This window comes from Anaerostipes sp. CAG:276 (assembly GCF_000432215.1).
Taxonomy (GTDB): Bacteria; Bacillota; Clostridia; order Lachnospirales; family Lachnospiraceae; genus Anaerostipes; species Anaerostipes caccae.
Map to the genome: position 1 here is coordinate 4,169 of NZ_FR889200.1, position 52,730 is coordinate 56,898.

The 52,730-nt window shown below is 42.4% G+C and carries 61 protein-coding genes; 15 read left to right on the forward strand and 46 right to left on the reverse strand.

The annotated features are described in order from the left end of the window. A partial coding sequence (locus tag QVP35_RS12345; protein ID WP_288187895.1) for an SNF2 helicase associated domain-containing protein occupies nt 1-1,194 on the reverse strand: 1,194 nt, incomplete at its 3' end. 95 nt (nt 1,195-1,289) lie between these two features. Further along, nucleotides 1,290-1,652 (reverse strand): hypothetical protein, encoded by a 363-nt coding sequence (locus QVP35_RS12350; protein ID WP_009291120.1) that lies wholly within the window; start codon nt 1,650-1,652, stop codon nt 1,290-1,292. A gap of 33 nt (nt 1,653-1,685) precedes the next feature. Here QVP35_RS12350 and QVP35_RS12355 point away from each other — a divergent pair, with 33 nt between their 5' ends. After that, nucleotides 1,686-1,958, forward strand: coding sequence for a hypothetical protein (locus QVP35_RS12355; RefSeq protein ID WP_022261206.1), 273 nt, complete (start codon nt 1,686-1,688; stop codon nt 1,956-1,958). A gap of 1,049 nt (nt 1,959-3,007) precedes the next feature. Here the strand turns inward: QVP35_RS12355 and QVP35_RS12360 are convergent. Genes QVP35_RS12360 through QVP35_RS12370 form a run of 3 tightly spaced genes read right to left on the reverse strand, consistent with a single transcriptional unit; the run spans nt 3,008 to nt 7,216 of the window. After that, nucleotides 3,008-5,581 carry a TrlF family AAA-like ATPase gene (locus QVP35_RS12360; RefSeq protein ID WP_022261207.1) on the reverse strand — a complete coding sequence of 858 codons (2,574 nt, stop codon included), beginning with the start codon at nt 5,579-5,581 and terminating at the stop codon, nt 3,008-3,010. 55 nt (nt 5,582-5,636) lie between these two features. After that, on the reverse strand, nt 5,637-6,050 hold the full coding sequence (locus QVP35_RS12365; protein WP_009291117.1) for a very short patch repair endonuclease: 414 nt from the start codon (nt 6,048-6,050) through the stop codon (nt 5,637-5,639). Between the two features lie 8 nt (nt 6,051-6,058). Further along, nucleotides 6,059-7,216, reverse strand: a complete 1,158-nt coding sequence (locus QVP35_RS12370; RefSeq protein WP_009291116.1) for a DNA cytosine methyltransferase — start codon at nt 7,214-7,216, stop codon at nt 6,059-6,061. A gap of 139 nt (nt 7,217-7,355) precedes the next feature. Here QVP35_RS12370 and QVP35_RS12375 point away from each other — a divergent pair, with 139 nt between their 5' ends. Then, complete coding sequence (locus tag QVP35_RS12375; protein ID WP_009291115.1) at nt 7,356-8,414, forward strand: HindVP family restriction endonuclease; 1,059 nt, start codon at nt 7,356-7,358, stop codon at nt 8,412-8,414. Nucleotides 8,415-8,846: 432 nt separating this feature from the next. On the opposite strand, the gene QVP35_RS12380 is transcribed toward QVP35_RS12375, so the two are convergent. From QVP35_RS12380 to QVP35_RS12420, 9 genes are all read right to left on the reverse strand, one after another. Beyond that, a complete protein-coding gene (locus QVP35_RS12380) occupies nt 8,847-9,632 on the reverse strand; it encodes a hypothetical protein (RefSeq protein WP_009291114.1) in 786 nt (261 codons plus the stop codon). Then, on the reverse strand, nt 9,619-10,080 hold the full coding sequence (locus QVP35_RS12385) for a hypothetical protein (RefSeq protein ID WP_009291113.1): 462 nt from the start codon (nt 10,078-10,080) through the stop codon (nt 9,619-9,621). The genes QVP35_RS12380 and QVP35_RS12385 overlap by 14 nt, the downstream gene beginning before the upstream one ends. A 304-nt stretch (nt 10,081-10,384) precedes the next feature. Then, on the reverse strand, nt 10,385-11,677 hold the full coding sequence (locus QVP35_RS12390; protein WP_022261209.1) for a plasmid recombination protein: 1,293 nt from the start codon (nt 11,675-11,677) through the stop codon (nt 10,385-10,387). Nucleotides 11,678-11,860: 183 nt separating this feature from the next. Then, nucleotides 11,861-12,100, reverse strand: a complete 240-nt coding sequence (locus tag QVP35_RS12395; protein WP_009291111.1) for a hypothetical protein — start codon at nt 12,098-12,100, stop codon at nt 11,861-11,863. A 75-nt stretch (nt 12,101-12,175) separates the two neighbouring features. Then, complete coding sequence (locus QVP35_RS12400) at nt 12,176-12,409, reverse strand: hypothetical protein (protein WP_009291110.1); 234 nt, start codon at nt 12,407-12,409, stop codon at nt 12,176-12,178. Between the two features lie 65 nt (nt 12,410-12,474). Further along, a complete protein-coding gene (locus QVP35_RS12405; protein WP_009291109.1) occupies nt 12,475-13,485 on the reverse strand; it encodes an AAA family ATPase in 1,011 nt (336 codons plus the stop codon). Nucleotides 13,486-13,578: 93 nt separating this feature from the next. After that, entirely contained in the window at nt 13,579-13,908 is a 330-nt protein-coding gene (locus tag QVP35_RS12410; RefSeq protein ID WP_009291108.1) for a plasmid mobilization protein, read from the reverse strand. Further along, entirely contained in the window at nt 13,899-15,008 is a 1,110-nt protein-coding gene (locus QVP35_RS12415) for a site-specific integrase (protein ID WP_009291107.1), read from the reverse strand. Before QVP35_RS12415 ends, QVP35_RS12410 begins: the two co-directional genes overlap by 10 nt. A gap of 2 nt (nt 15,009-15,010) precedes the next feature. Then, complete coding sequence (locus QVP35_RS12420) at nt 15,011-15,190, reverse strand: DNA-binding protein (RefSeq protein ID WP_408628269.1); 180 nt, start codon at nt 15,188-15,190, stop codon at nt 15,011-15,013. 158 nt (nt 15,191-15,348) lie between these two features. Here QVP35_RS12420 and QVP35_RS12425 point away from each other — a divergent pair, with 158 nt between their 5' ends. Beyond that, a complete protein-coding gene (locus tag QVP35_RS12425; protein WP_022261211.1) occupies nt 15,349-15,861 on the forward strand; it encodes a helix-turn-helix domain-containing protein in 513 nt (170 codons plus the stop codon). A gap of 201 nt (nt 15,862-16,062) precedes the next feature. Here the strand turns inward: QVP35_RS12425 and guaA are convergent, their stop codons facing one another. Further along, the gene (gene guaA, locus QVP35_RS12430) at nt 16,063-17,604 is read right to left on the reverse strand and encodes a glutamine-hydrolyzing GMP synthase (RefSeq protein ID WP_009291104.1); all 1,542 of its coding nucleotides are present in this window, start codon (nt 17,602-17,604) and stop codon (nt 16,063-16,065) included. A 165-nt stretch (nt 17,605-17,769) separates the two neighbouring features. On the opposite strand from guaA, the gene QVP35_RS12435 reads away from it, so the two are divergent. Continuing rightward, entirely contained in the window at nt 17,770-18,345 is a 576-nt protein-coding gene (locus QVP35_RS12435) for a xanthine phosphoribosyltransferase (RefSeq protein ID WP_009291103.1), read from the forward strand. Nucleotides 18,346-18,399: 54 nt separating this feature from the next. Here QVP35_RS12435 and QVP35_RS12440 read toward each other — a convergent pair whose 3' ends face one another. From QVP35_RS12440 to QVP35_RS12450, 3 genes are all read right to left on the reverse strand, one after another. Beyond that, complete coding sequence (locus QVP35_RS12440) at nt 18,400-19,140, reverse strand: helix-turn-helix domain-containing protein (protein ID WP_022261212.1); 741 nt, start codon at nt 19,138-19,140, stop codon at nt 18,400-18,402. Nucleotides 19,141-19,159: 19 nt separating this feature from the next. Further along, entirely contained in the window at nt 19,160-19,747 is a 588-nt protein-coding gene (locus QVP35_RS12445) for an amino acid permease (RefSeq protein ID WP_009291101.1), read from the reverse strand. A gap of 152 nt (nt 19,748-19,899) precedes the next feature. Beyond that, on the reverse strand, nt 19,900-20,493 hold the full coding sequence (locus QVP35_RS12450) for a hypothetical protein (protein ID WP_009291100.1): 594 nt from the start codon (nt 20,491-20,493) through the stop codon (nt 19,900-19,902). A 94-nt stretch (nt 20,494-20,587) separates the two neighbouring features. Between QVP35_RS12450 and QVP35_RS12455 the strand changes: the two genes are divergently transcribed. Further along, nucleotides 20,588-21,064 (forward strand): TspO/MBR family protein, encoded by a 477-nt coding sequence (locus QVP35_RS12455; protein WP_009291099.1) that lies wholly within the window; start codon nt 20,588-20,590, stop codon nt 21,062-21,064. Here the strand turns inward: QVP35_RS12455 and yaaA are convergent. Next, complete coding sequence (yaaA, locus tag QVP35_RS12460; RefSeq protein ID WP_009291098.1) at nt 21,061-21,810, reverse strand: peroxide stress protein YaaA; 750 nt, start codon at nt 21,808-21,810, stop codon at nt 21,061-21,063. The two genes, QVP35_RS12455 and yaaA, sit on opposite strands and share 4 nt — an antisense overlap. 45 nt (nt 21,811-21,855) lie before the next feature. Here yaaA and QVP35_RS12465 point away from each other — a divergent pair, with 45 nt between their 5' ends. Beyond that, the gene (locus QVP35_RS12465; RefSeq protein ID WP_022261213.1) at nt 21,856-22,485 is read left to right on the forward strand and encodes a TIGR01906 family membrane protein; all 630 of its coding nucleotides are present in this window, start codon (nt 21,856-21,858) and stop codon (nt 22,483-22,485) included. On the opposite strand, the gene QVP35_RS12470 is transcribed toward QVP35_RS12465, so the two are convergent. After that, nucleotides 22,482-23,564 (reverse strand): glycerol dehydrogenase, encoded by a 1,083-nt coding sequence (locus QVP35_RS12470; RefSeq protein ID WP_006567890.1) that lies wholly within the window; start codon nt 23,562-23,564, stop codon nt 22,482-22,484. The genes QVP35_RS12465 and QVP35_RS12470 overlap by 4 nt on opposite strands. A gap of 228 nt (nt 23,565-23,792) precedes the next feature. On the opposite strand from QVP35_RS12470, the gene QVP35_RS12475 reads away from it, so the two are divergent. Further along, on the forward strand, nt 23,793-24,839 hold the full coding sequence (locus QVP35_RS12475) for a phosphatidylinositol-specific phospholipase C/glycerophosphodiester phosphodiesterase family protein (protein WP_009291096.1): 1,047 nt from the start codon (nt 23,793-23,795) through the stop codon (nt 24,837-24,839). 65 nt (nt 24,840-24,904) lie between these two features. On the opposite strand, the gene fucO is transcribed toward QVP35_RS12475, so the two are convergent. The 3 genes from fucO to QVP35_RS12490 all read right to left on the reverse strand — a co-directional run bounded on the left by fucO (nt 24,905) and on the right by QVP35_RS12490 (nt 27,702). Continuing rightward, nucleotides 24,905-26,053: a lactaldehyde reductase gene (gene fucO / locus QVP35_RS12480; RefSeq protein WP_006567892.1), complete on the reverse strand. Its 1,149-nt coding sequence runs from the start codon at nt 26,051-26,053 to the stop codon at nt 24,905-24,907. Nucleotides 26,054-26,179: 126 nt separating this feature from the next. After that, a complete protein-coding gene (locus tag QVP35_RS12485; protein WP_006567893.1) occupies nt 26,180-26,734 on the reverse strand; it encodes a TetR/AcrR family transcriptional regulator in 555 nt (184 codons plus the stop codon). A gap of 5 nt (nt 26,735-26,739) precedes the next feature. After that, nucleotides 26,740-27,702, reverse strand: coding sequence for a DUF1848 domain-containing protein (locus QVP35_RS12490; RefSeq protein ID WP_022261214.1), 963 nt, complete (start codon nt 27,700-27,702; stop codon nt 26,740-26,742). Between the two features lie 178 nt (nt 27,703-27,880). Between QVP35_RS12490 and QVP35_RS12495 the strand changes: the two genes are divergently transcribed. From QVP35_RS12495 to QVP35_RS12510, 4 genes are read left to right on the forward strand one after another with little or no spacing between them, the layout of a single operon-like run. Beyond that, complete coding sequence (locus tag QVP35_RS12495; RefSeq protein ID WP_009291094.1) at nt 27,881-28,327, forward strand: RrF2 family transcriptional regulator; 447 nt, start codon at nt 27,881-27,883, stop codon at nt 28,325-28,327. Continuing rightward, entirely contained in the window at nt 28,314-29,678 is a 1,365-nt protein-coding gene (locus tag QVP35_RS12500) for an FAD-dependent oxidoreductase (RefSeq protein WP_009291093.1), read from the forward strand. The genes QVP35_RS12495 and QVP35_RS12500 overlap by 14 nt, the downstream gene beginning before the upstream one ends. An 8-nt stretch (nt 29,679-29,686) precedes the next feature. After that, nucleotides 29,687-30,358 (forward strand): cytochrome c biogenesis CcdA family protein, encoded by a 672-nt coding sequence (locus QVP35_RS12505; RefSeq protein ID WP_022261215.1) that lies wholly within the window; start codon nt 29,687-29,689, stop codon nt 30,356-30,358. A gap of 9 nt (nt 30,359-30,367) precedes the next feature. After that, complete coding sequence (locus QVP35_RS12510) at nt 30,368-30,943, forward strand: TlpA family protein disulfide reductase (protein WP_009291091.1); 576 nt, start codon at nt 30,368-30,370, stop codon at nt 30,941-30,943. Nucleotides 30,944-30,995: 52 nt separating this feature from the next. Here the strand turns inward: QVP35_RS12510 and QVP35_RS12515 are convergent, their stop codons facing one another. The 7 genes from QVP35_RS12515 to QVP35_RS12545 form a co-directional block, all read right to left on the reverse strand. Further along, nucleotides 30,996-32,015, reverse strand: a complete 1,020-nt coding sequence (locus QVP35_RS12515; RefSeq protein ID WP_009291090.1) for an NUDIX domain-containing protein — start codon at nt 32,013-32,015, stop codon at nt 30,996-30,998. Nucleotides 32,016-32,040: 25 nt separating this feature from the next. Continuing rightward, nucleotides 32,041-32,766 carry a nitroreductase family protein gene (locus QVP35_RS12520; RefSeq protein ID WP_009291089.1) on the reverse strand — a complete coding sequence of 242 codons (726 nt, stop codon included), beginning with the start codon at nt 32,764-32,766 and terminating at the stop codon, nt 32,041-32,043. Next, a complete protein-coding gene (locus tag QVP35_RS12525) occupies nt 32,763-33,110 on the reverse strand; it encodes an MmcQ/YjbR family DNA-binding protein (RefSeq protein WP_009291088.1) in 348 nt (115 codons plus the stop codon). The genes QVP35_RS12520 and QVP35_RS12525 overlap by 4 nt, the downstream gene beginning before the upstream one ends. A 107-nt stretch (nt 33,111-33,217) precedes the next feature. Beyond that, nucleotides 33,218-33,796, reverse strand: a complete 579-nt coding sequence (locus QVP35_RS12530) for a hypothetical protein (RefSeq protein ID WP_022261216.1) — start codon at nt 33,794-33,796, stop codon at nt 33,218-33,220. Nucleotides 33,797-33,849: 53 nt separating this feature from the next. Further along, the gene (locus QVP35_RS12535; protein ID WP_009291086.1) at nt 33,850-34,098 is read right to left on the reverse strand and encodes a hypothetical protein; all 249 of its coding nucleotides are present in this window, start codon (nt 34,096-34,098) and stop codon (nt 33,850-33,852) included. Nucleotides 34,099-34,311: 213 nt separating this feature from the next. Then, nucleotides 34,312-34,923, reverse strand: a complete 612-nt coding sequence (locus QVP35_RS12540) for a recombinase family protein (RefSeq protein WP_022261217.1) — start codon at nt 34,921-34,923, stop codon at nt 34,312-34,314. Between the two features lie 110 nt (nt 34,924-35,033). After that, nucleotides 35,034-35,567 (reverse strand): GNAT family N-acetyltransferase, encoded by a 534-nt coding sequence (locus QVP35_RS12545; protein WP_009291084.1) that lies wholly within the window; start codon nt 35,565-35,567, stop codon nt 35,034-35,036. A gap of 142 nt (nt 35,568-35,709) precedes the next feature. Between QVP35_RS12545 and QVP35_RS12550 the strand changes: the two genes are divergently transcribed. The 3 genes from QVP35_RS12550 to QVP35_RS12560 all read left to right on the forward strand — a co-directional run bounded on the left by QVP35_RS12550 (nt 35,710) and on the right by QVP35_RS12560 (nt 38,403). After that, nucleotides 35,710-35,895 (forward strand): hypothetical protein, encoded by a 186-nt coding sequence (locus QVP35_RS12550; protein WP_006567906.1) that lies wholly within the window; start codon nt 35,710-35,712, stop codon nt 35,893-35,895. A gap of 12 nt (nt 35,896-35,907) precedes the next feature. Beyond that, nucleotides 35,908-36,168 carry a spore coat protein gene (locus QVP35_RS12555; protein WP_009291083.1) on the forward strand — a complete coding sequence of 87 codons (261 nt, stop codon included), beginning with the start codon at nt 35,908-35,910 and terminating at the stop codon, nt 36,166-36,168. A gap of 153 nt (nt 36,169-36,321) precedes the next feature. Then, complete coding sequence (locus QVP35_RS12560; protein ID WP_022261218.1) at nt 36,322-38,403, forward strand: right-handed parallel beta-helix repeat-containing protein; 2,082 nt, start codon at nt 36,322-36,324, stop codon at nt 38,401-38,403. A gap of 47 nt (nt 38,404-38,450) precedes the next feature. Here QVP35_RS12560 and QVP35_RS12565 read toward each other — a convergent pair whose 3' ends face one another. From QVP35_RS12565 to QVP35_RS12640, 16 genes are all read right to left on the reverse strand, one after another. Next, nucleotides 38,451-40,361, reverse strand: a complete 1,911-nt coding sequence (locus QVP35_RS12565) for a sensor domain-containing diguanylate cyclase (RefSeq protein WP_022261219.1) — start codon at nt 40,359-40,361, stop codon at nt 38,451-38,453. 33 nt (nt 40,362-40,394) lie between these two features. After that, the gene (locus QVP35_RS12570) at nt 40,395-41,030 is read right to left on the reverse strand and encodes an endonuclease III domain-containing protein (protein ID WP_009291077.1); all 636 of its coding nucleotides are present in this window, start codon (nt 41,028-41,030) and stop codon (nt 40,395-40,397) included. A gap of 80 nt (nt 41,031-41,110) precedes the next feature. Next, on the reverse strand, nt 41,111-41,293 hold the full coding sequence (locus QVP35_RS12575) for a DUF6440 family protein (protein ID WP_009291076.1): 183 nt from the start codon (nt 41,291-41,293) through the stop codon (nt 41,111-41,113). Between the two features lie 24 nt (nt 41,294-41,317). Then, complete coding sequence (locus QVP35_RS12580; RefSeq protein ID WP_009291075.1) at nt 41,318-41,743, reverse strand: GNAT family N-acetyltransferase; 426 nt, start codon at nt 41,741-41,743, stop codon at nt 41,318-41,320. Between the two features lie 12 nt (nt 41,744-41,755). Then, on the reverse strand, nt 41,756-42,550 hold the full coding sequence (locus tag QVP35_RS12585) for a class I SAM-dependent methyltransferase (RefSeq protein ID WP_009291074.1): 795 nt from the start codon (nt 42,548-42,550) through the stop codon (nt 41,756-41,758). 14 nt (nt 42,551-42,564) lie between these two features. Beyond that, nucleotides 42,565-43,107 carry a dihydrofolate reductase family protein gene (locus QVP35_RS12590; RefSeq protein WP_009291073.1) on the reverse strand — a complete coding sequence of 181 codons (543 nt, stop codon included), beginning with the start codon at nt 43,105-43,107 and terminating at the stop codon, nt 42,565-42,567. 175 nt (nt 43,108-43,282) lie between these two features. After that, entirely contained in the window at nt 43,283-43,843 is a 561-nt protein-coding gene (locus QVP35_RS12595; protein ID WP_009291072.1) for a DUF3795 domain-containing protein, read from the reverse strand. A gap of 15 nt (nt 43,844-43,858) precedes the next feature. Next, nucleotides 43,859-44,500: an HNH endonuclease gene (locus QVP35_RS12600; protein WP_009291071.1), complete on the reverse strand. Its 642-nt coding sequence runs from the start codon at nt 44,498-44,500 to the stop codon at nt 43,859-43,861. 5 nt (nt 44,501-44,505) lie between these two features. Continuing rightward, nucleotides 44,506-45,006 carry a GNAT family N-acetyltransferase gene (locus QVP35_RS12605; RefSeq protein WP_009291070.1) on the reverse strand — a complete coding sequence of 167 codons (501 nt, stop codon included), beginning with the start codon at nt 45,004-45,006 and terminating at the stop codon, nt 44,506-44,508. Further along, nucleotides 45,007-45,774, reverse strand: coding sequence for a GNAT family N-acetyltransferase (locus QVP35_RS12610; RefSeq protein ID WP_009291069.1), 768 nt, complete (start codon nt 45,772-45,774; stop codon nt 45,007-45,009). 123 nt (nt 45,775-45,897) lie between these two features. Then, nucleotides 45,898-46,383, reverse strand: coding sequence for a GNAT family N-acetyltransferase (locus QVP35_RS12615; protein WP_009291068.1), 486 nt, complete (start codon nt 46,381-46,383; stop codon nt 45,898-45,900). Between the two features lie 11 nt (nt 46,384-46,394). Further along, a complete protein-coding gene (locus QVP35_RS12620; RefSeq protein WP_009291067.1) occupies nt 46,395-46,841 on the reverse strand; it encodes a GNAT family N-acetyltransferase in 447 nt (148 codons plus the stop codon). A 306-nt stretch (nt 46,842-47,147) separates the two neighbouring features. After that, nucleotides 47,148-47,339, reverse strand: coding sequence for a RhuM family protein (gene rhuM, locus QVP35_RS12625; RefSeq protein ID WP_009291066.1), 192 nt, complete (start codon nt 47,337-47,339; stop codon nt 47,148-47,150). A 41-nt stretch (nt 47,340-47,380) separates the two neighbouring features. Continuing rightward, nucleotides 47,381-48,214: a GIY-YIG nuclease family protein gene (locus tag QVP35_RS12630; RefSeq protein ID WP_009291065.1), complete on the reverse strand. Its 834-nt coding sequence runs from the start codon at nt 48,212-48,214 to the stop codon at nt 47,381-47,383. A gap of 201 nt (nt 48,215-48,415) precedes the next feature. Beyond that, nucleotides 48,416-49,792, reverse strand: coding sequence for a 23S rRNA (uracil(1939)-C(5))-methyltransferase RlmD (gene rlmD, locus QVP35_RS12635; protein ID WP_009291064.1), 1,377 nt, complete (start codon nt 49,790-49,792; stop codon nt 48,416-48,418). Between the two features lie 34 nt (nt 49,793-49,826). Next, nucleotides 49,827-50,768, reverse strand: a complete 942-nt coding sequence (locus QVP35_RS12640) for a 3'-5' exoribonuclease YhaM family protein (RefSeq protein WP_009291063.1) — start codon at nt 50,766-50,768, stop codon at nt 49,827-49,829. A gap of 198 nt (nt 50,769-50,966) precedes the next feature. Between QVP35_RS12640 and QVP35_RS12645 the strand changes: the two genes are divergently transcribed. Continuing rightward, on the forward strand, nt 50,967-52,730 hold a 1,764-nt coding region (locus QVP35_RS12645; protein ID WP_288187898.1), incomplete at its 3' end, for an endonuclease MutS2.

The window sequence follows — 52,730 nt, forward strand, 5'->3', positions numbered from 1 at the left end:
TTCATCAAAACTCTCTCTTGTACACTCAAAATATGTTTCCAGCACGGGCAGGGCTTCCCTGCAGAACACAGGCACATCTGCTGTTTCTATAAAAACCTTCCGCTGCGGCAGATTTTCCATACAGGATAAAAGATCGTGGACAGGCTCCAAAAACGCTCTGCTCACTTTGTAGATCTTTCCTTTGGAAAAATAAATATTATGTTTGATGCCCTGAAATCCAAACAAATAATTGACCTCTACGTTAATTCCCTGTTCCTGGCCTGTGATCTTCATAGTCCTGGACAGTGGATCCTCAGTCACATGCCAGAGTTTCTCCGGCATCCCATTGATTTCCGCCGAAAACTCCCGGTCTCCCACCGCTTCCAAAAACAATTCCAGCTCTCCAGTTGTCAGCGGGACCTTTCTTACTTTCATTGTTGAATCCGTATATGAATATCCATAATAAGGGACCTGCATATACTTGATCCTGTTCTGGGCAGTCCATGACTGTAAAAATTCCGCCAATTTCCGTGAGTCTCCATCAAATACCTGGATATCATGTATAAATTCTAATTTCTGCCCATAAGCGAATTTCTGTTTATTTTGCAAAGCATCTGCAAAGGCAAAAACATCTTTTAAAACATACAGATAAGAAGTACCGATCTTAAACTCCACCTGAATAAAATTATCCATACATGTCAAAAGTGGTTCCAGATGTACCTTCCCATAAATAGACTCCTGGGCAATCGGCAGGGTGCTTTTAAGCTGCTGCTGTGAAAGAAATGCCTTGATCGCCGGAGTCGTCTTTGGCCTCCATTCCTCACTGGCCGAAAGTTTATTCTGCATGCCTTTCATTGTCTGAAGCTTTGCAAGGCTTTCTTCTTTCTTCTGTTCATACTGCCAGGCGGCTTCCTGTGATTCCAGGTAATCTGTATATTCAAACAAGACAGCCACACAGTGCTTGCATAACCCCTCATATTCTCTGAACGCCGGACATGTGCAGTGCGCATTTTCCAGCCACCCTTCTTCCAAATTATATTCCAAATCGACGTCATACATATTTCTGCCGCTGCCCTGGACGGCGGCGTATATATAATCAATTTCGCCGGCTTCTTCTACGGAATATTCCAGAACAGCATCTGAACGATAAAGGTTTCTTCCTCTCTTATAAGCATTTTGATCTGCTAATGCCCGTATTTCTGATTGATCCAACATCTTACCGCAACCGCCCTTTCCTTATACTCTTATATCCATTATATGTTATAAAGAAAGGGCAATCAAATTAGTTTTCAGCAGACAGATTCAGATTTTTATTTCTTTAAATTTTGTCCGCTGATGATTTTAACCTTCATGCCGTCTTCCGTAAACTGTTTGGAAGAAATATGATATTTCTTTTCCAATTCTCTTGCTTCTTTCTCATCCTTCACTCTGCAGATCCAGATATGGCCTTTTGCCGCCTGCATCATATCTGTTACAGAACCTGTATCAAGGAATTTTCCTTTCTTCATGATCGCAAGCTTTTGACAGGTTGCAGTAAGGTCTTCCACCACATGCGTTGAAAAGAGTACCGTTCTGTCTTCTGAGAAATCAACAAGCAAATTCCGGATTCTTATGATAAGGTCATGGCAAAAGCCAAATGCCGTTCCTCTTGATTTTTCTCCTGTCTGTAACATACTGGATTCATCCGACAGGAGGTTTTAAAAGCAATGAAACAAAAACAATCAGAGGAACTTAGGCAGCACTATATCAAACATCCGCCAGAAGGAATGACCTCAGATCTTCTGGATATGCACTATTTTCTAACGAAAAAAAATGGCTTTGATGACGATGGTCTCGAAGAAAGTTTTTATATCGACCTTTTTTATCCACCTCTTTTTTCCTATACAATCCTTTTTATGGAATGTTTTCTTTCGCAGTCCGCCAAATGGCAGACTTTCCTATTATATAAAATAGCCCTTTTAGTTCAAAATAACTGCTGAGCATCTGCAATAAATCTTTGTCGTCATCAACTAATAAAATCTTGTAGTTCATTGTTATCACCTCTGGTTTAACTTACATGAAGAATGTCAACAAAGGAACAACAAACTATTTTTGATTGAGTAAATCTTGCTCATCCCCTATACTATATTCTGCCTTGTTCAAAAAGTAGCTAAAATAATCTAGATAATTTAGAATTCTCTATTACCTTGTTTTCGACTTTAACTCCTCTTTACACCTGCCTTTTGCCTTCCTGTTCAACTTGTAAGTAATTCTTACAGGTTGAATCTTTCAATAATTCTTTATCTTTATATATTTATTTAGATTCTAAGTACTTTTTTGAACATACTTATCATCGAATTAGAGTTGTCAAACCTAAATCAATAGCAATGTGAATTTCCTTTTCAATTTATTTTAAACTTAACTCCTTTCCATTTCCGATAAAATTTATTACCTTATCAAAACTTCTTTTTATCATACCTTTGTAATCTACGCTTTTGCAATCTATCAATTAAAATTACACAAACATTTTATACTAGAAGCAATATGAAATAAGACATCTCGAGCTGAAGGCTGGTAATCAATTATCCCTCAAGAGCTAAATTAAACACCGGAACAAGTCATTGCACAATCAAAATTCTGAAACCTCTCTATTTCAAGAAGTGACTCCTCCCAAATAGAAACCTGTACATGCAACATTCACATTAGTGAATTAAGTGCATACGTTGAAATTTTTCATACAGACCACAAAACTATATTTGATAGTTTAACCTGCAAAAAATGACCCTGATTACATGTTTTTTGCAATCAGAGTCATTTTTTAATAAATATATATGGGTTGTATTAAATCAGTATTAACTCTCTATTCAAACTCGCAAAATCAAATTTAGTTCTATACAGTTTTGTATAGGAGATTTGGTTCTATTTGATTTTATTTGTTTCCAACTGTCATATCTCTATGGTCTGTTTCTACTAATGTTATCAATCTGTTATCACGATTTTGTTATCACAACAAGACCAGGTGCTTTTCTTAACGAGCAAAGATCTACCTCTATCTCCACGAAGTATAAATTAACTGGCGTTTATCGAAAGCTTCCTTTCCACCTTCCATAATATCGACAATTTGTTTATGCGTATCATCCAAGTCAATATTTCCCTGTGAAACATCTATTTTCGTATCTTGAAATTCAACTACTAAAACTCTTTCTGCATCTCCTAAAACAGGAATATTGGCATTATGCGTTGCAAAAACAAATTGAATGTTGGGCTTCATTTTTATAATTGCAGTAATAACCTCATCATAAATTACTTTATTATCAAGATCATCTTCTGGCTGATCGATAAAAATAATATCGTTATTATTCTGTGTCAAAATAAATAAAATTAAAGCGGATGCACGTTGACCAATAGAATGTTTACGAAGCAACTTATCATGATAATATATCTCAACTTTGTTTTGAACCTGCTTCTTTAGCAGTTCACTATACTGCTCCTGTAGTCTAGATACCAACTTAACATATTCTGATTGGGATATAATTCCCCTCAGCTTTTTGCCATCAAATAATACCCAGTCTTCTATAAGTGCTACATAATCAGCAAATTCTTCGCTCATAATTTGATATTTACTATCCGAAATACCAGAGCCCCGGAAATCAGTCTTTAACTGTGCTTTAAATCCCTCTTTATCGCCTTTAAAAGATATTTCAATTTTTAACTCATTTTGAGCCTGATTAATACGTTCTGTTTCCGCTTTATATGCATTAAATCTTTCTAGCAATACATCATTTAACTGACGTTCCGCTTTTGTAAATTCTTCTTCAATTTTTCTTTTTGATAATGCTTCTTCATTAAGTCGAGATAATTTCTCTTTGACTTTTTCTAATTCTTCTGTCAGTTTAACAAAACCATCAACATCTAAAGTATCATCTTTAATCTCACGCTTAATCTCAGCAAATTCGTCAGCAAGACCTGCTATACGCTTATCTAACCTTAAAATGATATCCCCTAAATTTTCTTTCTTATTTTCAATCGCATCTATAGAAGATTTTATATTTTTTAATTGTTCGTCCACAAAATCTAAAAGTATTTGAGTCTCGATAAATAAGTCCTTATTACACTCACTATCATACCCTTGAAGAAGCCCGCTTAAAGATGAATTTTTTTCATACGCTGTACGCATTGTTTGAAGCGTGCTATCCATTCTGCTTTTCACAGAATCTAGTTTTGCTTTATCTGTAGTATACCCACTTTGTTTTTTTAATTTTTCCGCAACTCCTTTTTCCTGATAAATTGACATCTTATGTTCGATTTCTGTTTTTTGCGTAATAGTATCCGATATCTGTCCGGGTATTTTTCCGACATCTAATAATTTCCCTGTCGTTGTAATTAATGTATCAATCGCACTTTCAATAGCTGTTTCTATTTTCACTCTTCCGCTAACAATATTTTCCAGCAATCTGTTTTCATGATCCGTGCTGCTTGATAAATCTTTTTGACCGAAATACTGTACACCATCAAATAAACTCAGTGGGGTAATATTCAAATCATTTCCATCTTCATCAAGAACGTTAATACGTTCTCCAAAAATACGACTTATCGTATATTTTTTCCCATGTTTATCTGCCACAGAAAGTACTGCTTTGCCACCAGATTCAAAAACACTTTTTACGAGTGCTTCTTTATATTCTTTATCTGTTTGTATCGGAATACCCAAAATATATCGTATTGCCTCTAAAATAGACGATTTTCCACTTCCCCTTATGCCGATAAGAGTATTTAATTCAGGTGAAAAAATAATCTTTTGTCCATCAAACTTTCCGCCTTGAAAAGATAATGATTCAATATAACCATGATGTATATCTGGAATAGTCTCAGCAACTCTGTTTTCAAAATCCTGCAAAGCAAACTTAATAGCTGAATATGAGTACTCTCCAATTTTTAAATATGTTTGTCTATCACCCTTACCAATATCAGCAAGTGACTTAGGATCTGAACCCTCAACCAATGCAGGAGTATATCCGAAACACCGTTTAAATTGAATAATATTATTATGTGTCCGTAATTTTTGCAAACCTAAAACTCGTCTTTTAAAAGGAGCAAGACCAGATAAAGATTCAAGCAATCCTCCTCTACACTCACAGAACAAACCACTATTCTGGTCTACATGCGCAAAAATAATAAAATAATCGCGGTTATATGCTTCCAATGTCTCTAGTGTATTTTTCAAATCATATATACATTTTGTATTTCTATTTTCAAGATTTGGAATAGTTGCAAATGCTGATGTTAAAAATGTTTGAATATGGTTATCTCCATTGGAGAGCCACTCATCTGGATTAAAAACTATGAGAGTATGAATACCATTTGCCCCTTCTTTTATTGTTAACTCGACACCTGGAAGAATGCACATATCTTCTTTTTTCGCCGCTTTTCGAATAGCCTTATATTCATCTTTATCAAATTTATTATGATTTGTGATCACGCCTACCTTAATGTCTGCTTGTTTCAGTGAAGAAACATAGTCTTTCACAAAATCATTTTGCTCACCTACAAACAGAAATTCTTTATCTTTACGAGTATGTAAATGAAAATCCGCCCGTACAAATTCCAGTCCTGTCTCAAACATATAAATAATCCCCTTTATCAAGCTGTAGTTTCACTAATTACAATACTTTCTCGTCCTAACAATCTTTTAGGCTTTCTATTTTTCTCAATAATAACTCTCTGTTTTTCTTTTTTAACTCACACTCCCAAATTCGGATAACTCGCCATCCTCGTTGTTCAAACATAGCTGTTACTTCTTTATCATGTCTGATATTACGTTCTCTCTTTTTTGCCCAATACTCAGCATGGTCTGCAGGTCTTGTGTTTCTACAATCATGTCCATGCCAAAAGCAACCGTCAACAAAAACAGCTATTTTTTTATCAAGAAAAACAAAGTCAGGATGTCCCTTTACAGGATACCCTCTTCGCCATCCTTTTATAGAATTTTCACTAAATACTTGTATTAGTTTCAATTCAGTAGATTTATTATTCCTAGAGCGCACCTTTTTCATTATCTCTGAGCGCTTTTTCCCATCAAACACATCTGCCATTTTAGCACCTATGCCTTTGTACTGTTTTGGAGAATAAAGCTATTGTAAAGAGTCAATGCTCTTTTCATTTGCGAACGGACTGATACGGATAATTCGATATATGCCTCTTCTTTTTGTAATAAAAAGCAATAATAATCCGTAGGAGCACCATTTAAATGGCAAATTTTATCTGCTCGGCGTATTCTAGATAAAGTATCGCTTGCTGATCGTGGAGTAAATTTTTTTACTTCTACAAGCCACTTAACAAAAGATTCTTTGTTTTCTTCTATTACTTCCTGCGATATAATATACTGTTTCAATTTCAATGCAACATATTCTGCTAATTTTACAGGAACAGCATTTCCTATCATTTGTTCCATTTCAGTTTTATTCCCACACCACTTAAACGTAGCAGGAAAAGTCTGAATCAACGAACGTTCAAGTGTTGTAAGTGCTCTAACATTTTCTGAAATAGGACAAGCATCATTTGGATGACCAGGATACCCTTTCGGTACAGGACGATTAACACCACGTATCGTTGGTGCAGGTTCATCTATGGAAAAAATTGCACGCCTATTATAATTTCTCGGATGACGGTAATAATATTCAAAATCAAGCGTATCGCCAAAATAATCTCTTAATGTAGTCGACTTCTGGCTTAAACCGCTTTCAAGATTTTTTTTCATAAAATCATCGTCTTTGCCTAAGGCTCCTATACAAAAAAATCTTTTCCGTTTTTGAGGAACACCACACTTACTTGCATCCAGCACTATTTTTGTCAAACCATACCCGGCATTTTTAAAAATATTTTCCGCTTTCTCAAACGCCTTACTTTTCTGGGCTCGATCTACATTTTCCATAACAAAATATTGTGGTTTAATATTCTCTATAATCTTAGCATACGATTCTGTCAAACTTGCTCTTGATGATTCGACCCGTTTTCCAGCATGGGAAAAATCCTGACATGGCGGTCCTCCAATTATCAGCTCTGGCGAGAATCTTCGTATCTGTTCAACAGCCGACTTAACATTTGATAAGTCCGACTTAAAAACAGGATGATTAAAATTTTCTTCATAACATTTTGCAGCAATATCCCAAAATTCGAATGCCGCTACAAGATTAAATCCTGCATTCTGAAATCCCAACGACATTCCGCCACATCCTGCAAATAAATCAACTGTATTCATTCTTATCCTCCACTTGCTAAACACTCCAAAAAACTTTATAATATATCTAATTATACTTGTTTCATAGTATACTACGCAAGCAAATTGACGTCAAGTAATTGACGTCAATACAAAAAAATAAATTTGAGGAGCTTATATCATGTCAAATGGACTATATGGAATATTTAATTCAAATAGAACAGCGGATGATCACTGGGGTAAAAACTGCTTTAATTCCAGTTTCCCTACATCGTTAGCCTGCTATATGTTAGATAACGATATTAAAGCCATTTATATTACCCTCGCTGTTAAAGATAACAAATTAGTAATCGAACCAAAAGAAATTTCAATTAGTGAAGTGTTTAATTGCACCAATAAATCACTCCGTGATTTGTATTTCAGTTTTGAATCTATATATGAACCATATCAGCAATATTCTTTTGACGCTATCGACGGTATTGATTTGGTCGTGAAAGATATCAATGGTAACTATCTTTCACCTTTAGAAGTAAAATTAACGGTAATTCCGACATCACAAACAAGCACATTATCAGAAGAAAAATGGGGTTCTGAAATAGTTGTACGCTCTGCTACTACTTCCTATTGCGCTTTAGGAATGTTTGACTCGATTAAAGAATCAGCTCAAGACGTACGCGAAATTTTTGAAGATGCATGTTCTTCTATCCAAATGTGGGATAACGACTATGAAATGACTCATAAAATGCCTTTGTTATGTCAAGCTGTTGATGATTTTCAATTAAAATATTATTCGCACCAAAAGCCCTTGCTTATGCAAACCTTATGGAAAACCCAAGGTCAATCTCCCATATTGGCTGACCAAGCCTTTGATATTGTAATTTGGAGCGATTACGCATTCTCGCGTCTATTTCTTGATCATTCTGCCGAACCAGCTGAAACCATGCGTCGAGGCATGAGAGCTTCAGCAAGACTCGCAAGATGTCTATGGGAATTAAGTAAATCTGGGAAAATACGCGTGGTTGATATCTACCGGCAAATGGCTTTTGGTAATCAGACAGATAAAGAATTTGCTGTCGGAGGCTCCCTTTGGCGTAAATATGTAACACCTAACCGAATTCAAAATCTTGCATTAAAAAAAGATATTGTTTATCAGATTATTGAGCCTGGATACATAGATCGACTTATGCCAGAAAGGCGATTTGATCAAACTTTATACTTTACCATGAGAGAAGAAAAATAAGTTATTTTAAGGCAACAGTTCCCCCTGTTGCCTTATATATTTTTTGTCTGATATACAATATATTAGAATTTCCTCAATATATTTCAAGATTATGTTTTCGTTTTACTAACCGTTTCCAATCCCTCTCTGTCAGCTCCATTCTTTTCTCCCGCTGGACAATATCTACAACAGCATCATGTCCTAAAGCCCGTTCCACTCGGTTAAAACTCTGTTTTGGTTCTAAAGTTCCTCTACACGAGCCGTAAGAGAATTTACCTTGATCCAAGTCCTCTCGTATGATCTTTACATACTAATTTCATTCTGTACATCAAGAGGAGCAAGTTCAGTTGCCGTCATTGTTTCAGAATTTCTTTTTTCGTGCTATCTCTAATTCTTGAATTATTTTTTCTATATCAGGCAATGCTATGATTTGCTACCGCCTTATCTTATTTCTTAAAGCAATGGACCAACAAATTCTGCTAAAGCAGCTACTGCGGCACTAAATTCCGCTATACCTTTAACTGTTCTTAATGTGGTTAGAGCCGTTCTAAGCATTCCTTTTTTGGGCTTTTCAGCCGCTGTTTCGGTTTCAATTACCTCTAAGCATTCAAAAACGTTTTCTTGGTCCTCAGGAGCAAGTGAGGTAGTAGCTGCCTGTACTTCGGAAATCAGCTTTTTCAATTCACTCGTATCAACCCCAGCATTATTGGTTGCCGTAACTGTAGCATTATCTGTAGCGATAATAGCTTGTCCATTATGTACGGTAACATTGTATACAACTTTATCATCCAGGCCCATATCAATACCTACCTTTGTCAAATAGCGTTCTATATGACGAATCAACACCATAACAAAACGCTCATTGAAGCCTTTTATTTTGTCTTGAAATCCTTTGGAAGAAGAATACCCCATGGCTATCCCTCGATAGATTGAGTTATTGGTTTCAACCAAATAATGCAATACAGCATAAACATTGCGAACTTCTTCTTCCTCTGTATCACCGGTTGAAAAGATCATGCGTCCATACGATGCTTGAACTTTCTGAACTTCTTTTGCCAAATCCCAATCACAGCTACCACAATCCATGATATAGTCAAGAATTATTGGCGTATTGTCAATGTATTTCAGATATTTCCCAAGCACACCCGTATAATCCTCATAATCAGCTTGAAGCAAGCGATTAGAAAAACTATTAAAGTCGTACTGGATTTTTCTTAAATCGTTCCTATTCAATCTCATAGTTCTTCACCCCACAAAACGGGCAATAAGCACCCGTCATTTTAAGCAATGGTTTTATTTTTGCAGTACGGGCACAGCACGGAAATGTGCATATCTCCAATGCTTCAATCCCCGAACGGATAGGGTCTTCGCTCTCATGGCGAGGACGTTTTCCAGCTTTGAACTTAACCATACTATTTTTGCTATGATGCTCCAGGTCTTTGAACATATCATAAATCATGTCATTAACCTTATTTTTCGTCATTTTCATGGCAAGCTCCAGCACATCATCGGTGATGTAGCTATCACTGGTCAAGCCACAACTGGGACAATAAATTTTCAATACGCCATCATCCTGTATATCTGAAGGAGTTCCTTTGAAAAATGTTCCACAGTGCTCACATTTCAAAAGAACATAACCCTCATCATCTGTAGGAATTGAAATGGTCATGTGGATTTCATCACTCACAAATTTTCTCCTCCTAGTATTATTTATCTTTGCCAGAACACCCTTGAAGATCTGGTAGTTCTTTTTCACACCCTCATTCAGGCAAATAGAAATGTACTGGTCTGTCTTCCAGTGCTTCATGTACCATTACTTTTTTTACACTAATGCCCTCGATAATTTTCAGAGTTCCGTCCAGCAAATGCCAATTTATACCTCAAATTATACATCCCACCACGGACAATGTAAACCAAAAATCACCTTAATCATACAGCCAAGAACATGAAGAATTCTCCTCCCTGCTCTTGACTGTTCCATTTATTTTTGCTTACCTCGCTCCTCTATTCATCTTTCGCCTCTGTGCCCGTTTCTGCTCCTTAATCTCCTGTTCTCTCAACCTCTCCGCTTGTACTATTGTCTCAATAGTATCATGCCCCAAAGCCCCCTTTACACGTTCAAAATCCCCGAGATTTTCTCTCAACATCCTATTTTCGTTCCAAAGTTCCTCTACACGAGCCGTAAGAGAATTAACCTTGTTCCATGCCCTTTCATATGACCTTTGCATATCACTAAATCTTCTGGAAAGATCGAGATAAGCCCGGTAGACTGACCGCAGTACCGTCACAATCTTCTTAATCAACGGCTTTGCCTTTTTCTCCCGGTAGGCTTTTCCCATTTCCAGCGTTCCCGCCTCCGGCAGTATTTCTTCTGAATCAGCAGAATATTTCTCTGCGAACCGCTCCATATCTTTTACCATAGGTGCCATCTCTGTCAGCTTTTTCTCGTATTGAGCTATCTTTTTCTTAGCCTGATCTGCCTGTTTATCAGCCTCTTCCCGATTTTCATGTGCAGAGGATATTTCCCGTTCAATATTTTCCAACTGATCGAGCCATTTTTCATTGACCTCCTGCATATTGGCATTATGCTCCTTCAACTCCGCTTTCTGTTTTTCAAGCGCAGCTACTTCTTTTGCCCGTTCCTGCTTTTCAAAATCCAATAGAGACAGGTGCTTTTCATGTGTGCCTTTCTGCTCCCATTCAATCCCATGCTCCAGCATAATTGAGGCAAGCTGCTGCTTTTCAGCCGTTACCCACTGATTTAATTCTGTCTCCATTCTCGTACCGCCTTTAAAACCGAGTGCCGACAATGCCTGTTTCAAAGATACCCTTGTATCCAATCCACGCTTACTTCCGGTTATATATGGCACAAAATCTATATGCAGGTGCGGTGTTGCCTCATCCATATGGAGATGAGCGGAGAACACACGGAGAGTAGGATTTCGCTCCTGAAAACCTTTCATATATTCATCCAGTATCTTTGCCGCCATTTGCCCTTCTGCTGTTTTCGCCCCCATATCATCCTTATTCCCAATCTGCAAGATGATCTCATGGAATGGCTTTTCCTGCTTTCCAGAGCGGATCTTTTCGTAATAATCTTCAATCTTCCGATCTTTCCTTGTCTGCTTTGCGTTATACCTTTCAAGCGCTCCGTCAAACAATTCATGGTACACTTCCCGGATATCCTGATTGCAGTATTCTACGTTCCAGCGGCTCCGTTGCGGATCAGTATTCTTTGCATGAAATTTTCTGCTATTGTGGTTGACAGAACCTTTTCCTGTCATAAAGCTGATTGTCCTCTTCAATAACTCTCCTTTCTCCCTAGTCGGGTAGTGTTCAGCGTCGGATACGGCGCATAGGCTTTGTTACTTTCGCCGAAAGTAACCGAAAGTAACGCAAAAGCACTTTCGACAGCCGTTCCGTCCATCAAAAGCTGCCTTTGCGCCCTGCCGGGGGCTTTTCCCGCCCTACGGACGGGGCGGCAGTTCCCACCGCTTTGCATCCGCTGTCATCGCCTTTCGGATCGCAGAAACTACATTCTCCACTGTATTTTCCGCCCATCCTGCAAGCCATATCAGTGTCTGCATTTCTGCCTCGCTCAACTCCACATTTCCGAAAATCTCATTGAGCATGGCTATTCTCCGATCTTCATTTTCATAGAATAATTCCGTTTCGTTCCGGTCTTTTCTGTCCGGCTGAACAATCATCCAACATCACCCTTCCTCTTGTCTGCAATATACAGGAGCGTGTCACGCTCCTGTCTTACATCATCAAAAGACGCTCTACCAACGAAAACTGTCAGGTATTCCCCGCCTGTTCAGATATTCCTGACGGGCTTTTTCCCGTTCCGTCTCTGTCGGAGCAGTCTTAGACTTTCCGTATAACTCACGCAACACCATTGCATCCAGTTTCTTCTCCAATCCTATCCTTATCTCATCCGCATGGCTGTCGTCCTCCAGCAGATGATAGTAGAGCAACTGCACAAACAATTCCTGTGGTATCTGTACCTGTTTCATCCAATTTCCTTTCAAGGTGGCAACATTACCTGTTCCTAAAGAAATGGTAATTTTGCCATGTTGACTTATTGTTCCGGCAATACCCACGACCAGTGTCCGCCGGGTTTTATCGACTGGACGCCAAGGGCCTTCTTCGCATTCCAGAGCGTTTTCCCTTTAATGCCACGGCTTTCCGACTCTTTAAGGATTACATTCTGTTCGACTGCCCCATCTGCCAATATCTCGAGCAGGAACTCTTTCGCCTCTTTTATCTTCTGTCCACGGTTATTGCCGCTCAGCAGATCATCCGCATTGATGTCATATTCCCCGACCCATTCAAATCCGTTCTCTTTATCCAAGCGAAAAGCGATTGATTTTCCCTCTGGTGCAAGGGAGCTTTTTACATGGCAAACTACTCTTGTTTCTGGCTCGTTTTTCACTCGCCCTACAACCAGAACACTCCTTGCCGCCGCCTGAAAGTCAATAGAGCCAAGTCCTCTGTATGAAGATTTTCCGGTGCTGTTCTTGTTCATATGACCAATTAAGACAATCGCACAGTGATATTTTTCCGCCAGAACAGATACCCGTTTCATCAGTGGACGGATTTCATTTGCCCGGTGCATATCTACTTCCGCTCCAAGAAAACTCTGAATCGGATCTAAGACTACAAGACGAGCGTTTGTCTGTCGGATTGCCTGTTCCAGACGTTCATCTAACATTGTCAACGGCTGTTCACTGTCATCAATGACAAGCACTTTAGAACAGTCTGCGCCTGCCGACAGAAGACGGGGCTTTATAGTATCTCCCAGCCCGTCTTCTGCGGTCTGGAAGATCACATTGACTGGCTCGCCTACATTTTCTGCGGGTTCTTCCTCTCCGTCCTTTACTGACAACACGGGCTTGCCTTTTGTCAGCTTTGCTATGATCTGCAACACCATTGTTGTTTTCCCCTCTCCGGGATCTCCCTGTATAATTGTGACTTTCCCATAGGGGATGAACGGATAGAGCAGCCATTCCACCAGCTCTACCGCAACATCCTCCATATTGATCAGCCGGAGTTCCGGCTCTGCTTTTCTGTTTTTCAAATTTACCTCCATTTCCGGTTGAAAGCATTGCGGGACTCTGGTAGAATACAGATAGATTGGTTTTGGTATTTTACCAAGTCCCAGCCTTTAGGTGTTTGCCGACACTTAAAGGCTTTTTTCATCTTTCATACCCTGCATTGTATTTGTGATTAGTTCAATCGTATCTAATAAGTCTCTGGAAACGCTGCCACCTGCCTCTATGCGTTCCAACTGCTCCAATACCTTTGCCAGTTCATTTTTCAAAGCCTTGTACACTCTGGGATTTCCCACCACTACAATCTCTTTTTCCTGCAGACGGCGGATAATATAATCCTGCTTTGTCAATCCCGACAGTCGCACAGCCGCCTCAAGCTGCTCATCTTCTTCTGGTGATACCCGGAACGCCACAATCTTATTTCTCCAACGACCCTGCCGATCCAAAACTTTTACTGACATTCTTTGTTTTCTCCTTTCTCTGTTCCGTTCCCTGTTCGCTCAACATTAAGCCTGTCTGCCATTTCTGTCTGTTTTGAAGGGAACAGGTGTGCATATCGGTAAGTGATTTTTTCACTTTCGTGTCCTACCCGGTCTCCAATCGCCAGCGCGGTAAAACCCATATCTATCAACAGGGAAACATGACTGTGACGAAGGTCATGAATCCTGATCCGTTTTACTCCGGCAGCCTTACATCCCCTGTCCATTTCATGTGATAAATAATGTTTCGTCACCGGGAACAGGCGGTCAGTTGATTTCAGGCTGTAATACAGTTTCATACAGTCTTCCATTTCCTCAGACAGAAATTGGGGCATTTTAACCACCCGGTTACTTTTCTTCGTCTTCGGGCTGGTAATCACATCTCTTCCCTTTAACCGCTGATAGGATTTATTGATTGCTACTGTCTGGTTATGAAAGTCAAAGTCCGCTGGCGTCAGCGCCAACAGTTCACCCTCCCTGATACCGCACCAATAGAGCATTTCAAAAGCATAGTAGGAAAGCGGCTTGTCCATCATTGCCTCCGCAAATTTCAGATATTCTTCTTTTGTCCAGAACAACATTTCCTTGCTTTCCTCCGCTCCCATCGTTCCTGCCTTTCTTGCAGGATTGATACTCAGATCATAGTAGCGGATTGCATGGTTGAAAATGGAACTCAACTGTCCGTGGATTGTTTTCAGATAGGTGGGAGATACGGGCTTACCTGTTTTCCCTTTCTGGCTACGCATTTCATTCTGCCAGTCGATCACATCTTTTGCCGTAATCTCAGACACTTTTCTCTGTCCCAGATAAGGAAGAATTTTGCTTTGAATAATGCTTTCCTTAGTAAGCCATGTGTTTTCTTTCAATCGTGGGCGCACATCTGCCTCATACAACTTGCAGAAACTCTCTAACGTCATATCCATATTTGCCTGTTTCTGCAACTGAAACTGCCGTTCCCACTCCTGCGCCTCCCGCTTAGTAGCAAACCCACGCTGGCATTTCTGCTTACGCTCCCCCTTCCAGTCTTTATAGCGCACCATTGCATACCAAGTTCCATTTTTCTCAGTTTTGTATACCGGCACTTCTAATTCCTCCCTTCGTATGACTGTGTACCGTAAAACTGTTCATAAAAGAACTTGCGGTCAATCCTGCCGGGGATCGTAACACACCCTGTCTTTTCCAGTTCTTTGTTGAGTTTTCGGATCAATTTGTAAGCATAAGACTCGGAAACATCCAGTGCCTCCATGACTTCGCTTACTTGCATAAACATTTTCTCCATAAGTTACCTCTCTTTCTTGTTTATTCTATACATTTTTGTATAGTCATATATTACTATACTTTTCTGTATTGGTTTTTCTTGATTGTACCTATACTTTTATGTTATACTCAATCTATCAAAAGACTTCAGATAGGAGAATGGTTATGGCTATTGGCGAAAGAATCCATTATTTCCGGCTGCTCCGTGGCTTTACACAGAAATATCTGGGCAAACTTTTGGGTTTTAGTGACTCTCAAGCAGACGTTCGTATCGCCCAGTATGAAAAAGGCGCACGCAGCCCGAAAGAGAAATATTTAAACGCACTGGCACAGATTTTTGAGGTATCGCCTCACGCTTTGAATGTTCCCGATATTGACACGGATATTGGACTTATGCACACTCTCTTTACACTGGAAGATACCCGGGGTCTGAAAATCGGAAAACTGGACGGCGAACTCTGCCTCCGACTGGACAAAGACACCGGAATGACCTACCACAGTATGTGGGATATGTTTAACGCATGGTATCAGCAGGCAGAGAAACTGGAGTCCGGCGAGATCACCAAAGAAGAATACGATCAGTGGCGCTATACCTATCCCAAAATGGAGTGGGAACAGACCCGCCGGGATCTGGACGCTCTGCGTGAAAAGCGGAAAACTGAAAACAATACAGATTAAAAAAAGCCAACAAAAAAGGTCTTGCCAAATTGTTTCACTCAATTCAGTAAGACCTTTTCTATTGGTTTCAGTTGAATTCACCTGATAACCTCCGGCAAAAAGTGAATAAATGCTTTTCAGCCAGTGTTATCATTTTGTTATCAAATAGACCCCTAATGCGTCGCAAACGCCCTGTTTATACGGGTTCTCAGATCTCTTTACTTACTCAAACTCTATCGTAGCCGGCGGTTTCCCCGTACAGTCATACATCACCCGATTGACATGTTCCACTTCATTCACGATCCTGGTAGTAACCTTTCCAAGCACCTCCCAAGGAATCTGTGCCGCATCTGCAGTCATAAAGTCTGAAGTATTCACGGCTCTCAGCGCAATGGCATAGTCATAGGTTCTTCCATCCCCCATAACTCCCACAGACCGCATGTTTGTCAATGCTGCAAAATACTGACCAAGTCCTTTGTCCACACCTGCTTTTGCAATTTCTTCTCTGTAAATTGCATCGGCATCTTGCACGATCTTAACCTTTTCCGCTGTCACTTCTCCGATGATACGGATTCCAAGTCCCGGTCCCGGAAATGGCTGTCTCATGACAAGATATTCCGGAATTCCAAGTTCTCTTCCGGCCTGTCTTACTTCATCTTTGAACAAGTCTCGGAGAGGCTCGATGATCTCCTTGAAATCTACATAGTCAGGGAGGCCTCCCACATTATGATGGGATTTGATGGTAGCAGATTTACCGACGCCGCTTTCCACCACATCCGGGTAAATGGTTCCCTGTACCAGAAAGTCCACAGATCCGATTTTCTTTGCTTCTTCCTCAAATACACGGATGAATTCTTCCCCAATGATCTTACGTTTCTGTTCCGGTTCTTCTACTCCCGCTAATTTCTCATAAAATCTATCCTGAACGTTCACTCGGATAAAGTTCAAGTCATACGGTCCTTCCGGTCCGAAGACTGCTTCTACTTCATCACCCTCATTTTTGCGGAGCAGTCCATGGTCTACAAACACACAGGTCAGCTGCTTTCCGACTGCTTTCGCCAGCATAACGGCTGCCACAGAGGAGTCCACGCCTCCGGACAGTGCACAGAGCACTTTTCCGTCTCCAACTTTTTCACGGATAGATTTAATCATATCATCCACGAAAGAATCCATGTTCCAGTCACCTTTGCAGCCGCATACTTTGTATAAGAAATTATAGATCATTTCTTTGCCCTGTTCTGTATGCATAACTTCAGGATGAAACTGGGTTGCGTAAAGCTTCTTGTCCGCATTTTCCATAGCAGCCACCGGACATACCGGGGTTGTCGCGGTAATCTTGAAACCTTCCGGTGCTTCGGCGATATAGTCGGTATGGCTCATCCAGCAGACTGTTTTATCGCCCACACCGTCAAAGAGCTTGGATGAATTGTCCAGATCCACTTCTGTGTGCCCGTACTCGCTGACAGGGGCGGTCTCCACCTTGCCGCCGAGGACATGGGCCATCAGCTGGGAACCATAGCAGATACCCAGGATCGGGATTCCCAGTTCAAATATTTCTTTTTCGTATGTGGCGGAACCTTCTCCGTAAACGCTGTTTGGCCCTCCGGTGAAAATGATTCCTTTTGGATTGTATTCTTTTATTTCTTCAAGTGAGGCAGTGTAAGGTTTGATTTCGCAGTAAACGCTGCATTCTCTGACTCTCCTTGCAATTAACTGATTGTACTGTCCCCCGAAATCAAGGACAAGAAATTTCTCGTGGTTCACGGGCGTTCCTCCTATATTCCTATATATCTTTATAAAATAACCTATATTCCTATATATTATAAGGTAGGCATGGTGTTTTTACAACTCAATTCTTCCCTGATCTCATTGATTTTGACAGCTTTTGGTGCTAGAATGATAAAAAAGTCGAATGAAATGGAGAATTTTATGAAATTATTAGAGGAGCGCATTTTAAAAGACGGCGTATTAAAGGATGGGGGAATCCTCAAAGTTGACAGTTTCTTAAACCACCAGATGGACATCGGGCTGCTTCAGGAAATAGGAAAAGAATTCAGAAGACTGTTTCCGGAAAATATCACCAGAATCTTGACCATTGAAGCCTCAGGGATTGGGATCGCGACGATTGCCGCACAGTATTTTGACAATATCCCGGTTGTATTTGCAAAGAAATCCATGTCCAAGAATCTGGACGGAGACCTGCTGACCTCTAAGGTAATTTCTTATACCAAAGGGCTGGAATTTGATATTTTTGTAGAAAAAAAGTTCCTGTCCCCGAATGACAATATTCTAATCATCGATGACTTCCTTGCCAATGGACAGGCATTAAACGGATTAATCGATCTTGTCAACGGCTCCGGCGCTAACCTGATCGGCTGCGGTATCGTGATCGAGAAAGGCTTCCAAGACGGCGGACAGATTATTAGGGATAAGGGCGTACATTTAGAATCTCTTGCAATCGTGGAAGACCCGAAAGACGGTAAATTGTGTTTTAGAGAACAATAAAGATACATATAAGATAAGAGTTGATGATTTTTATGCATCAGCTCTTTTTAATACTCACCCTAAAATAATCAGCCTGTTTTTATATTCCGCTTCCTCCAAACTCTTGATATACCGCACCGGCGTCATATTCGTATATTTTCGAAAGTCTTTCATCATATGGGACTGGTCATAATATCCGGCATTCATGGCAATGGCCAGCAGGTCCTTTTCGTCCTCTTCCCATTTCAGGCTGTTTAAAACGGTCTGAAACCGGGCGATCTTACAATACGTTTTCGGTGAAATTCCCATATTTTCTTTAAACACTTTATTTACATAACGGACAGAATACCCTGTCAATTCACCCAGTTCTTCAATCTTTACATTTCCGGCCCGCCTGGTGATCTCATCAATCAGGTAATTTCCAAGATTTCTGTCTTCTAAGTGCTCCAGCTTTTCCTGATTACAGTTCACATAAAAATTTAAAAAAACCTGTATCTGTGCCCGGAAGTCACGGCTTTGAATGATCTTGTCAAATACTTGCTCTGCCCTCATAAATTCCATCAGCGCTGCTTCCCCTTCGACCAGTTCATTCGGATTCACCGTGTCAGGCAGTATCACCTTTCCCGGCATAAACCGGATGCCGAAAAAGTAATCTCCCGGCTTTCCGATCATTGGGGAAGCCTTCAGCCTGGTGCCTATATATAATACTAGCGTAAGGATAATCTTTGCTGCCAGTTCCTGCAGTGTGACATACTGTGTCATTCCCACACCGAGCAGTGCCTGCACTCCGAACAGGACGACAATGCCAATAATCATAGCCAAAAGTACATCTCTTTTAGGGTTCTTTAGATCCTTTGATACCGGTAATCTGAGGCTTCGTCTGCTGTGCAGCCGTCACTATCTCGCCGGTACCCAGATGGAAAAAACTTATGATACCCATGAGCAGAAAAGATGCCAGCAGAAGGAATACGACAATATTCTGGATTCGGGCAAAAAAATCAACTCCTTTATAGTTTACATAGGACAGAACCCCCAATACGATCACACTGATCACCGGTGCCGGAATCTGGGGAAGAAAAATCTGATTCAGCACCGTTCCGCACATGGCGATTTCTACGGAACCGGATAAAATATCAACGATCACATAAGCGGATAACGTAGATACCATAGATGCCACCGGTCCTAAACCCACCAAAGTGTACTGTCCCAGGCCCCCTTCTGCTTTCGGCATCATGGAATGCAGCTCTGAAAAACTTAAAGCCAAAAACCCGTTCAGTATCAGTACGACAAACAGTGCGATAATAAAATTTTTGCCTGCAAGACCCATGCCCTGCCCGAGGGAAAGCAGACAGCTGGTGGCTACGATCAATACCACACAGACGGATATCGCACTTCCGAGTCCCAATTTTTTTGTTCTCTCCATACATATCACTCCTTTTTATAAAAGAAAGGCGTCCGCCGGATATATCTCCGGTGAACGCCTTTGTTCCCATCTCTCTTATTTACTTTGTTTCCTGCTGATGGGTTACAGCTTACTCTCTTTCTCTTCATATGAATTGTAAAAATCGGAACTCTTTAATTCTTTTCTTCAAAACGGATCAGTCCGATATAATATCTAGCCGAGTCATCCAGCAAGACTTTCACAGGGATCTCTTCCCGTTCCCCGCAGTTGGACCAGATCAAAATCTCCCGTTCCTCTTCATATCCTGTGATGGTCACCCAGTGCCAGTTGTCTTCCCTGAATTCCTTCCTGGAATGCCGCCAGATCAGCAGCGCCACAGGGTGTCCGTGATACAGCCCTTCCCTGATAAATTCCAGGCATCCCTGTTTATCTCTGGGCAGAAACATACTTTTAGCCTTCAGGTCTTTCCCTCTGCCGGATGCAAAGCTTAAAAAGTCCTTCTTAAATTTTCCGATCAGCGGATAGCCCATGAAACCGGGCGTCATATACTGATACATGCCCTCCATGAGTTCTAGATATGATTCATAGGGTATGGACTCTGAGTTTTCTACTTCTTGCGAAAATAAGCCTTCACAGACGGCGATATTCGTGCCGGTGACGCTTCCGCATCCCGCACGCCGCTGGAACGTGCCCGGGAACCATTCCTGATTGCCGCCGTAAGCCAGATATTTTCCGTCTCTATATATTTTAGGACACTTTAATTCCATTTCATATCACTCCTTTTCCCATTATAATATCTTTTTTTGTCAAGATATACAACCCTTGCAGCATAGACTATGTAAAAAGCCCCAGGTGTGTGTTATGAAACAATTATCAAAGAAGCAGCTTTTAAAACTCTGCATCATTTTTCCCATTTTAGTCAGTCTGCTCTCCAGACTCCTGACACCCCGGATGGATGAGGTCTTCCGTCAGCTGAATAAGCCTCCATTCGTTCCTGCCCCGTGGATCTTTTCCGTCGTATGGCTGATCCTCGATATTTTGCTCGGACTGAGCCTTTACACCCTGCTGACCTCGGACATCACAGAACAGGAGAAAAAACAGGGAATCAAGCTTTTTCTCGCCGTGTCCTTCTTTCTGTTCTTCTGGCCCATCATTTTCTTTGAATACGGGCTGGTTTTTTTCTCTTTTGTCTGGATCCTGGCTCTAAACCTGCTCAATGCACTGATGTTCTATGTATTCCGAAAGTACAGCAAAAAATCTGCTTTACTTCTGATCCCGTACATTATCTGGTGCCTGTTTGCGGCGCTGTTAAACCTTGGATTCCTGATCGTCAACTAAAACTTTGTCTCCCGCAGGATAAATACATACTTGGATTCCGAAGACAGGGAAGGTTCAAACTCATATCCGTCCCAGTCAAACTCTTTGATATCCTCCGGCCGGTCTATCCTGTTCTTTACAATATGGCGGATCATCTGACCTCTGGCCATCTTGGCCCATGCCACGATGGTCCGGAGCTTTCCGTTTCTCATGGTGAGAAACTCCACATCCACAAAACGGTCCGGCCCATCCAGATATTTTCTCACGGTTTTGGCATACTCTTCAGAAGCCAGATTCAGGATCAGATCCTGTTCCTTATAAAGTTCCTTATAAATCGCATCTCCCCAAAATTGATACAGACCCTGTCCTGCTGTTTTTACTTTGCAGCCCATCTCCAGACGGTACGGATGAATCGCATCCAAAGGTTTCAGCACCCCATACAGTCCACTTAAGATTCTCACATGCCTCTGGGCATATTTCATATCCCATCCGGTAAAATCTCCTGCGCCCACGTTCTGGAATACAAGGCCGTCATAAGTCATGAGAGCAGCACTGCCGTCCCCGTTCTCAAAATTTTGTATATCTAAAAAAGCCTGAAGGGCGATCTTTTCATTTACCTTCATCAAAGATTCGATCTCCCACGGCTTCAGTTTTTTCAATTCTTCATAAATCTGTCCTGTCTTTTCTGAAAACACAGGATGTGTCAGCCTTCGCTGTTTTTCTTTCCTGACTTTCATGTTTTTTGCAGGTGAAATAATCGCTATCATGGTACTTCCTTGTGTTATAATGGGTTTCATGAAAGGCGGTGCATCATGAAACAATTTCTGCTTACGGTTTCTTTATCTATATTCCTGATATCATTTTCGGTCATATTTACACTGAATTTCCGGCCTCTTTACTACGCCGATATAAAACTTCTTCATATCAGCCGGGAATCCGGACTCTCTGAACAACAGATCAGAGAAAACTATGACCGGCTCATTGACTATAATTCAGTATTTTATAAAAAAGACCTGAAGTTTCCCTCTCTTCCCATGTCTGAGGAAGGAAGGATTCACTTTCAGGATGTGAAGCGTATTTTCTCCGGTCTCCAATACGCCTGTATCATCTCATTTATCATAATCCCTGCAGGCCTTTTATGGAAGCGGGAAAAAAAGGATTTCCGTTTCTTAAAAAGGGCATCCGTCTCTGCCGCCGTGCTTCCGCTCCTTCTGGGAGTTCTCGTCTGGGCGGCCGGATGGGACAAGTCCTTCGTGACATTTCACGAGCTGGCCTTCTCCAATGATTACTGGATCTTCGATGAGGCTTTCGACCCTGTCATCACCATCCTGCCGGATGCCTTTTTTCTTCACTGCGCCCTTTTGATGGCCGTAGTCCTTATTCTGTTATGTGCCGTCTGCTTCCTCACAGGAAGACATCTGTGCCGCAGACAGGAATCTTAATAGTATCTTCCCAGTGCGTCCGCCGCAATGATCGCCGCATATACGTCCTCCGGTGTCACTTCAAACGGCATGTTGCCGAGAGTGTCGTCCGGAGAGCATGCGAGGCGTGCTACTTCCATGATCTGTTCTTCTTTTACTTCCTTGATTCCCAAATCTGCAAGGGTAGTCGGGAGTTCTGCTTCCTGACAGAATCCGAGGACTTCCTGAATCTCATCCTGATCCGCTCCTTCCAGAACCAGCTGTACCAGCGTTCCGAAGGCTACTTTTTCTCCGTGGTATAATTCATGGGTTTCCGGAATTGCTGTCAAGCCGTTATGGATGGCATGTGCCCCTGCCAGACCGCCGCTCTCAAATCCGATTCCTGAAAGATAAGTATTTGCCTCTATGATATGTTCTACTGCCTTCGTGCAGATATTTTCACGGACAGCAAGTTTCGCGTCAATCCCCTCATCAATCAAAGTTTCATAGCAAAGTTCAGCCAGTGCCATGGCCGCGCGTGTGATCTTTCCTCCCACACAGTTGGATGCGTCAGACTGCTGACAGGCTCTCGCTTCAAAGTAAGTTGCCAGAGCATCTCCCATACCGGCTACTAAAAGGCGTTCCGGAGCTTTGCTGACAATATCGGTGTCCACCAGCACCATGTTCGGGCTTGCCGGCAGAAACAGGTACTTTTCAAATACACCGTCATCCGTATAGATCACAGACAGTGCACTGCACGGCGCATCGGTAGATGCAATGGTCGGCACAATGATGACTGGCTTTTTCATGTAATAAGCCACTGCCTTTGCGGTATCATGGATCTTTCCTCCGCCGATTCCCACGATGACTTCGCTTCCTGCCTTTTCACACATGTCCATGACACGATTGATCTCTGTCATACAGCACTCGCCGTTAAAAGCCTCATATGTAATCTTGGCATCTTTTTGTCCTTTTGCGATGAAAGGCTCCACTCTTTTTCTTCCTGACGGACTTGTCAGAACAAAAAGGTTGGTTCCGTAGTTTTCCGCATATGTACAAAGGTTTTCCATCTCACCTTTTCCCTGGATATAACGGCTTGGACTTGCAATGATACTTGCCATAGTAATTTCCTCCTTGAATCCTTTGATTCTTATGAATCATTTGAAAAGTTAACCAGCGTCAATACATTTACTATACCATGAAGTTCCTTTCAAAATCCACCGTTGAATGTTAAAACTTTGTCACACAGACTGCTGATATGCTTTTGATTTTTTGGTCTTCCTATGTTATAATGATTTTTAACATAATTGTTACAATTATATTACGTCTTTTTTACAAAGGAAGGTTTCATGCTGAACAATAAAAAGATAAAAACAAAATCCATCAAAAATGCCGTTAAAAAAGCAAAACATCAGCCTAAATATATCCGAGCAGTATTTGAACGGGTCACCCTGCGCCTTGCTTTTCTTGCCCTTCTTGGAAGCATACTCTTTTCTGGGTTCCGTTTTTATCAGGGCCGGCAGCAAAATGTGAATGCCGCAAATGAAGTCAAACAGCAGTCTGATCATAAAAAAGCTTCCGCACAGACAAAGAAGGAGTCAAAGCAGTGGTATGACTACCGTGCGGTTGCACATGCTCTTGGAGAGATCGATGGTAAGGAGTATACGAACTCCAAAGATGCGTTTTTAAATTCCTATCAAAACGGTTTCAGGGTTTTTGAAGCTGACCTGATGCAGACTACGGATCATGTCATGGTCGCAAGGCATTATTGGGGAAAAGACCTGAGTGATCCGAAGAGCAAGGGCGGCAAACCTGTTTCCTATGCAAAGTTTAAAAATATTAAGCTGTACGGCAAATACACTTCTGTCTCATTGAAAGAACTCTTTGAACTGATGGACAAATATCCCGATACATATATTATAACAGACACCAAAGACAGTGATGCCGCAGCCGCAAAAAATGATTTCTCTGTCATTGTAAAGACAGCAAAAGAAATGAAGAAAGAATACCTTCTGGACCGGTTAATCGTACAGATTTACAATCAGCCAATGTATCACGCCATAAAACAGGTTCATCCGTTCCGTCACTTCCTTTATACCACTTATCAGCAGACGGATGTGGCGTTCAGCAAAATGATCAGGTTCTGCACTGCCAACGGCATTGAAGCTGTCACTGTCCCTGTGAGCAGTGTCAATGATTACCGGATGAAGCTTCTAAGTGACGCAGGCCTGTATTCTTTCACACATACTGTCAACAGTGTATATGAAGCCAAAGAATATATGAAACTCGGTGTCTACGGGGTTTATACAGATTTTCTGACAAATGCCGAGGTAGAAAAATGTTCTTTTTCTCTGAAGACAAAAGATTTCTTTGATAAACTTCAAAACGGCAAATAATCCTGCAAAAAGGACTGGCGCACTTTTTCCGTGTGCCAGTCCTTTCATTTCGTTTGCGTAAATTCTTACAGCAAAGATTTATAGATTGCAATAATATCTTCTAAACTTGCATCCTTTGGATTTCCAGGTGCACACGCATCTGCGGCCGCTGACTCTGAAAGGAACTGAATGTCCTCTTCTTTGACGATTTCTTTCAGATCCTGTGGAATTCCCACATCGATGGAGAGCTGTCTCACCGCGTCCACGGCAGCCTTCCTATATTCTTCCTGACTCATATCTTCTGTGCCTTCCACACCCATGGCCTTGGCGATGTACTTATATTTATCCCCTGTGGCATCAGCGTTGTATTCCATGACAGCCGGAAGAAGAATGGCATTTGCAACACCGTGCGGTGTATCATAGACTGCTCCCAGTGAATGAGCCATGGAGTGTACGATTCCCAGTCCTACATTTGAGAATCCCATTCCTGCCACATACTGTCCGAGAGCCATTCCCTCTCTGCCCTCTTCTGTATTTTCCACTGCACCCCGCAGATTCTGTGCGATCAGTTCAATCGCTTTCAGATGAAACATGTCTGTCATTTCCCATGCATCTTTTGTAGTATATCCTTCGATCGCATGGGTAAGGGCATCCATTCCGGTTGCGGCAGTCAGGCCCTTCGGCATAGAGGACATCATATCCGGATCGATGACGGCAATGACCGGGATATCATGGGTGTCTACACAGACGAATTTGCGTCTCTTTTCCACATCTGTGATGACATAGTTGATCGTAACCTCAGCTGCGGTTCCCGCGGTCGTCGGAACTGCGATGATTGGAACAGACGGATTCTTAGTTGGCGCCACGCCTTCCAGACTCCGCACATCTTCAAATTCCGGATTTGCAATGATGATTCCGACAGCCTTGGAAGTATCCATAGACGATCCGCCTCCAATGGCGATCAGATAATCTGCACCTGACTCCTTAAATGCAGCCACACCTGTCTGAACGTTTTCGATCGTAGGATTTGGTTTAATGTTGGAGTAAACCTCATATTCGCATCCCGCCTCATCCAACACGTCTGTTACTTTCTTTGTAACGCCGAACTTTACCAGGTCAGGGTCCGAACAGATGAATGCCTTTTTGAAGCCTCTTGCTCCGACTTCTGCTGCGATTTCCCGGACTGCACCTTTTCCGTGATAGGACGTTTCATTCAATACAATACGCTTTGCCATAACAACCTCCTTAAGATACCTTTGATTTATCGTGATTCTTTCATTATCAGTTTACCTCCGGGCGGAACAGGCGGACAAGTGACACATTTCCCATAATGTCAAAAAAGTGACACTTCCCTAAAAGTGTCACTTTTTAAAGTCATTCAAAAGTTCTGCAAGTTCCGGAGGCAGAGCCCTGACCAGAAGCTCTGCCATGTCTTCCGTGCTCCGCTTCATTCCGCCGGTTACCCACTGAACCGTCATGGCGATCGATCCCCGGCAGTACATTTCCAAAAGGAATTTGATATCCGGCGGGATCTCTTTCTGATATTTCTTTTTTATAATATCCTTGTAAAATTCATAGATAAAATCAAAATCATGCTGGAGCAGTGAGTTATGATCCTCTGATTTAAAGGCCGCCGTGAAGAAGCAGCGCTCTCCTTTGATAAATTCAAACTTCTTGATCAGTCCTTCCCTGAGTGTAAGGCTCACACCCATCTGTCGGAAAGATACGATGGCAAGTTTATCAAAATACCAGTTGATCAAATCATACTTGTCCTTAAAATTCCTGTAAAATGTCTGTCTTGTCACATCACACCGCTCTACGATCTGTTTTACCGTGATCCGGTCCACAGGCGTAAAAACCATCAGTTCCCTGACGGCACCTGCCAGTTTGTATTTTGTTTTTTCCGATGCATCCATGAAACTCACCTCATTTGTCCGCCAGTGCTTCCCTCAAAAAAACTCAGCTGTGTAATGACGCAGGACTCGGCTTTTCTTTCCGTTATCTTATCGAACTGATCCGTCTTTCCGCATAACATCAGAGCCTCCGGCCGGTACTGTGCCGCAGTTTGATTTACAAATTCTCTGCTGTGGCCGGCATAACAGTACAGACAGCCTGCCGGACAGGTATCATAACTTCCGATATCAATACTCTCTGCGCATCCACACTCCGGCCTTTGATTTTTATCTTTATCCACAGAAATCTTCATTCCAATAAGCTTTTCCACAAGTACTCTGTCGATACAGCTGCCCGGTCTGATGCCGAAGCCGGAAAGGTCATAGTGCTCCGCACAGGTCACCGCAGTCATACCATGATTTCCCGCGGAGGTCCCTGCTCTCTGAGCAAATTGAAAGACTTCTTCTTCGGTGGGCCGGCGTATTCCCTCCTGTGTCATCCGTCTGCTTATTTTCCGGTACATATCTAAAAAACTGATCACCGCCTGTTTTGTATATCCCTCCAGGGCTTCTGCCATGGATTCAAACGTATGAATATGCCATTCTATAGAATAATCTTTGCTGATCAGCACAGGATCATAGCGCCATATAACCCGTTCATTCCCGATCTTTTCGGACAGCTCCTGAAACAGGGGAATCAATTCTTTTTTCTTATCGGGCATTCCCGGTTCTATATCCTTTCCGTATCCATTGAGTGTAAATTGAAAATAAAATGGATACTCATAAAGCTCTCCTAAATACTTCATAAAATTTTCAGGATTCTTTGTCCAGAACACGATACAGTCAATGTTTTCTCTGGAAAGCAGAATTTTGCTGACTTGTTTTGGATTCACCGGATTCCTCACGAGAACAAAACCATCCCGAAGCCGGTTGATGAACCATTCTCCATAAAAAGCCGGAACATCGGTCCTTCTGCTGACACTCAATATCATAAGCAGTCTCCCTGTCAGATTCATTACCACTGGTTCTTTCACTGGCTTCATTGTACCACGGTTTTCGGGGAGATTCCATATTTTCTTCTTGACACTCAGAACTGTAACTGCTATGATTACAATATAAACTGTAACTCAAAATATTACACATCCGAAAAGACAGAGGGGAGATCAGCCGATGAACAGCGAATTTACGATAGCAGTCCACGCACTCGTTTTTTTAAACCATAAAAGAGAAAGCGTATCCAGCGACAAGCTGGCCGCCAATATCTGTACGAACCCGGCCAGAGTCCGAAAGATCATGGGAAAACTCAAGAAAAAGGGGCTGATTTCTACAAAAGAAGGGGTGGTGGGAGGATATCTGTTTGACCTGGACCCATCCAAAGTAACTCTTTATGATGTCAGCAGTGCCCTGGATGTTCCCTTTGTCTCTTCTTCCTGGCGGAGCGGCGGCAGCGATCTGCCCTGTCTGGTGGCTTCCGGCATGGCAGGCATTATGGATGATATTTACGGCACACTGGATCAGTTATGCAAAGATTATTTGAAACAAGTAACCATTCAAACCATCGATCAAAAGATCTTCGGTTCATCCACAGTAAAGGAGAATGAAAATGAAAAAATATGACGCAGTGATCATTGGTTTCGGAAAAGGCGGAAAAACTTTGGCAGGCACGCTTGCAGCAAACGGAAAGAACGTCGCTCTTATTGAAAAGGATGCTGACATGTACGGAGGAACCTGCATCAATGTTGGATGTATCCCATCCAAATCATTTGTGACGAGCGCAGCTTTTTCTGCAAAGCTTGATTCTTCTTTTGAAGAAAAGGCAAAGCTGTACCGGAAGGCTGTTGAAAAAAAGACAAGGCTGACAGCTGCATTAAGAGATAAAAACTATCACAAGGTCGCAGACCTTGAGAATGCAGATGTTTATAACGGAACTGCTTCCTTTCTGGACAGCAGGCATGTGGCCGTGGCTTTACAGGGTGAAACACTGGAATTGGAAGCAGATCAGATTTTTATCAATACGGGAGCCCGCCCGTTTGTCCCTCTGATCGAGGGTCTCTCAGACAGCCGCCGGGCATATATCAGTGAGACTATACTTTCTTTGGAGGAACTGCCAAAGCGTCTTGTCATCATCGGCGGCGGCTATATCGGCATGGAGTTTGCTTCTATCTACACCAACTTCGGCTCTAAAGTTACTGTCATCCAGGACGGGGAAGTATTTCTTCCGAGAGAAGACCGGGATATTGCCGATGCTGTCGCAGAAAGCTTGAAAGAACGCGGAGTAAGACTTCTGCTCTCCACAAAAATAAATTCCGTCCGTGATGAAGAGACTGAAACGGTTGTGTCTGTGGAAACGCCGGAGGGCGGTGAAAAAATTTCAGCGGACGCCGTTCTTATCGCCACTGGACGCCGCCCCAACGTAAATGATCTGAACCTTGACGCTGCCGGTGTGGAATTGACTCCCCGCAGTGCAGTCAAAACAGACGAATTTCTTGAGACAAATGTTCCGGGCATCTATGCAATGGGCGACGTAGTCGGAGGACTTCAGTTCACTTACATTTCCCTGGATGATTTCCGCATTGTAAAATCACAGGTTCTGGGAGATAAAAAACGAACCATAAAGAACCGCGGCGCCGTACCGTACAGTGTCTTTTTAGATCCTCCGTTTTCCAGAGTGGGACTGAGCGAGACCGAGGCCGCTGAGCAGGGTTATGAATATAAAATTGCGAAACTTCCCGCTGCTGCCATCCCAAAGGCAAATGTCCTCGGACAAAAAACCGGGCTTTTAAAAGCCGTGATTGATACGAAGACAAACGAGATTTTAGGCGCTCATCTGTTCTGTGCCGAATCTCACGAAATGATCAACCTGATCAAACTCGCTATGGATGTACATCTTCCATATACTGTGCTGAGAGATACAATCTACACCCATCCGACCATGAGCGAGGCACTCAACGACTTATTTAACATCTAGGAGACTTTATGCAGTATTTAATTTCATTTTTAGAAGGTATCGTAACCTTTATATCACCCTGTCTGCTGCCGATGCTCCCTATCTATATTTCTTATTTTGCGGGAGAGACAACAGACCGCCCAAGACACAAAGCCTTGCCTAATGCCATAACGTTTGTTGCGGGATTTACCCTGGTTTTTATCCTTCTGGGTGCCTTCGCGGGAACTCTCGGAGGGCTGCTCACCTCACATAAAATGATTGTCAACATAATCACCGGACTGATCGTCATCATCTTTGGTCTGAATTTTACCGGAGCGCTTAACATAAGCTTTTTAAACAGGACAAAACGCAGTTCTATGGAAGTGAAAAAACATACCCTTGCATCATCTTTCTTATTTGGAATTGTTTTTTCCATTGGCTGGACCCCATGTGTAGGGGCATTCCTTGGCTCTGCACTGATGATGGCGTCACAGCAGGGCTCCATGGCAGAAGGCATCCTCATGCTGTTTCTCTACTCCATGGGCCTCGGCATCCCGTTCATTCTCAGCGCCGTGCTCATTGAGCGTCTGATGGGGGCTTTCGGCTGGATCAAATCGCACTATGGCATCATCACAAAAGTATCAGGAATTCTGCTGATTATCGTGGGGCTTATGATGATGTTGGGAATGATGGACCGCTTTTTATCAATCTTGACATTTTAGGAGGGATCTATGAAACAACAAACAAAACTGATAGGGATTCTTGTCATACTCATCGCACTTTTAGCAGGAGCTTTTGTTCTCTACCAGAACCTGAGCAAAAAATATAAGGCAGATACTGCATCCGAAGAAACATCTTCCGTAAATGATACAGAAGAACAGGAAGCTGTCACTGCCCCGGACTTCAACGCAGAGGATGCCGGCGGAAAGCCGATAAACTTCTTTTCTCTGACCGGCAAAAAACCAATTGTGTTAAATTTTTGGGCCAGCTGGTGTCCGCCGTGCAAACAGGAGATGCCCGGGTTTGAGGCCATGTATAAGAAATATTCCGGCAAAGTCGATTTTGTCATGGTCAACATGACCGATGGGGCAAGGGAGACAAAGAAAAAAGCGTCCTCCTTTATCAAAGAGCAGGGATATACATTCCCTGTTTACTATGACACGGAACAGGAAGCTGCCTATAACTATCAGGCAGAATCTCTCCCCACAACCTACTTTATCAACCGGGACGGAGAAATTGTCTCCGGAGCCAGGGGCGCTATGGAAGAGAGTGCCCTGGAGGCACAGATCAAAAAGCTGATAAAATAGCATAATAAAAGGAGCGGAACTGACTCATCCATTGTCAGTATCGCTCCTCTTATTATTTACACCCCATGAACTCTCCGAGCATCTTGATTTCATCTGCAAAAATACAGTGCCGGATCCCGCCGTTTCGGGCTTTTTCTTCAAATTCCCGAAAATCCATCCAGAGAACCGAATCTACTTCTTCCTTCTGCAGCCGGAACTTTTCTTCGGAAAGATCTGTCTCATATACGTAAACTGCACTCAGCTCATGATTGTGGAACGGCTTTCCGTGAAAAGTATCCTTTACGACGGAGTCCCTCATCCCTATAAACTTAAAATCTTCCGGCTCTGCCGTTACTCCCAGTTCTTCGGAAAGTTCCCGCACCGCGGTGTGAAGGTAATCATCCCCTACTGCCATGTGGCCTGCCGATGACACATCATAGCACCCCGGAAAAGCATCCTTTTCTTTGCTGCGCTTTTGCAGCAGAACATCGAAGCCGTGTTGTTTCCTGCGCACCAGCCAGATATGGGAAGTCCCGTGGAGATCACCGCCCGTATGCACAATCGATCGTTCCTTTACGATCCCTGTGGGTTTTCCGTCCGGAGTCAATATATCAAAGAGCTCCATGTCTTTGCCATTCAGACAAGCCTGCCGAAGACAGTCTCCCCGGTAGACAAGCTTCAGCGAAAAGAAAGGTTCATTCTCAGCCAGCAGCTTAAAGAAGATCTTATCCCCTTCCCAAAGGTTCAAGCTCAGAATATCTTTCTTGTCCACCCATTCTAAGACACCTTCATTGCAGGCGGTTATCTCTCCTTCAAATTCGTCTGCCGTAAAAAGGCTGATATATTCCATCGGCCAGTCGTCACAGAGAAACGTAAGGATTCCCCTGAACTTCCAGGATGTAAGCTTGAGTCCCGTCTCTTCCTTTACCTCTCTTAACAGACAGTCCTCCGGGCTTTCCCCATACTCAAAATGTCCTCCCACGCCGATCCACTTGTCCTTATTAACATCGTTCTTTTTCACGGTCCGGTGAAGCATTAAATATTTCTCATCTTTTTCTATATAGCACAGTGTTGAAAATTTTGTCTCGCTCATCGATCATCCATCCTGTTTTTATTTTCTATAAATATCGGAATTCTGCTCCGTTTCCCAGTTCCCAGTATCCTGCTTTTTCTGTTCCCAGTTCAAAATGAAGCTTTGCGATCCCCATATCGATCTCTTCAAATCCGTTTTTAATCGTAACATGGGCCGTGAGCTTTCCATCCTTCCACTGAAATTCCACCGGCTGTGCATTCAGGGCAGACGGCGCCTTCTCAACCGCTTCCATCCCCTGCATGATCCAGTCCGGAACCTGCTCTTCCGCCCTTAGCATCTGGTCTGCTTTTTTTCCTTTTTTCTTTACGAAAGAAGATATCATCTTTTCTTTCGTCCTCTTATCCGCCTCTACATATCCAACCGTAATGACCGCCTCAAGGCTCTCTCCCTGTTCTAAGCCGCACACACAGCTGTCCTTCTTATATGTACCGCCCACCCAGCATGTGCCGAGCCCGGCTGTGGTAGCCAGAAGGACCAGCTTCTCACCGTAATAACCCAGCTTTTCTTTTAAATGCGGATCGTCTTTTCTTCCGGCCATTGCTATAAATCCATGCACGTTTTTAAACATGCCGTAGCTCATTTTAATCTTGGAAATGTTGCCCTCATCTGTGATGAGCTGCAGATGAAGCCCTTGTTCCTTATTGATTTCCCGGATCATCTGAAACAATGGTTTCGCATCTTTTTCCCTTAGATATTCCGGAAGGTACGTCCTCCTGGAACATCTTATATTGATTGCTTCTCTCGTATTCATTTCTGCCTCCTTATGCCCGCCCGAATCAAATCGTAGCTCTCCCCGATCATGCGTTTGATATCCTCATCCGGCACTGAGCCGTCAAGAATGATAGAATTCCAATGCTTTTTATTCATATGATAAGCCGGCACAACAGAATCATAAGTCTCTCTCCATACTAAGATCCATTCCGGATCACACTTTATATTGACCCAGATATGTCCGTCCCGTTCAAAAATAAAAGCAAATGTCTTTTTATTCGTTTCATGTCTCATCAGCGTCCAGTTACTGTCCTGAAACGGATAGTCTTCATAAACCTGCTTCAGAGACATACAAAATTCAATTACTTCTTTTCTTGTTCTCATACCCCGGGCCTCCTTTCCATAGCTTTTTTATTATAACACTGATCCTTGATTTTTGCCCGAAAAAAGAAGAAACAGACAGTAAAATCCTGTCTGCTTCTTAGTATTTGCTAATATTTTTTTATCGCAAACGCGGTTGTCTGGGGCGGAATGCTTGCAGTCATAAAATCAGCATGTTCTACCCGTACCCGGTCGCCCTGTTTTAAATCTCTAAGCCGTATCCTGCTTCCCCGGCGGTCCAGAATCGGAGTGTTCTCTGTGACTACAAAACGGATCTGGCTTTCCGGTTTTCCGGGTATTCCTGTATACAAAAAACCGTTGTGCAGATCAATCCCTGCCACTCTCCCGTCCGTAACCGCAGTCCCGCAGGGACTGCTTTTCACAATAATCCTGTATGCCCTGGCCTGAGACGGAATACTTTTTGTCATAGCCTTTGAGATCCAGGCATCCACCGTCATGCCTTCCTTCAGATCCCTGGAAGTAATTCTTTTCCCGTCGCTGCAGTGGATCAATGTATGCTCATCCACAATCATAACGACAACGGACTGAATTCTGCTGTCTTTCTGAAGCCTGCACACTGTTTTAACGTAATCTGCGTCAGCTGAGTGCATAATATTTTCAATGGTTCCGCCCTGGATCTTGATTGTTTCTCCCTGATCCGAATCCCATATATTTTCACAAAAGCTCATGCTTATACAGTTCCTTTTTCTTTTATATTATGCAGAAATATAAAATTGTGAAGTTATTTACTGTATTTTCCTGAAAAATAAGCTTCCAGATACGCTTTTGCACTTTTTTTATCCTGAATCTCTTCTCTTACATCTGTAAAATACTCCAATGCATCCTGCCAGTCTTTTGTACTGAAGCTTTCCGCATTAATTTTCTTCAAAATCCGGCTTATTTCTCTGTCTTTCTGCCTGTCTCTGAGTTCCGAAAGATATGCACATCTGCTCTTCTCTGCTAAAAAATCCAACAGTCCCTGTTCTGCCATTTTCTATATCCTCCCATCCTCTATATCTCCCTGCACTTTTCTGCGTAAAGTACGCCTGGTGATTAAAGCAGACTTTTTTCCAAGCATATGCTATAATTTGTTGCAAAAGCGGAAGCCGCGGAAAACAGGGCTTTATTGAAAGAACTTTATGTATTTTTCAGACCGTGGAAAAAAGTCTACATTTTTCACCACACACTGCTGCCAATGCAGAGTTCAGCATGTGAACTGAGAAGCCCATTTTTTAAATGTGTTGTGGTCTACCTGAAGCCTTCTTGATGCCTCTCTGAGACTGATTTTTTTCTTCTTCCATATCTCATAGATTTCAAAAAAATCTTCCGGTACATCCTTTGCGGGACGCCCGAACCGAACACCTTTTGCTTTTGCGGCAGTGATCCCTTCCTTTTGCCTCTGCTTGATATTCTCCCTCTCCGTCTGTGCAACATAAGATAGAATCTGAAGAACCAAATCCGCAATGAAAGTACCGGTAAGATCCTTGTCCTTTTTCCTTGTATCCAGCAGCGGAAAGTCTACGACGACGATATCTGCCTTCTTTTTTTTCGTGAGGATTCTCCACTGCTCTATTATCTCAGTATAATCCCTGCCCAGACGGTCAATCGATTTAATGTAGAGCACATCTCCCGCTCTCATCTTCCTTACCATCCGTTTATAGCTGGGCCGGTTAAAATCCTTTCCTGAAAGCTTGTCAATAAACAGATTGTTTTTGGGTATTTTCAGCTTTTCCATCACGATCATCTGCCGGTCAATATTCTGGTCTCTTGCAGACACTCTGACGTATCCAAACACACGAGGTTTTCCTGATTCCATAAATTCATTCCCTCCTATATACTGTAATTTAAAAATCTACTCTTATAAAGTATCACAAGAAAGAATCAATCTTATACCTGCAGGGTTTACCCATAGGGCACACCGTATCTTTAAGCCTTTATTTGATATACCGTCTCAAAAATCTGCTGTTTCATCCGTTCAAAATCTTCTTTTGATAGTTTCATAGGATATGTCATGTTTTTCAGCAGCAGAGAAGATTGTCCCTGCTGGAGGTCCGGCTGTATGTAATCAAAATCATTGAGACAGAACCCGGCTCTTTCGTAAAATCCTATCCTTCTCCTTGCCAGGTCTGTTCCCGGCTCTTCTACTTCCAAAAACACTGTTTTTTCCATATGATTCAGAAAATCATTCAGGAGCATTCCCCCGATTCCATTTCCCCTTAAAGATGCATCAACCGCAAAATGCTCAATAAAAATGAAAGTGTCAAATTCCCACACGCCCAGCAGTCCGTGTATTTCGTTGTCCTGTTTCACTGTATAAAGCTGATACGCCGAACGGCTCAGAAGATTTCTCTGACCTTCTTCATTTCTTATTTCACTCGGCGGAAATGCTTCCGTCATCAATTCGTAAATCTTTGAAAAATCTTCTGTTTCCGCCTTTTCCCACTGATATATATAATTCAATTTAATGCCTCCAGTCTAAATTCATTTTTTAATTTAATTTTATTACAAAATCAATCAAATTTATACAGCTGTTTTCATTTCGCATACTATAAAAATTGTTTGGGATACTAAAGAGGTAATAAATTTTAAAGGAGGCATTACAATGGCAAATATATCTATGTTAGATTTACAGAACCTTCGTCACTTAATCGGCGGTTTTGACACCACACACTGCAAAATGCAGGCTTATGCAGACCAGGCAACAGATCCCGCATTAAAAAAATTCTTTCAGCAATCCGCTCAGTCAGCAATGGACAGCAAACAAAAATTAATGCAGTTTCTTAAGTAAGGAGGAAGCAGAATGTTAGATGATAAGACTATGGTAGCCGATACGCTTGCCGGCGTAAACGGAGAGCTGACAAGGTATGGCGGAATGATCGCACAGTCAGAAAACCAGGAATTAAAGCAGACATTAAAACAGATGAGAAACCAGTGTGAAATGTCTCAGGAAGAAATTTATAAGCTTGCAAGAGAACGTGAGTATTATGTTCCTGCAGCACCTGCCACTCAGGAAGAAGTAGATCATGTAAAATCTCTGTTCCCGCAGGATAAAATGTTTTAAGTAATTTTTTTAAAAGCGGCGTCCAAAATATTAGGTTTGGATGCCGCTTTTTCTATTTATTTATTATTTTTATATCAACCCATATCTTTCCCCCTTCCTGTTAATTCTGCATATACTAAATATAAGATTGAACTGAAAAAAGCAGGTGATATTTTGACTCCAGTCTCCAATCAAACCGAGCTGCTGAACGCTGTGGAATCCAAAGAAACTCACATACAGGCAGTTTCAGATTTCACAGTTACCAGACAAATCAGAGTCCATACTCCCTTGATACTCACCGGCCGCTCCGAAGAATGTACGGTCACCCTTTATAAAGACGCTTCCTTTCCCTCTGCTATGTTTCATGTTTCAGAAGGAGGCAGCCTCACTCTTCAAAACATTGTATTAGACGGTCAAAAAGAACTTCATTCCGTCAGAGATCCTCTGAACCGTTCCTTAATATTAGTTTCTGGCGGTACACTTATTCTGAAACACGGCGCAGTTCTCCGGAACAACCATTCCTATACAGAAGGGGGAGGCGTTTATTTTTCAGGCAGCTGTTCCCTTTCAAGCCATTTCCTGATGACCGAAGACTCGCAGATTTGTGACTGCTCCTCCAGACTCTGCGGAGGCGCTGTCATGGCTGCCGCCAAACATCCCGATGATAAATTTGCAGTCCTTGGACGCGCTTTGATTACCCGCAATACTGCGGCCCACGGTGCCGGGATCTACCTTCGCTCTTTTGAAAGAAAAGCGGGAAGTTTCCTCAGCGTTTCTGACACGGCTGCCATAACTGATAACATTGCCCTGGGATACGGCGGCGGCATTAATTTTTCAGGTTTCCGTGAAGATACGGGAGTCCCTTCTTCCCTTACATTGTCAGGTGATGTGAAGATCTCCGGAAACACCTCCGCTTACGGAGGAGGCATTTACTTCTTTGGATGCAGTGAAGAAGATCAGCTGGATATCGAAAAGGACTCTGTCCTCTCTGAAAACAGTGCAGAGGAAAATGGAGGAGGGCTCTGCCTGGTTTCCAAAAAAGGGGCCTCAGTTACATTAAATGAATGTTGTATTTCCAGTAACAAAGCCAATGGAATGGGCGGAGGCATTTCCCTTACAAACTTCTCTTCAAAAAGATCTGTCCGCCTGGCACTGATGAATTCTGATATAAAGAAAAATCAGGCGGCTTCCTGCGGCGGCGGCATTGCTTTTAGTGCAAGCAGCGGAGAATTTACCTTTCACCTTACAGACAGCACAATTTCTGAAAATATTTCTTCTTCAGACGGCGGCGGCATTGCCATGAGTTCATCCGGCAGAGGAAATGTCAATGTGTCACAGACTTCTTTTTCCCGAAACACCGCAGAAAAATCCGGCGGCGGGCTGGCCTTTCTGTCTGAGTCTTCTTCCGGTGAAAAAAATCTTTCCCTGACATCCGCAGAATTTATTCAAAATCAGGCAGGATCAGGCGGAGGAATCTTTCTTGATTCCAAAGAAGGTCCTGCGGATGCAAACCTATATGACTGTATCATCGAGGACAATACGGCTCGTTTTGGATGCGGCGGCGGAATCCTCTCCCATGGCTCCGGCAGCATTGTAAGTTTAAGAGGCACCACACGGCTTTCACAGAACCTTGCCAAGAAAGCAGGCGTCGGCATCTCTCTTGAATACGGCAGTTCCCTTATTCTTGAGGGAGGACAAAATTTATATGACGGCTTTTTTCTCCAAGATGCGGATACACATCTCTACCTGCAGAACACCCTTCATCCCAATGCCTGTATCCGTCTTGAGACTTCCAAATATATTTCTCCAAATACGAAAGGAGATCCAATTGTCATCTGCGCCCCTTTATTCGAATATTTCGGTCTTCAGCCTTCAGACGCAGAAAAATTCCGAATGCCTTCCCGTGGATTTAATGGCTGGGAATTCCGCTTAAATCCTGACCGGACTTTCGTTCTTCTGGCTCCCGTCCGTTTCAGGATACGCTGTGAAAACCTGTTGGAATCCCAGAACACCAACCCGGTTTTTTATACGGCAGATTCGCCTGATCTCATCCTGAATCCTCCGGAAGAACTTCCGGGCCTTGCTTTTCTCGGATGGTATGATGACCCGTTCGGAGGAAAACAGGTAACCACGATCCACCATGGAAGCACAGAGCATTACACTCTCTATGCCAGATGGAAACCAGCGCCCGCCCAGTTAAAGCCCCTTCCCAGGAAACGATTTCCGCTTTCTCTTCTGAACAAAAGAAAGCATTAAAATAAGGGAGTAAATCACAGCATGATTTACTCCCTTTTCCATACAGGTTATAATCGTCCGGAAATTGTATATCCGTTTTTTCCTCTCTGCTTTGTCTCGTAGAGAGCCGCATCCGCATTTTTATACAGAGAGACAAAATCCTTTCCGTCCCTGGGAGCGACAGCGACACCGATGCTGGCCGACATCTTCCAGCTGGACACCCCGTCTGTGAAGGTCCTGCTGAGACTGAGAGAAATCTCCGTTGCCTTTGCCTCCACAGTCTCTAAATTCTCTGCCGGAAGAAATGCCGCAAATTCATCGCCGCCGATCCGCCCCAAAATATCATTTTCACGGAAATGCCCTCGTATAACTGCTGTAAACTCTTTGATGGCCATATCACCAAACACATGGCCGAACCGGTCATTCGCCTGCTTAAAGTTATCAATATCAAACAGGAAAAAAGCGTACATGGCATCTTCATTTTCTGATAAAACCTTGCCGATGCACCTTTCCGCAGCGGCTCTTGTATAGAATCCAGTCATTTCATCTGTCTCTGCCCTTTTTGTCATCTGAAGGGCCCTTTTCTTATCCTCATCAATGTTCTTTGTGTAAGTAAACATATGAATACATTTATCTTCTGAGGATAAGAACGTATATGCATCAATCCTCATCCAAAAATAATGCGCCCCGTCCTCCGAGATCATAAAGTCATACTGCAGATGATGATTGCCGTTTTTATACTCTCTTAAAACATTTTCCGGTGTGAAGGTGTTTACATACCCGTCTCTGAACTCTTCTTTTATCTGCTTTTCCGCAATCACTCTGAGCCCCTGATCATACGGTATGTCTCCTGCCCCCAGGCTCTCAAAGTATCTCTCTGTACTCTTTCCTGCCGGACAGTTTTTTGAAATGTTCAGTTCATAGATATTTTCATAGAGCTGTTCTGTGACTTTTTTAAACAGGGTCTGCTTCTCTGTCATTAAATAAGTCAGCTGACTGTTAAAATTCTTAATCACTGAAGTGATAATAAATAACACTGCAAGAATAATGGCTATGATCATAAATATTGACCCGTAAATCTCCTGCTTCATCTCATCAATCAATTTTCCGGTCTTTTGTTCAATCACCAGATGCCATGACAATTCCGGTATATAACGGGTGGATATAAAACTTTTTCCGACGCCGTCTTTGGACTGTTTGGTCCAGATATCCAAATCGGATGTTTCTTTCTTCCACCCCAGTATTTTATCCCTGATGTGTTCATTCCCACGGATCTTAAACCAGTCTGTTTTTTCATATCCTGTATATGCGGTAGAGATTTGGATGATCCCCTCATCATCAAGAAAGTATGCCCCGATTTCTGACTCCTTCTCATATTTCTGAAGAATCTTTTTGAGGGAATCCACCCTCATTCCGACGCCGACGACTCCGATAACTTTTCCGCCGCTGTCCTGGATCTTACAGTTGATAAAAACCGTAATTTTATTATCTGCGCCCTTCACCTCATCATTATCCACTTTTATGGTATACTCGCTTTTACTTTTCAATATATCATAGTACCACTGATTCTCTGGATTGCCCTTGTCCAGCGTCCGGTCAAGCCCATTAAAGCTGTAATATTTTTTTGTAGATGCCGAGACTAAAAAAACAGAGTCATATTTATATTTCTCCTGATACGAACGCAGGTAATCCATCGTCTTTTTCTCATAGCGCCCGCTGTCCTCCCGGGACGCCCGGTCTGATAAATGTTCGATGAGCAGGCTGTCATGTGCCATGGTCAGGGAGACATTGACCGGCTTTGCAAAAATCGTTCTCATCTGATAATATATGCCCTCTGATGTAAGGGAGGACACCTGCTCAATGTTGTCCAAAGACGCTTTATAGTTAGCTTTATAGCTGAATATGGATGTCAGAAGAAAACCGATGATCAGAATGATGCTTACCGCAGCATTGGTTTTGAATAACTTTTGATTCTTCATACCGGCTCCTCCTTTCAGACCTTTGTCTTGACTCTATACTCCCTCTTTAGGACATATATCCCGCAGACAGCATTTCTCACAGTGCGGTTTCGTCCTTGCAGTACAGATATCCCTTCCGAGAAATACCAGCCTGTGGCAGAAGTCACTTCCTTCTTCGGGAGGTATGATCTCCCAGAGTGCCATCTCCACTTTTTTTGGATCTTTGATCTGGTTCACCAGACCCATACGGTTTACCAGGCGGATGCAGTGGGTATCCGTAACGATTGCCGGTTCCCCGAAAACATCACCCATCACAAGATTGGCGCTCTTACGTCCTACTCCCGGAAGCTTCATTAGATCCTTAAAGTTATCCGGAATTCCGCCGCCATACTCGTCTCTCAATATCTTCATACAGGCACTGATATCTCTTGCCTTACTCCGCCCAAGCCCGCATGGTCTGACGATCGCCTCTATGTCCGCCGGATCTGCTTCTGCCAGAGCATTCACATCCGGATATTTCTCATATAAATCCTGGACGACCACATTTACCCTGGCATCTGTACACTGTGCCGCCAGACGCACGCTCACCAGCAATTTCCATGCCTGGTCATAATCCAAAGTACACCCTACATCAGGATATTCTTTTTTCAGCCGCTCTATGATCTCCAACGCTAATTTGTCTTTTGTCATATTGTACTCCTTTTCTCTATTATAGCAAAAGCTGCCCACTGAGGACAGCTTTTGTTGTGTATATGCTTCGGTTCGGTTGATTAACCGTTTACAACAGGCGAAACTACGGGTTTTCCGTCTCTGTCAAGAAGCGGAGTCAGCCCGCCTGAATAACCATCTTCATGATATAAATAATTTACTCCCGTGACGCGGTCTACCCATATTTCTGTGATTGTCATTTTGCCCTGTTTATAAATCCTCTTAAATCTGTCATCTGATTTCATGATCCCATGAACTCCTTTTTAATTTTATTTTATATGCTTTTCCATAGGTATATGCAGACAGTGTTCTTCCATGTAAGATTCTCCTCTTTTCTGATACCCAAGTTTCTCATAAAATTCCTTAACCCTGGCCTGGGCTGAGAGATGGATTGTCTTCCCTCCCTCCTGCCGAATGCACTCCTCCATAAACTCCATGATCTTCCTGCCGATGTGCCGGTCTCTGTATTTCTTTCGGATGGCAACCCGGCCTATGTGATAGATTCCTTCCTGGTCATCTTCAAAATATCGGCCCACTGCAATCGGATATTCCTGATCATAACACACAACATGAACTGCTTTTCCGTCCGTTTCGTCAATCTCTTCAACAAATCCCTGCTCTTTTACGAACACTTCTTCCCGGATAGCTCTTGCATCGTCAAATAGTTCCTTCTTTGTTACAAATGTAATTCCCACTTTCTCCTCCTGTCATTCCGCCTTTTTTCGCAGCACCGTCACTGCAGCATAGTGAAGAACACAAAATTCCTGCGGAGCAGTCTGTCTGAGAAGTCTAATATGCTCTTCTTCAAAAGCCGCCACTTCCTCTTCCGGCAAAGCAGCACCAATCCCCCGGCAGGCTTTCATCCTTCCATTCCATGTTTCTCTCGTAAAAGGCACTTCCAGATCAAACACCTCTTCGGATTCAATGTCAAAGTAATCCATATATACCTTCGGAATCTGAATCTTATGTCTTGTTTCACCGCATCCGGTCCACAGCGGATGATATTTAAGCACCAGCTCCTCGCTCTTTCCGGCAGTCTCGTCCTCCTGCGGCAGCCACGCCATATACAATACTGCAAATTTTCCCTGATCTCTCAGCAGGCTGCTGATCTTGGCCGCTAATACCTCATGGTTAAAATATGTAAAACACTGGCATGCTGTCACCGCATCAAATGAACCTGGTAAAAAAGGCACATCCTCTGCCGGAGTACAGAGAAAGCGGATATCCATGTGACCGGCCGCCGCAAGCTTCTTTGCCTGTTCTATCTGCTGGCCGGATATATCAATGCCGGTAAATCTTGCCCCATGGGAATATAAATTTCTGGGAATTACCCCAGTACCCGTTCCTATGTCCAGGACATCCTGACCCAGAGTGCAGACGCCCCGGTCGAGAAGCCTTTGATAAAACTCCTCCGGATAAATGTCTCTGTATTTAGCATAGTCTCTTGATGTACGTCCCCAGTCAAATCCAGTTCCGCTGTCAATCTCCTTCTTTTGAATCATAATACCCTCTCCTGCTATTCACATGTTTCATAAACTAAATCCGTCATTCCATTAAGATTATCAGCTGATATCAGTTTCAGCTGTTTTGCAGGATTGCCTTCGTGAAACAGCCGGATTCCGTTTCCTAAAATAACCGGAATCACAGAAATATGAAAGCGGCTGATCAGCCCTGATTTTATCAGCTGGTTTACCAGGTCCGCTCCTCCGCAGATCCAGATATCTTTTCCCGGCCGATCCTTCAAGGCTGAGATAAACTGGTCTAATGGAGAATTTACAAACTTAATGTTTTCTTTATCCTCCATAGCCCTGTGTGTCATCACATAAGTCATTTTTCCTTCATATGGCCAAAACCCTGCTGAGAGTTCCGTGGTGATCTGATGATAGGTTGTATAACCCATGACCACCGTATCCACTGTCTGGATAAAATTTTCATAACTTTCCTGGCCTTCGGGTCCTATGTCCTGCTTTTCCAGCCACTCTATCCCGCCGTTTTTGTCTGCAATAAAGCCGTCAAGGCTCACTGCAGTATACAATATCGTTTTTCTTATCTCATTCACCGCCTTTTGCCCATGAAAATTTTGTTTTATGGTGCCGTCTTCTTAATGTTAACTGGGATTTTAGCAAGCAGAAGTCTTTTTGTCAATGTACAAAATGTCCCTTATATTATTATGTTAAACCGGGCAGTGGTTCGCTGGTAAAATATTAGATAAACGCTGCCTTTACTAAAAGCATCTATTTCTTTTTCCTCGGCTTTTTCTTCAGTTTCAGCACGATTTGCCGCTCCCCGGCTTTTTCCCGGAAAATCTTGACCGCAGCCGCAGCTCTTTCTTTCAGAGTTGATTCATCCGGTTTAAGTCCGTCATGAATACTTGCCATCACTGCTCTGACATCATCCAGATCCAGAAGATTGACTGCTGTACAGTAAAAACTTTTTCTCCGTCCATCATTATAATGATCTAATAAATCACACAGCATCTCAGCTTTCTGTTTCTGTTCTGCATTATAAAAATCTATACCGGCTTCTTCGGCTCTTTCAAAATCTGTCCGGCGCTTTTGATGTGTGATAAATGAATCAAACTCATCGATACCCTCATACTTCTCACATGGATATTTCCCGCACTGGAAACAGTATTCAATCCCTCCGTGCTCCATACTGCATCTGGCAATCTTACAGGATTGATTTCCAGCACCTCCGCCGCAGCCCGGACAATAACCGTCTATTTTCATCGGACAAAGTCCGCAGTTTAGGCCGCAGAGGGAGAACAGAAGGTTATCTCTTTTAAAATTCTTCATTTTTGTCTCCTTTATTCATCCTTTGGTTCCTTCCTCTTCTGCAAAAATCGCCAAATCTTCAACTAGTTCATTCTTCTGCAGTTTCTTATTTTCAACACTGATCAACGGCATATGTACGGCCGTAATATAGGGCATTAGAAAACCTAAAATAAAGTCTTTCTGAAGTTCCATCATGTCGTGATCATAGCCTCCTGCGCCATTTCGATGTCCTTCAATATCCAAATACAGAATACGTTTTTGATTCGGAAAATTCTGCTGTGCAGTGTAAATCAATTTATATATCATTCTGGCAGCCGTCTGAAAATTTTCTTCTGCAAAAACAGTATGCTGGATTGCTATCCCTTTGTCCCGCAAGGCATTCACTCTGTCAGGATCTGGTGCAATCGGCCCTAACTCATCCAAGCCCTCTTTATCTCTCTTCTCCATGACCTCAAACCAATAATCTCTCATCTGACGGATCTGTTTTCTTTTTGCAGGGTTGTCTCCATATAGATCGTGACATCTGGAACAAAGGGGTGCAGCATTTTCAATCGTATCTTCTCCCCCTTCACTTTGAGGAATGATATGATGTACTTCAACAAATGGTTCCTGACAGATGACGCACCTGAAACCTGATTTTCTCCTTGCTTCTTCCTTGACTTTTTCTGAAAATCCCATTATATTTACACCTCTGACTTTATTTTATAGATATAACGCAGTTCTCTTAAATCTTTTCCTCCGATATAATCCGTGAGACAGTCTCCACTGTTCTGGAAACCAAACTTCTCGTAGAAGGCTCTGGCTCTCATATTTTCTTCTAAAACCCACAGAAAGACATAAGTATACCCCAGCTCAGCCAGTCCGTCAACTGCCGCCTGCAAAAGCTGTCTGCCATATCCATTTCCATAGTAATCCGGAAGCAAATAGAGCGAGACGATTTCCCCAAAATCCTTAAGACTGATGAATCTGGAAGCACAGTAGGAGGCCGTGCCGATTATCTTTTCACCATTCATCATGACTAATGAAATCAATTCAGAATTTTCAATTCCCTCACGCCATTTTTCCTTATCAATGTTATCCAGAAACTCCTTAGGAATGATGCCTCTATATGCACTTTTCCAACTGGCCGCATAGATACCACACACACCATCGATATCGTCTTCCTCCAATAACCTTATTTCCATTTAATATCCCCATATTTCAAATGCTCTGTATTCATAGTCAAAATGATATCCTAATTTCTCTGCAAGTGCAGCGGATGCTGGATTTTGGGCATCCCAGCTTGGGTAAAGTCCTCTGTCCAGACACTCCAGTATCAGCTTTGCTCCACATGCATAGGCCAGTCCATTTCGCCGAAACTCTTCCTTCGTGTCAATTTCTATTTCAATTCCTTCTCTGTATCTTGCGTAAGAAGAAGCTCCCGCCACGAGTGATTTCCCTTTCAAAACGGCAAATCCGATGCCAAGTTTTTTATACATCTCATAGTCCCTAAACTGTGAGACCAGATCCTGACACCATGTACTTGATCTGCACAGCGCAAAAAGGTCTGCATCAATCATTCGCAGGATATATCCCGGCTTTAATGAATTAACGGCAGACCTTAAAGTATCTTTATCAAAAATATTCTGTTCTTTTTTTATGGCATAACGTGTTGCCGGTTTTGCTCTGTCCCCATAATTTTTGACGATCAGTTCCGCCCATTCCTCAGACTGCGGCACCATAATGATAAAGTCCTGGAAACAGTTTTCCGGTTTGAAAGAGACGATATCTTCCTCTGCATTTCCGGCAAAAAAACAGAAGTCACCAAGAACAGCCATGGCAGACTGTGGGTCTGAAGCATTGTCCACATAGATGTCTCCCATGACCTTTTGAAGACAGGACCAGATTAAGGTTTCCTGCCAGTCTCCGAACAGTTTTTTTGCTTTCATTGTATCTTTCAATTTAACAGGCATGCCATAGTCCTTTCTCTTCTTAAATATTGCTTGTTGTCTGCTCAGTCATCCAAAGCCTGAAAATGATACCCTTTCCAGGCTTTATTTTCTTCTTTCATCACCTGATTCCCCTTACATTGGCGGCTAGATCACTGTATTTGTCAAATCATACATCATAATAAATTCTTCCTCTGTCTCATCGATGATTTTAAAACCCAGATTCTGATACATTTTAAATGCATAATTTTCTTTGTGTACTGACAGAGAAGCCTTTTTGTATCCCTTTGATTTTAAAAGAGACAACATCTCCTGCATCATTTTTGTACCGATTCCCTTTCCTCTGTACTCTTTGTAAAGAGAAATTGCAAATTCGGGAGTCTTGTCATCGATATTCCCGTATCCGGGAATGATCCGTGTCCACAATGCTCCAATGATTTCTCCACTTGCTTCGGCACAGAGACAATGATCGTGTTTTTGTCCAAAGTCTTCTATGTATATTTTTAAATCTGGTTTATTGATGATTTCCTTTGGCAGAAGGTTCCCCATGTCTTTTTGAAAAATTGCTTCATATAAAAACTCTTTTAGATAAGGGTATTCATTTGGATACATTTGTCTGATCTTATATTCCATTGGGCTTTCCTTTAATTAAATTCTTTAAAAAGGGATACATGGTCTTTTAATTCGATAAAACCATTTTTCTTATAAAAATTAAAAGCAGGTACAGTTCTCTCTGTCTGTAAAAAAATATGCGTGATCTGTCTGCTTTTGGCATATTGTTCAACCATTTGTAAAAATTCCGTACCAATGCCTTTAGACTGATACTGCTCTTTCACACAGAATTCAAAAATGTAATATTCTGTTCCTATATGCCAGTGCATGATGCTTCCCATTGAAAGTCCAATGAGTTCATCATTTTCAAACAGACCCAATGTTAAAGAATTGCTGTTTCCTATTAAATCCATGATATATTCATGCAGTTGTGTCAAGTCACTCCAATCATCATTCCAGGGTTCTTTTGTAAAAATCTCTGCAAATAATGATTTGATTTCCTCTATGTTATTAATATTTATTTCTTTTAATTCTCTCATGGTAAATTCACATCTCCAACTAACAATTCAAATCTTCATATACTACAAATTATCTGTCAACAAAAAATCTTACTGTTTCTTTCAACTGATCACTAAATTCCTCAGGATCTTCAAAACCAATTGCACCTTCGTTCATAAGTAAGATAATGTTGTAAATAAGATTCTATTGGCTCATTTCTAATTGAACTCTAGTTTTCTTCTTATCTCCCTTATATTCTCTTGTCCAGGCTCCAAAATTTATTTCTTTTCAATTCCTGCTTGAATAATGCAGTCATTGTATCTTTTCCCTTTTTAATATCGATATCGCTAATAAAATTTATTGTCGTCAGACATAAACATTCTATCCTGTACAATCCGATATTTCTCAAATTCAGTTTCTGCATGGAGCTTTGCCTTCTCTGCACTGATTTTTCCTGCATCTGTGAGGATTTCATTTCCGTTGAACTCCAAGAAGCCATTCAGGCGCTTCGCCCAATCCTCCTTATATTCTGTATTCAACTTCCGATAACAATATATTATCGGAAATTGATACGAAAAAATTATTTTCTATATATCTCATCCAAAGTTTTCTCTTCTCTATTATTCCATTCTATCCACCCATTAGTAGAACCACCTAGTACAAAATCACTCGCTCCGCTTGGTGTATTAAATTCAAGAGAAACTTTCAGAATATATACTCCGTTTTTGTCTGCAATAATATCCCCATCATTAAGCAATTTTTCTCTCTGAGCATTATATTTTTCTAACTTTACTCTTCTACTGAAATCTATTTGAGAGCCTTCCAAAACCTCAAAATGATCACCATCGTAAGCTCCAAATGCCTTTACTCCATTTCTTGTTGTATGTAATGTATTCGCTTCATTGATTGAATTCTCTGAACTTTCCATCTTATATCCTTGTGTTGCCATTATAAATCGGATCTCTTCATATACTTCTTCTATCAATGGAAGATCATATTCATCGATTTCATATTTCGAATTAACTGTATTTTCCACTTTATATCGTTTAGCGTCTGTTGCCTTATTAATAGCGTAAGCTTCTAGTCCACTTATCATATCTAAAGTAAAAGTTTTGCTATCTGCTAGAAACATAATTGCTTTATTCCAAAAGTCTTTTGATCGATTATGATCATCTAAACGGATTATACCATTCCGTGTTTGTCCGACATAAAGCTGGGCAATTTTATTATTATCATTTTCACTGATAAGATAATATATTCCGGGACGATTTGTATTTGATATTTTCTTTGCTTCGGCTAACAACGGACGAGGAATAACATATGTTGTCATTGTCGAAAGATGTCTACGAATTGAACGTATTCCATCCGGCTGTCCGTTGTAATATATCGTCTCAAGTTTCTTACTTATAGCCATAAAAAAACCTCTCAATTCCTATGATTTATCGGAAGTTATCTTGCAATTTAGCCAAGCATCTTCGATAGCACCATATTAAATATTATTACGATCACAAAATAATTTGATCTTTTTCATTGCAGAAAGATTAGGCACTACTTTGCTCTTCGCAGCTGTCAAATCAATCTCATCCATCTCAAGCTCTACATCGATATGTTGGTCTCAATGAAGTTTGGATAATAAACATACCGTCTCCACATGCCCCGTATGCCCAAACTGATCCACTACCGCCACTTTCTCCACGCTATATCCTTCTCCCCCCAGCACTTTCAAATCCCGTGCCAAAGTCCCAGGATCGCAGCTCACATACACAATTCTCTCCGGCCCCATCTTCACCATAGTATCAAGCAATGCCCTATCGCACCCTTTCCGGGGCGGGTCAACAACGATCACATCTGCATAAACCCCATTCTTCTCATACTCCCGTGGCAGTACTTCTTCCGCCTTCCCCACAAAGAACTGAACATTATCCATATGGTTCATCTCAGCATTCAGCCTGGCATCTTCAATGGCTTCCTTCACGATCTCAACCCCATAGACCTGCTTTGCTTTCTGTGCCAAAAACAGAGAAATGGTCCCAATCCCGCAGTAAAGATCCCACACAGTTTCATTTCCGCAAAGCCCTGCATACTGCAAAGCCTTCTCATAAAGAACTTTCGTCTGCCTTGGATTTACCTGAAAAAATGACAGTGGCCCGATCTGATACTTCACATTCCCAATATAGTCATAAATATAAGCAGGCCCATAAACCTCCTCTACCTTATTTCCCATAATCCGGTTCGTCTTCTCCCAATTGCTGTTGACACAAATGCTGGTCATCCCCTCAATCTCTTTTAGAGAATCAACCAGTTCAGAAAGATTCAAAAGATCCTTCTTCCTGCCGTTCACCACAAGACATACCATGATTTCCCCGGTAACAAATCCAACCCGGGTCATGATATGGCGCACCAATCCTCTATGGTTTTTTTCATCATAAGGCTCCACATGGTTCCTCTCCATATAATCAAGAACTTTAGACAAAATCTCCTCATTGACCGGATGCTGAATCGAACAGTGGGTACAGTCAATAATAGAATGTGTCCGTCCCGCATAAAACCCGGTGATTAGTTTTCCATCTTTATTCCGTCCCACAGGAAACTGAGCCTTGTTCCGGTAATAATACGGCTCGTCCATACCATAAATCGGCTCCATCAAAGAACCTGCATTTTCGATCCCGCCGATCCGTTCCAGACAGTTTTTTACCTTATTAAATTTGTACTCCAACTGCTTTTCATAAGACAAGTGCTGGAGAGTACATCCGCCGCATGGACGTGCGTTCGGGCATTTCGGCTCCACCCGGTCAGGAGAAGGTACGAGCAGTTTTTCTACTCTTGCAAATCCATAATTTTTCTTTGTCTTGATGATGCGGGCAAGGACTTTATCGCCCACTACGGCATCTTTTAAAAAGAGGGCATAGCCGTCTGCATGGCCGATGCCCTCTCCTTCATTGCCCATATCATCAATTTCCACTTCCACTAATTGATTCTTTTTAAATTCCATAGGCACCTCTTATTTCATCATCCATTAACAATAATTAAATGGATGATTCTCTGATCTTTGTATCAAATAAACGCTGGAAACCGGACCATTCCTGGCCTTCCTGCTTCTTCTCGATGACCTCTGCAAATGTCTCCATTTTGGCGTCCAGATTATCGGCCTGGCTCAGTGCAAGAGCTTCTGCCAGTGCTGGCTTTTTCGGTGAACCGAATTCCAGTTCCCCGTGATGGGACAGAATACAGTGTTTCACTTCGTTGGCAAGCTTTGCAGGGAATCCCTGGATCTCATCCATGAGTTTTGATAGCTTGATCGTTCCCATGACAATATGCCCCACTAACTGGCCTTCGTCTGTATAATCATTTTCAGGAAATGCGGACAGCTCCTCTGCCTTTCCGATATCATGGAACAGGGCTGTTGTGACCAGCAGGTCTCTGTTTAACTGCGGATACAGAACTGCATACTGTTCGCATAACTTAGCCACACTGACAGAGTGCTCCAGCAGGCCGCCGATGTATCCGTGATGTACACTTTTTGCAGCAGAATGTATTTTAAACTTCTTTGCAAACTCTTTATCTTCAACGAAAACCTTCATGGCAAGTTCTTTCAGGTACGGATTCTGAACTCTCTGAATCATTGCCAAAAGCTCATCATACATTTCATCGATATCTTTTTTTGTGGATGGCATGTAATCGGAAATCTGGTATTCTCCTTCGTCTGCCTTCCGGATCATTTCAATATTCAGCTGATTATTTCCCTGGAAGTTTGTGACCTTCCCTTTCACCATGATATAATCCATGGCCTCGAAATGTCCGATGGCATTGTTCAGTTCCCATACCTTTCCGTCGATCATTCCGGTTTTATCCTGGAGTGAAAGAGAATAATAGGTCTTCCCAAATTTTGATGTGCCGGATGTCTTTGTCTTGCACAAAAACACCTCCGAAACCATATCTCCTTCATGCAGCTCACTTATATATCTCATAATTTAACCTTTCTAGGGCCGACTTAAAGCCCGAACCTCTTTTACTTTCCTATTATTACATAAACTTTCCCGAAAATCCACTGGAAAATTGCCGTCTGCCTCGTTTACATGCCCTATATTTTATGCTACACTTTTTCTAAATCTAAAAAGGAAAACCTTCTATAATTAATGGTTTTTGAATAAACTGAGGGAAATAATATGAATCAAAAAGTTTTAAATACATTAGAATATGACAAAGTCATCGAAAGGCTGAAAGCCTATGCCACCACAGAGCTTGGGAAAGCCGCCTGTGAAAAATTAGAGCCGATGACAGATGAACCGGAAATTTCCCTGGCTCAGGAACAGACACAGGATGCCCTGACCAGACTTTATAAACAGGGAAGTATTTCATTTTTTGGAGTCCAGGATCTGGGAGCTTCTCTGAAACGCCTGAAAATGAAAGGGACTTTAAGTGCCGGAGAACTTCTGGAGATTGCGGGTCTTTTGGAGGCCGTAAAAAACGCACTGGCCTATGGGGCGCAGCGGGATGATATGGCGGATGCTGATTCTCTGGATTCTGTATTTGAGTCCCTGGTGCCAATGGACGGTCTGTTAAAGGATATCAGACACTGTATTATTTCACCGGAAGAGATCAGTGACGATGCTTCCTCCGCCTTAAAAGACATCCGGAGAAATATGAAACTGACCAATCAGAAGATCCACAGCCAGCTCACGGCTATGGTCAGTTCTTCTTCCAACAAAGACATGCTCCAGGATGCCCTTGTGACCATGAGAAACGGACGCTATTGTATTCCGGTCAAACAGGAGTACCGCGGACAGTTTAAAGGTATGATCCATGACCAGTCTTCCAGCGGTTCTACTCTGTTTATCGAACCGATGGCGGTGGTGACTCTGAACAACCAGTTAAAAGAACTGGAGGGGCAGGAGCAGACAGAGATCGAGCGCATTTTAGCCCTTTTAAGTGAGCAGGCTTCCTACGACATGGACAGTCTGGCACAGAACCAAAAGCTTTTGGTACAGCTGGATTTTATTTTTGCGAAGGCAAAATATGCAAAAGACTATAACGGCAGCAAACCGATTTTTAGAGAAGACGGTGTGATTAATATCAAGCAGGGACGCCACCCGCTTCTGGACCCTAAAAAAGTAGTTCCGATCAACGTCTCTCTCGGCGATGCGTTTTCCATGCTGGTCATTACCGGGCCCAACACAGGAGGTAAGACCGTTTCCTTAAAAACCGTAGGCTTATTTACACTGATGGGGCAGGCAGGACTTCACATTCCTGCATTCCAGGGTTCCAGTCTGGGAATTTATGAAGAGGTTTTTGCGGATATCGGAGATGAACAGAGTATTGAACAGAACCTGAGTACCTTCTCCTCCCACATGACGAATATTGTCTCCATCATTCAGAATGCACACCGGGACTCTCTGGTGCTGCTGGATGAGCTGTGCGGCGGAACCGATCCGGTGGAAGGCGCGGCTCTGGCTATTTCAATTTTGACAGACCTCCATGACCGTGGTGTAAAAACGATGGCGACGACTCATTACAGCGAGTTGAAAATGTTTGCGCTCTCAACGAACGGAGTCGAAAATGCTTCCTGTGAATTCGATGTGGAGACATTATCCCCGACCTACCGGCTGATGATCGGCATTCCCGGAAAAAGTAATGCATTTGCGATTTCACGGAAACTGGGACTCGATAACCATATTATTGAGCATGCATCGGATCAGATTGACGAATCAGTCAAAGATTTTGAGACCATACTGGCTGATCTGGAAAAGAGCAAGCAGACGATCGAGCAGGAACAGGAAGAAATCTTTGAATACCGGAAAGAAATCGAAACCTTGAGAAAGAGTCTGAAAGAACGTCAGGAAAATATAAAAGAAAAACGGGAAAAACTTCTCCGCGAGGCCCGTGAGGAAGCCTACCGGATTATTTCTGAGGCAAAGGAAACCGCCGATGAG

Coding starts and splice junctions, on each gene's coding strand:
- QVP35_RS12605 (WP_009291070.1), bottom strand. CDS start 45,006: ATGGAAATAAGGTTATTGGAGGAAGACGATATCGATGGTGTGTGTGGT.
- QVP35_RS12355 (WP_022261206.1), top strand. CDS start 1,686: ATGAAACAAAAACAATCAGAGGAACTTAGGCAGCACTATATCAAACAT.
- QVP35_RS12425 (WP_022261211.1), top strand. CDS start 15,349: ATGGCTATTGGCGAAAGAATCCATTATTTCCGGCTGCTCCGTGGCTTT.
- QVP35_RS12405 (WP_009291109.1), bottom strand. CDS start 13,485: ATGGAGGTAAATTTGAAAAACAGAAAAGCAGAGCCGGAACTCCGGCTG.
- QVP35_RS12390 (WP_022261209.1), bottom strand. CDS start 11,677: ATGACAGGAAAAGGTTCTGTCAACCACAATAGCAGAAAATTTCATGCA.
- QVP35_RS12495 (WP_009291094.1), top strand. CDS start 27,881: ATGAACAGCGAATTTACGATAGCAGTCCACGCACTCGTTTTTTTAAAC.
- QVP35_RS12520 (WP_009291089.1), bottom strand. CDS start 32,766: ATGAATACGAGAGAAGCAATCAATATAAGATGTTCCAGGAGGACGTAC.
- QVP35_RS12530 (WP_022261216.1), bottom strand. CDS start 33,796: ATGAGCTTTTGTGAAAATATATGGGATTCGGATCAGGGAGAAACAATC.
- QVP35_RS12395 (WP_009291111.1), bottom strand. CDS start 12,100: ATGATTGTTCAGCCGGACAGAAAAGACCGGAACGAAACGGAATTATTC.
- QVP35_RS12440 (WP_022261212.1), bottom strand. CDS start 19,140: ATGATTATTGGCATTGTCGTCCTGTTCGGAGTGCAGGCACTGCTCGGT.
- QVP35_RS12555 (WP_009291083.1), top strand. CDS start 35,908: ATGTTAGATGATAAGACTATGGTAGCCGATACGCTTGCCGGCGTAAAC.
- QVP35_RS12630 (WP_009291065.1), bottom strand. CDS start 48,214: ATGGCTATAAGTAAGAAACTTGAGACGATATATTACAACGGACAGCCG.
- QVP35_RS12400 (WP_009291110.1), bottom strand. CDS start 12,409: ATGAAACAGGTACAGATACCACAGGAATTGTTTGTGCAGTTGCTCTAC.
- QVP35_RS12505 (WP_022261215.1), top strand. CDS start 29,687: ATGCAGTATTTAATTTCATTTTTAGAAGGTATCGTAACCTTTATATCA.
- QVP35_RS12535 (WP_009291086.1), bottom strand. CDS start 34,098: ATGGCAGAACAGGGACTGTTGGATTTTTTAGCAGAGAAGAGCAGATGT.
- QVP35_RS12380 (WP_009291114.1), bottom strand. CDS start 9,632: ATGAGATTGAATAGGAACGATTTAAGAAAAATCCAGTACGACTTTAAT.
- QVP35_RS12510 (WP_009291091.1), top strand. CDS start 30,368: ATGAAACAACAAACAAAACTGATAGGGATTCTTGTCATACTCATCGCA.
- QVP35_RS12455 (WP_009291099.1), top strand. CDS start 20,588: ATGAAACAATTATCAAAGAAGCAGCTTTTAAAACTCTGCATCATTTTT.
- QVP35_RS12640 (WP_009291063.1), bottom strand. CDS start 50,768: ATGAGATATATAAGTGAGCTGCATGAAGGAGATATGGTTTCGGAGGTG.
- QVP35_RS12595 (WP_009291072.1), bottom strand. CDS start 43,843: ATGAAGAATTTTAAAAGAGATAACCTTCTGTTCTCCCTCTGCGGCCTA.
- QVP35_RS12420 (WP_408628269.1), bottom strand. CDS start 15,190: ATGCAAGTAAGCGAAGTCATGGAGGCACTGGATGTTTCCGAGTCTTAT.
- QVP35_RS12550 (WP_006567906.1), top strand. CDS start 35,710: ATGGCAAATATATCTATGTTAGATTTACAGAACCTTCGTCACTTAATC.
- QVP35_RS12615 (WP_009291068.1), bottom strand. CDS start 46,383: ATGGAATATAAGATCAGACAAATGTATCCAAATGAATACCCTTATCTA.
- QVP35_RS12620 (WP_009291067.1), bottom strand. CDS start 46,841: ATGAGAGAATTAAAAGAAATAAATATTAATAACATAGAGGAAATCAAA.
- QVP35_RS12360 (WP_022261207.1), bottom strand. CDS start 5,581: ATGTTTGAGACAGGACTGGAATTTGTACGGGCGGATTTTCATTTACAT.
- QVP35_RS12500 (WP_009291093.1), top strand. CDS start 28,314: ATGAAAAAATATGACGCAGTGATCATTGGTTTCGGAAAAGGCGGAAAA.
- QVP35_RS12585 (WP_009291074.1), bottom strand. CDS start 42,550: ATGATTCAAAAGAAGGAGATTGACAGCGGAACTGGATTTGACTGGGGA.
- QVP35_RS12575 (WP_009291076.1), bottom strand. CDS start 41,293: ATGAAATCAGATGACAGATTTAAGAGGATTTATAAACAGGGCAAAATG.
- fucO (WP_006567892.1), bottom strand. CDS start 26,053: ATGGCAAAGCGTATTGTATTGAATGAAACGTCCTATCACGGAAAAGGT.
- yaaA (WP_009291098.1), bottom strand. CDS start 21,810: ATGATAGCGATTATTTCACCTGCAAAAAACATGAAAGTCAGGAAAGAA.
- QVP35_RS12470 (WP_006567890.1), bottom strand. CDS start 23,564: ATGGCAAGTATCATTGCAAGTCCAAGCCGTTATATCCAGGGAAAAGGT.
- QVP35_RS12525 (WP_009291088.1), bottom strand. CDS start 33,110: ATGAGAACAAGAAAAGAAGTAATTGAATTTTGTATGTCTCTGAAGCAG.
- QVP35_RS12450 (WP_009291100.1), bottom strand. CDS start 20,493: ATGGAATTAAAGTGTCCTAAAATATATAGAGACGGAAAATATCTGGCT.
- QVP35_RS12600 (WP_009291071.1), bottom strand. CDS start 44,500: ATGGGATTTTCAGAAAAAGTCAAGGAAGAAGCAAGGAGAAAATCAGGT.
- QVP35_RS12490 (WP_022261214.1), bottom strand. CDS start 27,702: ATGATATTGAGTGTCAGCAGAAGGACCGATGTTCCGGCTTTTTATGGA.
- QVP35_RS12565 (WP_022261219.1), bottom strand. CDS start 40,361: ATGAAGAATCAAAAGTTATTCAAAACCAATGCTGCGGTAAGCATCATT.
- QVP35_RS12465 (WP_022261213.1), top strand. CDS start 21,856: ATGAAACAATTTCTGCTTACGGTTTCTTTATCTATATTCCTGATATCA.
- QVP35_RS12370 (WP_009291116.1), bottom strand. CDS start 7,216: ATGAATACAGTTGATTTATTTGCAGGATGTGGCGGAATGTCGTTGGGA.
- QVP35_RS12445 (WP_009291101.1), bottom strand. CDS start 19,747: ATGGAGAGAACAAAAAAATTGGGACTCGGAAGTGCGATATCCGTCTGT.
- QVP35_RS12475 (WP_009291096.1), top strand. CDS start 23,793: ATGCTGAACAATAAAAAGATAAAAACAAAATCCATCAAAAATGCCGTT.
- QVP35_RS12570 (WP_009291077.1), bottom strand. CDS start 41,030: ATGACAAAAGACAAATTAGCGTTGGAGATCATAGAGCGGCTGAAAAAA.
- QVP35_RS12485 (WP_006567893.1), bottom strand. CDS start 26,734: ATGGATGCATCGGAAAAAACAAAATACAAACTGGCAGGTGCCGTCAGG.
- rlmD (WP_009291064.1), bottom strand. CDS start 49,792: ATGGAATTTAAAAAGAATCAATTAGTGGAAGTGGAAATTGATGATATG.
- QVP35_RS12365 (WP_009291117.1), bottom strand. CDS start 6,050: ATGGCAGATGTGTTTGATGGGAAAAAGCGCTCAGAGATAATGAAAAAG.
- QVP35_RS12610 (WP_009291069.1), bottom strand. CDS start 45,774: ATGCCTGTTAAATTGAAAGATACAATGAAAGCAAAAAAACTGTTCGGA.
- QVP35_RS12350 (WP_009291120.1), bottom strand. CDS start 1,652: ATGTTACAGACAGGAGAAAAATCAAGAGGAACGGCATTTGGCTTTTGC.
- QVP35_RS12435 (WP_009291103.1), top strand. CDS start 17,770: ATGAAATTATTAGAGGAGCGCATTTTAAAAGACGGCGTATTAAAGGAT.
- QVP35_RS12515 (WP_009291090.1), bottom strand. CDS start 32,015: ATGAGCGAGACAAAATTTTCAACACTGTGCTATATAGAAAAAGATGAG.
- QVP35_RS12375 (WP_009291115.1), top strand. CDS start 7,356: ATGTCAAATGGACTATATGGAATATTTAATTCAAATAGAACAGCGGAT.
- QVP35_RS12540 (WP_022261217.1), bottom strand. CDS start 34,923: ATGGAATCAGGAAAACCTCGTGTGTTTGGATACGTCAGAGTGTCTGCA.
- QVP35_RS12410 (WP_009291108.1), bottom strand. CDS start 13,908: ATGTCAGTAAAAGTTTTGGATCGGCAGGGTCGTTGGAGAAATAAGATT.